This window comes from Actinokineospora globicatena, from assembly GCF_024171945.1.
Lineage (GTDB): Bacteria > Actinomycetota > Actinomycetes > Mycobacteriales > Pseudonocardiaceae > Actinokineospora > Actinokineospora globicatena.
The window spans coordinates 749150-806820 of the sequence record NZ_JAMTCR010000006.1; the positions used below are offsets into that span (position 1 = coordinate 749150).

The following is a 57671-nucleotide window of genomic DNA, read 5'->3' on the forward strand; positions in this document are numbered from 1 at the left end:
CGTCGGAGTTGAGCTTGACCACGGTCAGGGGGCGTTCCGCGGCGATCTGTTCCAGGATGGGGGCGATCATGTGGCAGGGCGGGCACCACTGGGCCCAGAAGTCGACCAGGACCGGGCCGTCGGCCGCGAGCACGGTGTCGGCGAAGGTGGTGTCGGTGGCGGTGATCACGGGGTCTCCTGGACGGTGCAGGTGGGGTGGGGTTCGCGGGCCATGGCGGCGGCGAGTTTGCGGGTGAGGTCGGCGCGCAGGTCCGCCAGTTGGGCCAGGCAGGTCTCGACCTCGGTGAGTTTGCGGCGGTAGACCTCGACGGAGTCGGCGCAGGCGTCGCCCTCGGGGTTGCCCGCGCGCAGGCAGGCGACGAACGGGCGGGTGTCGGCGAGGCTGAACCCGGCGGCCTGCAGGGCGCGGATCTCGGCGACCAGGCGCAGGTCGTGCTCGTCGTAGGAGCGGTAGCCGTTGGGTGCGCGCTGGGCCGCGAGCAGGCCCTGGGCCTCGTAGAAGCGCAGGGTGCGCGTGGTCGTCCCGGTCCGTTTGGCCAGCTCACCGATCCGCATGCCGCTGACGGTAAACCTTGCCGCGCGGGTCAACGCAAGCGTTGTTTCGCGGCCTTCGAGATCTCGTCGGAGTTGGCGACGAAGTGGTCACGCTTGGCGACCGCCTCCCGGACGTAGGCGCCGACCTGGGCCGCGTCGACCTCGGCGCCGATGGGGATGTCCCAGGTCATCAGGGTGGCGGTGCCCGCGCGCAGCACCCCGAGCGGGTCGTCGAGCAGCACGCCCCACAGGAACCGCAGGCACGCGCCCTTGCGGGTGATGTTGATCCCGGTCACCCAGTGCTTCCAGCCGCCGTCCACCGTGTACATCAGCAGCCCGTACTTGACCGCGACGTCCAACTCGGCCACCGCCACGACGGCCTCGTGCAGCGCGAGGACGGTGGCGGCCTCCGCCGGGGTGTGCCGGTCCGCGTACTCCTGGGCGACGGTCATGCGCACACGGTAGCTGACCTGCGGCGTTGACACCTCATGCGAACATGTGTTCGTGTTGAACGAGGGCCCCATCCTGCACGCCGACCTGGACGCGTTCTACGCCTCGGTCGAGCAGCGCGACGACCCGGCGCTGCGCGGGCGGCCGGTCATCGTCGGCGCCGGCGTGGTCCTCGCGGCCAGCTACGAGGCCAAGGCCAGAGGAGTGCGCACGGCGATGGGCGGGCGGCAGGCCAGGCGGCTGTGCCCGGACGCCATCGTGGTCCAGCCGAGGATGGCGGCGTACTCGGCGGCGTCGAAGGCGGTGTTCGAGGTCTTCCGGGACACGACGCCGCTGGTGGAGGGGATATCCATCGACGAGGCGTTCCTGGACGTCGGCGGGCTGCGCAAGATCGCCGGACCACCCCGCCAGATCGCCGCGACCCTGCGCGCGGAAGTCGCACGACGGGTTGGTCTACCGATCACCGTTGGCGTTGCCCGCACGAAGTTCCTCGCCAAGGTCGCCAGCGGGGTCGCGAAGCCGGACGGACTCCTGGTCGTGCCGCACGACGCCGAACTGGCCTTCCTGCACCCGCTCCCGGTGGAACGCCTGTGGGGCGTCGGGGTTGTGACATCGGGGAAGCTGCGCGCGCTCGGCATCACGACGGTCGGCGAGGTCGCGGCGTTCGACGTCCGGGAACTGGTGAGCATGCTGGGCGCCGGGTCCGGGCGGCACCTGCACGCGCTCGCCCACAACCGAGACCCGCGCCGGGTGCGGGTCGGGCAGCGCAGGCGGTCGATGGGCGCGCAGCGGGCGCTGGGGTCGCGCAGGCGCAGCCTCGCCGAGTTGGACGAGTTCACCGCCGGGCTGGCCGACCGCCTCGGCCGACGACTGCGCGCCGCGGACCGGGCCTGCCGCACGGTGACCCTCCGGCTGCGGTTCGCCGACTTCACCCGGGCCACCCGCTCGCACACGGTTCCCAAGCCCACCAACGGAACCGAGGTCGTCCTCGCCACCGCGCGGGGCCTGCTCGCCGCGGCGTGGCCGATGATCGCCGACCGCGGCATCACCCTGATCGGCCTGTCGCTGTCCAACTTCGACGACGACGCCATCCAACTGGAGCTGCCCTTCGACGACGGCCCCGACCGCGCGGCCCTCGACAGCACGCTGGACTCCCTGCGCGGCCGCTTCGGCTCCGCCGCCATCACCCGGGCCGCGCTGCTGCGCCACACACCGCAGGACGAGATGCCGATCCTGCCCGACTGAACCGGGTCCGCCCGATCGAACCGAGTCCACAGCGGTGTGGTGCGGTCGACGCGGCGCGGGACCGCCCGTGGCCACCTGGGTCGGGGCCCGATCGAAGTCCCGCATCGAACAAGACCTGGACAAGGCCCTCACTCCCGCCGCCTGACCTCATGCTTGGCGGTGGATGAGCCGCGTTTCCTCGGGCCAACCCGACGCCGACACCCCGCCCTCGACCCGATCCAGGCGGACCGGGTCGAGGGCGGAGGGCGTCAGCAGCGGTTGGTGAAGTCGCTCGGGGGGATCCAGTGGGTGCCGGGGTAGAAGATGCGGCCCGGTGGGAGGTACTGGCGGGCCATGACGTTTCCCCAGGGGCGGACACCGGGCGGGGTGAAGTTGTAGAGGTTCCAGTCGTTGGGCCAGTAGGCGTCCCAGGCGCTGGTCTTGACCGAGGTCCAGTACGGGGCGACGTTGTCCGGGAGCTGGCGGATCTGGTAGCCGGTGTACTCGTCGCGGCGGAGGTAGGTGTTGCCCGCGCCGTCGAGGTCGGCCTCGGCCAAGAGGATGGCGCCCGCGGTGTGGTCGATGTTGTCCGGGTCGGCGTCGCGGTGGCCGATGCTGCTCTGGCCGCGGATGTAGGCCGGGCGGACGTAGTCGATGATGCCGCGCAGCATGCCCGTGAAGCCGGAGCGGGTGTACGCGGGCCTGCCGTCGATGGGGGCGGCGGAGAACCCGGGGGTGTTGATCAGGCGGTAGAGGTCGCCGCACTGGTCCCAGCCGGAGGCGGCGTGGATGAAGGTGAAGATCAGGTGCACCCGGGTGCCGACCAGGTTGTTCACCGCGACCGGGTGCCCGCCGAAGTACATCAGCTGGAACTGCCAGTTGTTGGCGACCCCCGCCATGTTCGAGTAGGCGGCCCGCTCACCCTGCACCCGGGTGTCGGCGTAGCTCATCCCGCAGTGCCCCAGCAGCAGTTCCCCGGCGGTCAGGTAGGTGGCTCACACCTCGTAGTCAGTCTTGATGTCCGAGGCGATGGTGGGTTTCGTGGGCAGCGTGTGGCCATTCTGGCCGCTGCCCGAATGGCCACTGTGGACCGTTTGGTCCGGTGTGTCAGCAGGTGACGTCCGCTGGCGGGATCCAGGGGATGCCGGGGGTGAAGACGCGGCCCGCGGGGTGGTACTGCTTGGCCATCACGTTGTCCCACGGGCGGTGGCCGGGTGTGACGCCGCGGTAGAGGTTCCAGTCGTGGGGCCAGTAGGCGTCCCAGGCGGCGCGTTTGGCGGTGGCCCAGTAGGGGCTGACGTTGTCCGGGAGTTGGCGGATCTGGTAGCCGGTGTACTCGTCGCGGCGGACTCGGGTGGTGCCCGCGGCGTCGACGTCGGCCTCGGCGACGAGGATGGCGCCGGTGACGTGGTCGATGTTGTCGGGGTCGGGCTCGCGGTGGCCGACGCTGCTCTGGGTGCGGATGTGGTCCGGGTCGACGTGGTCGATGATCGCGTCGAGCATGCCGGTGAACGCGGCCCTGGTGTAGCCGGGCCTGCCGTCGATCGGGTGCGCGACGAAACCGGGCACGGTGATCAGCCGGTACAGGTCGCCGCAGTTGTCGGCGGGGCCCGCGGCGGCGTGGATGAAGGTGAAGACCAGGTGGACCTGGGTGCCGACCAGGTGGTTGACCGCCACCGGGTGCCCGCCGAAGGTCATCTGCTCGAACTGCCAGTCGTTGGCCACCCCGGCCATCGTCGAGTACGCGGCCCGCTCACCCTGGATGCGCGTGTCGGCGTAGTCCATGCCGCAGTGCCCGGCGAACTCCGGCGTGCACGGCAGCTCCCCGGCGGTCAGGTAGGTCACCCACACCTCGCGCCCGGCCTTGATGTCGGCGGCGATGTCGGGGTTCATGAACAACAGGTCGTCGTCTTGGTGCGCCACGAAGCTCAACGTGGCAGTGGTCGTGGCGCTCGCTGGCACTGACATCGCCAGTGCGGTGAGCACCACCGCGCTGAGTCCGGCCAGCAGCCGCTTGATCCCCCGGTTCGTCACGGCACCGAGTCAACCGGACACCGGCGGCGCGCGCCACTGCCAAAGGAGTCGCGCGCGCTCGCCGGTCCACAGTGGACCTTACTTGGGCTCGTAGGCCAGGTTCGGGCGCAGCCAGCGCTCCACTTCGGACAGGTCGGTGCCGGTGCGCTTGGCGTAGTCCGACACCTGGTCCCTGCCGATGCGGCCGACGGCGAAGTAGCGGGAGTCGGGGTGGGCGAAGATGAGGCCGCTGACCGCCGCCGCCGGGGTCATGGCGAAGGACTCGGTGAGGCCGATGCCGAGCTTCTCGGCGCCGAGCAGGTCGAACAGCGGTTGCTTGAGGGTGTGGTCAGGGCTGGCCGGGTAGCCCAGCGCCGGGCGGATGCCGCGGAAGCGCTCGGCGTGCAGGTCGGCCAGCAGCGGGTCGGCGTCGGGCTCGAACCACTCGCGGCGGGCGCGCAGGTGGATCCACTCGGCGAAGGACTCCGCGAGCCGGTCGGCCAGCGCCTTGATCATGATGGCCCTGTAGTCGTCGTTGTCGGCCTCGTACTCGCCTGCCATCTCCTCGGCGCCGTGCACCGACACCGCGAAACCGCCCAGGTGGTCGTCGGCGGGGGCGACGTAGTCGGCGAGGCAGCGGTTGGCGCGGTTCTCCGGCTTCTGCGTCTGCTGGCGCAGCATCGGGAACCGCACCCCGTCGACGAAGATGTCGTCGCCCTCGCTGTGCGCGGGCCAGAAGCCGTAGACGCCCTTGAACACGAACCGGTGGCCGACCTCGTCGAGCATGGCCTGCGCGTCGTCGAACAGCTCGCGGGCCACCGGCTGGTCCAGGATCGCCGGGTACTTGCCCTTGAGCTCCCAGGCCAGGAACAGGAACTGCCAGTCGACCATCGCGCGCAGCTCCGCCAGCGTCGGGCTCACCTCGCGGACCCCGGTGAACCCCGGCGTCGGCAGGTCGGTGAAGTCGACCTGCTCGCGGTTGAGCCGCGCGGTCGCGATGTCGAGCAGCGGCTGGGCGCGCCGGTTCTCGTGCTGCTCGCGCAGCGTCGCCTGCTCGGCCCGGTTGCGGGTGTCGAGCAGGTCGGAGCGGGTCGTGTCCATCAGGTCCGACACCACGCCGACCACCCGGGACGCGTCGAGCACGTGCACCGTCGTGCCGTCGTAGGCGGGCGCGATGCGCACCGCGGTGTGCTGGCGCGAGGTGGTCGCGCCCCCGATCAGCACCGGCAGCTTCAGGCCGCGCCGCTGCATCTCGCCCGCGACGGTCACCATCTCGTCGAGCGACGGGGTGATCAGCCCGGAGAGCCCCACCACGTCGGCGCCCTCGGCGACCGCGGTGTCGAGGATGACCGACGCGTGCACCATCACCCCGAGGTCGATCACCTCGTAGTTGTTGCAGCCCAGCACCACGCCGACGATGTTCTTGCCGATGTCGTGCACGTCGCCCTTGACCGTGGCGAGCACGACCTTGCCCTGGCCGCGGCTGGTGTCGATCCGGCCCTCCAGCCGGGCCTTCTCCTTCTCCGCCTCCATGTACGGCTCCAGGTAGGCCACCGAGCGCTTCATCACCCGCGCGCTCTTGACCACCTGGGGCAGGAACATCTTGCCGGAGCCGAACAGGTCGCCGACGATCTTCATGCCGTCCATCAGCGGGCCCTCGATCACCTCCAGCGGCCGCGCCATCTGCGCGCGCGCCTCCTCGGTGTCGGCCTCGATGAAGTCGACGATCCCGTGCACCAGCGCGTGCGAGAGCCGCTTCTCGACCGGCGCCTCGCGCCAGGCCAGGTCCACCACGCGCTTGGTCTTGGAGCCCTTGACCGTCTCGGCGAACTCCACCAACCGGTCGGTCGCGTCCTCGCGGCGGTCGAAGAGCACGTCCTCGACCAGCTCCAGCAGGTCCTTGGGGATGTCCTCGTAGACCACCAGCTGACCGGCGTTGACGATGCCCATGTCCAGCCCGGCGCGCACCGCGTGCAGCAGGAACGCCGAGTGCATGGCCTCGCGCACGGTGTCGTTGCCGCGGAAGGAGAACGACAGGTTCGAGATGCCGCCGGAGGTGCGCGCGCCCGGGCAGCGCTGCTTGATCAGCGGCAGCGCGTCGATGAACGCCTTGGCGTAGCCGTTGTGCTCGGTGATGCCGGTCGCCACCGCCAGCACGTTCGGGTCGAAGACGATGTCCTCGGCCGGGAAACCGATCTCCTGGGTGAGCAGGTCGTAGGCGCGGCCGCAGATGCTGACCTTGCGCTCGGTGGTGTCGGCCTGGCCCTTCTCATCGAAGGCCATCACCACCACGCCTGCGCCGTAGTCGCGGATCTTGCGCGCCTGCTCCAGGAAGGTCTCCTCGCCCTCCTTGAGGCTGATCGAGTTGACCACCCCCTTGCCCTGCACGCACTTGAGCCCGGCCTCCAGCACCGACCACCGCGAGCTGTCGACCATCACCGGGATCCTGGCGACCTCGGGCTCGGTGGCGATCAGGTTCAGGAACGTGGTCATCGCCTCGACGCTGTCGAGCAGGTCGGCGTCCATGTTCACGTCGAGCAGGTTCGCCCCGCCGCGCACCTGGTCGAGCGCCACGTCCACCGCGGCCTGGTGGTTGTCGCCCTCGATGAGCCTGCGGAACTTGGCCGAGCCGGTGACGTTGGTGCGCTCGCCGATCATCACGAACCCGGTGTCGGCGCCGATCGCGAACGGCTCCAACCCGCTGTAGCGGCTGGCCTTCTCGACCTCGGGCACCACCCGGGGCGCCAGGCCCTTGACCGCCTCGGCGATCTTGGCGATGTGCGCGGGCGTGGTGCCGCAGCAGCCGCCGACGATGTTGACCATGCCGTCGCCGACGAACCCGGCGAGCAGCCCGCTGGTCTCCTCCGGGGTCTCGTCGTAGCCGCCGAAGGAGTTGGGCAGCCCGGCGTTGGGGTGGCTGGCGGTGTAGGTGCCCGCCAGCCGCGACAGCTCCGCCACGTGCGGGCGCATCTGCTCGGCGCCCAGCGCGCAGTTCACCCCGACCACCATCGGCTCGGCGTGCTCGATGGAGCGCCAGAACGCCTCCACCGTCTGCCCGGACAGGGTGCGCCCGGACAGGTCGACGATGGTCACCGAGATCCACAGCGGCAGCTCGGGCGCCACCTCGCGGGCCGCGGCGATGGCGGCCTTGCAGTTGAGCGTGTCGAAGATCGTCTCGATCAGCAGCAGGTCGACCCCGCCCTCGACCAGCGCCGCGATCTGGTTGGCGTAGGTGGCCTTGACCTGGTCGAAGGTGACCTTGCGGTACGCCGGTTCGTCGACCTTGGGCGAGAGCGACAGGGTCACGTTCAACGGGCCGATCGAGCCCGCGACGAACCGGTCGCCGTCGAACTCGTCGGCGGCCTGGCGGGCCAGTTGGGCGCCGCGCAGGTTCATCTCGGCCGCGTAGTCCTCCAGGCCGTAGTCCGCCTGGGCGATCGTGGTCGCGGTGAAGGTGTTGGTGGTGGTGATGTCCGCGCCCGCCGCCAGGTACTGCCGGTGCACGTCGAGGATGAGGTCCGGCCGGGTCAGGTTGAGCAGGTCCGGGTCACCGGCGACGTCGCGCGGGTGGTCGGTGAAGCGGTCGCCCTGGTAGTCGGCGTCGGTGAGCGAGGCGCCCTGCAGCATCGTGCCCCACGCGCCGTCGAGCACCGCGACGCGCTGGGCGAGCAGCTCCCGCAGCCGCTGGATCCGAGCCTGATCGGTCACGCGCACACCTCCGGTATCCGGAGGCGCCCTTGTCGCGGTGGTCCACCTGAGGCGGCGGACCGGAGCCGAGCGTGGCGGGCTGGGACACCCCCTGGCCCGTTGCAGCGCCTCTCGGCCTCGGGTCTGACTCTACCGGACAGCCACGGCGCCGACAGCACGTCCCATCCGTTCGGGCGGGCCCGGACCCGCATGTCACGGCGCAGATGTGCCCTCCGCTCGGCTTTGCCGCACGGGCGCCGCCGACGCTGTTTCCCCCGGTAATCCGAGGCGTGCGGTCCGTGCGGGCACGGGTCGGTGGGCGACCCCGGCGATTACGCACCGCAGCCGTCGGCAGGTTCGCACGGCGTCCCACGATGTGGACCACCCCGTCCGCGACGGCAGTCGATCACGGCGGTCATCATGGGTGGGCACACGAGTGGGAGAGGGGGCGGCGGGTGGCTGAGCGGACCTACCGGGCGCTGCTGGTGGCCAACTGGTCGTTCCCGGACGACCCGGGCGGGCTGGCCCCGCTCCTGGGGCCGGAGCGCGACGCCGAGCTGATGCGGTCCGCGCTGACCGCCCCCGGCGTCGGCCTGCACCGGCCGGAGCACGTGCGCGTGCTCGCCAACGCCGACCAGCGCGGAGTGATGCTCGCCTTGGACGAGTTCTTCGACGGCGCCGCTCGCGACGACCAACTGCTCCTCTACTACAGCGGCCACGGCAAGCTCGACGCCCACGGCAACCTCCACTTGGCCGCCCGCGACACCCGGGCGAACCGCGTGATGTCCACCGGTGTCTCGGCCAGGGCTGTCGTCGAGATGATGGCCGCCTCCCGAGCCCGGGCGAAGTTCGTCCTGCTCGACTGCTGCCACTCCGGCGGTTTCAAGTCCGCCCCCGACCTGCCCCGCCACCTCGCCGGACGCGGGGTGTTCGTGCTGGCTAGCAGCCTGTCGGTCCAGCTCACCAAGGACGCTGAGCGCGCGGGGGAGCCGAGCCCGTTCACCCGCTACGCGGCCGAGTGCCTCACCACGGGCCATCCGGCAACCGGCGGGTACGTCACTGTCGACGACCTCTACCGCCACATCTCCGACCGCATGGCCGACGCGGGCCTGTCCACCCCGCAACGCCGCTTCGACGACGCCGTGGACACCATCGCCCTCGCTCGAACCCGGGCCTCAGTGCCGACCGTTCCCGACCACGCTATGTCGCCCCAGGACGCCTTGGTGATCGCCGAGAACATGATCGCGTCGGCCGAGGACGCGCGCTCCGCCATCCGGTCGGTCCGGGACTACCTCGACACGGCGGCGGCGGACCCGGCACTGGCCGAGAAGGTGATGCTGACCTACTGCCTGCTGCACGAGGCCGCCGACGAACCCGAGATCGCCCAAGGCTACCTGCGCAAGGCCGAGGCGCTCAGAGCCAGTCCTTCCGCTTGAACATGGCGTAGAGCCAGATCCCGAGGCCCAGGATGACCGTGGTCGACACCCAGAAGCCCCACGGCTCCCCGTTGCCCGGGTAGGGCACGTTCTGCCCGTAGAAGCCGGTGATCGCGGTCGGCACGGCGATGATCGCCGCCCAGCCGGTGACCTTCTTCATCACCAGGTTGAGCCGGTTGCCCTGGATGGTCAGCTGGGTCTCGCGCAGCGCGGTCACGTGGTCGCGCAACGACTCCGTCCACTCGGTGGCGTGCACGACGTGGTCGCGGATGTCGCCGAAGTACGGGTCGAGCTCCGCGTCGACCAGCCCGGCGACCCTGGCCAGCCCGGTCATGATCTCCCGCATCGGCAGCACCACCCTGCGCAGCCGCGACAGGCTCCTGCGCAGCAGCACCGCCTCGCGCTGCAACCGCCGCACGTCCGGGGTGTCCTCGAAGACGAGGCCCTCCAGGTCCTCGATCCGGTCGTCCAGGGTGGACACCGCGCCGAGGTGCCCGTCCACCACGACGTCGAGCAGCGCGTGCAGCAGCGCCCCGACCCGGTCGCAGGCCACCACCGAGTCGTCCCAGCGGCGGGTCACCGGGGTCATGTCGAACCCGTCGTGCACGGTGACCAGCGCCCGGTCGGTCACGAAGATGGACAGCTCGCAGGTGGTGAGCGAGCCGTCCTCGGCCACGGTCGTGCCGTAGACGGCGAGGAACTGGTGTGTGCGGTACTGGTCGAGCTTGGGCCGCTGGTGCCGCTGCTCGGCGTCCTCCACGGCCAGGTGGTGCAGGCCGAGTTCGGTGCCGACGGCGGACAGCGCCGCGTCGTCGTGGTGGTCGATGTCGACCCAGGCGATCGCGTCCCCGGCGGCCAGCCGCGCCCGCAGGCCGTCGACCGGGAAGTCCTCTTCGGACAGCTCGGCGCCCCGGTAGAGGCGCGTCGTGCTCACCCGGTCCGCCGCAGCACCGCGGCGTAGAGCGTGAGCCCCGGTCCGAACGCCATGGCCACCACCAGTTCTCCCGGCCGCGCCGCGACCTCGCGCAGCACCAGCACCACCGTCGCCGACGAGCAGTTCCCGTGCTCGGCCAGCACCTTGCGCGATGGTGCCATGGCGGACTCCGACAGCCCCAACTCGGTCCGCACGACGTCGAGCACCCGCGGGCCACCGGGGTGCACCGCCCACCCGGCGACCGAGTCCACGTCGGCGCCGTGCCTGGCCAGCATCTTGTCCACCACCGGCCGCACGGCCCCGGCGAGCGCGTCGGGCACCCGCGCGGACAGGCCCATCCGGAACCCGAGGTCGGTGATCCGCCAGGTCATCAGCGCCTGGGTGTCGGTGTCGGTGTGCGCGGCGATGTCGAGCACCTCCCAGCCCGGCACGTCCCACCCGGCCTGGCCGCCCGGCTCGACCACCACGGCCGCCGCGGCGTCGCTGAACAACGCGTGCGCCACCACCTGCTCCGGGTCGGCGGTGGGCGGTTGGACGTGCAGCGAGGTCAGTTCCACGCACACCAGCGCGGCGGGCAGCCCGCGCGCGGTCGCGAAGTCCGACACGGTGCCGAGGCCGGGGATCGCGGCGTAGCAGCCCATGTGGCCGACCAGCAGCCGCTGGGTGTCGGCGGCGAGCCCGAGCCGCTCGGCCAGCGCGATGTCCAACCCGGGGGTGCTGTAGCCGGTGCACGACACGACCACCAGCAGCCCGAGGTCGGCGGGGGAGCGGCCCGCGTCGGCGAGCGCGTCCGCGAGCGCGGACGTGGCCAGCGCGGGTGCCTGCTCGGCGAACCGGTCCATCCGCAGCGCGGTCGACCAGCCGGAGATGTCCTCGGTGAACGGGTCGACCGCGGTGTGCCTGGTCCGCACGCCCGAGCCCGCGAAGATCCGCCGCGCGACGCCACCGCCGCCGGTGTGCGCGCGGAAGTAGCCGTCCCACAGGGCTTCCTGAGCCACCGGCGGCGGGGTCGCCACGCCGATCCCGGTCACTGCCGCCACTGGTTCTCCTTTGTCCCCGTCCCCTGGAACAGGACGGCGGTCGTCGGCACCCGGACCATCCGGACCGCGTCCCGCGCGCCTGCCACCCAGGCGAGCAGGTCGAGCACTGCGGGTCGGATACCCCGTAGCCGCAACCGCACACCGTGGCGGGCACACTCCCGGACCAGCAGGTCCCGGTCCACCAGCAGCGCCGGGTCGTGCACACCGCGCGGCACGCCGGGCAGCCGCTCGGCGACGGTGATCGCCAGGAACCGGCTCAGCGCCGTGTCGGCGAGCGTGTCGAGCACCAGCAGCCCGCCGGGGCGCAGCAGGCGGCACGCGGCCTCGACGGCGCGCGGCAGGTCTGCCAGGTGTTCGAGCACCTCGCCCAGCACGACGACGTCCGCGCACCCCGGGCGCAGCGGGACGGCGAGGACATCGCCCTGGACGGCCTTGACGCCGTGCGCGGCGGCCAGGCGCGGGCCCTCGCGGGACAGGTCGACGCCGACGTGCAGGTAGCCCTTGCCGCTGATGTGCGGGGCGAGCAGCCCGCCGCCGCACCCCAGGTCCACCAGCACGGCACCCGGCCTGCGGGCGGTCGGGATCAGCGCGGCCCTGGCCTTGGCCAACCAGTGCAGGGCGGCGAACGCCCCGCGCGGCCGCCACCACTGCGCGGCGAGATCGTCGTAGAGGGCGGTCACCGCCTGAGGCTGGCACACCGGTGCCCGCCCTGCTTGACGCGCCGCGGCCCGGGACGGCCTGATCGTTGACGTACCGTGGGCCGGGTGATGCCGCTGCTGCGCGCCGCCCACCCCGAGCCCGCCGTCGCGGTGACCCTCGCCGCGACCGGACTCGCGATCGGCCTGGGGCAGACCGGGTGGGGCGCGGTGGCGGTCGCGGCGGCTGTGTTGACGGGGCAGTTGTCGGTGGGGTGGCTCAACGACCTCGTCGACGCTCCCCGCGACGCGCGCGTTGGGCGGACGGACAAACCCATCGCTGCCGGGACCTTGTCGGCCACTGTGGTTCGAGCTCTAGTCGCGGTCAGCGCGCTCGCGGCGATAGGGCTGTCGTTCTTGTCCGGACCTCTTGCCGGCGCCGCGCATGTTGTCGCGCTCATCTCGGCGTGGGGTTATGATCTCCGCCTGAAGGCGACGCCGTTCTCGATCGTCCCCTATGCCGTGTCATTCGGACTGCTGACCGCTTTCGTCACCCTTGGCCTGCCGTCGCCGTATTTGCCGCCTTGGTGGTTGGTGGCGACAGCGTCCCTTTTGGGCAGTGCGGCGCACTTCGCGAACACGCTCCCGGACCTTGCCGACGACCGCGAAACCGGAGTCATAGGGCTACCGCACCGCGTCGGCGCTACCGGCTCACGGGTGGCAGCGGCGTTGCTAGTCCTAGCGGCGTCCGCCACCCTGGTCGCGGGACTACCCACCGTGCTCGGCTTCCTTGCCCTCGGTGTCGCCGTGATCGTGACGGCGGTGGGTCTGGCGCTGGGCAGGCGGCCGGGATCGCGTGCGACGTTCCACGCGATGCTCGTCGTGGCCGTGCTCGACGCGGCGGTTCTCGTCGCGGGCTGAGCCACCGTGGGGCCGCACGGGTGGGTGACGCGCCCGAATTCACCCGATCGACGCGGCGGCCGCCGATCGCGCGAGCCGCCCTCAGCACAGCGTGTCCTCCCGCGCCACCGCACCCGGCCCCCGCGCCCCTGATGGGGCTGACCAGCGGTTATGTCGGCCCGCGCGGGGGCCGGGTTGAGCTATGTGCTTGCGCCAACACCCATGCCCCAGGACTGGTCACGGCCCCGGCGCGCTGCTAGCTCTTGGGTCAGCCCGAGTACCTCGCTCACCCGACCAGAAAGGGCGCCCCACTGATGTTGATCCACGCGACGCGCGCCGTCGTGATCGCCACCGCACTCGCGTTGCTCCCCCTCCCCGCCGGCGCGGACCCCGGGACCGACCTCGACCGGCTCACCGGCGAACTCACCACCGCGACCACCGTCGACCAGGTCGACCACGTGCTGGCGGCGCTGCCGCCGGTGCTCAGCGACCTGCGGGAGATCACCGAGAGCCAGGACGCGCTGCACGTGCTGGCCAACACCCAGGCCTTCGTCAGCACCGCGGGCGACCTGCCGATCAGCGTGGTGACCGCGCTGCTGCCCGGGCTGCTCAACCTGCTGTCCGCGCTGATCAGCCAGTACCAACCGCAGCTGCCGCTGATCCCGCTGCCGTTCCCGTTCCCGCTCATCCCGCTGGCACTGCCGTGACGGCGTGAGACCGAGAGCCACCTCCCGCGCCCTGACCCCGTGCGGCCGGGTGGCCACCCCGGGCCCGCGACCCCGATGCTCCCGGTCGCACAGCGGGCCCGCCGCCCCGCTTCCGGCCCCCCGGCCCGGAAGCGGGGCCCTTTTTTGCCGAGTGCCGGGGCCGGGGTCGGGTCGGCGATGGGCGGGCTGGGTTCAGCGCCTGCGCGGCCAGGTGGCCTTGCGCAGCGCGGCGTAGAACTCCTTGGTGGCCGGTTCGATCTGGCCCAGGTACTCGCGCAGCTGCTCCGGTCGACCCGCCGGGTCCGGCACCGGCCGGGGCGTGGTGGTCAGCCACTTCAGCTCGCCCACGGTCGCCACGACCTGCCGCCACCAGCCGTTGATCTCCCCGGTGACCTGGGCCTGGGCCTCGGCCGCCGCCTTCACCCGGTCGTCGGCGGCGTGGATCTCGGCGACCAGGTCGACCGCGCGCCGCCGCTCGTGCTCGGAGTGCGCCCTGGCGGCCTGGTGCGCGGTCTCCAGCAGCTCCTTGTACCGGGCCACCGGGTCGACCGGCTCGTGCTCGGGGATCACGGCCTGGCCTCCAGCGCGGTCGCGGTGTCGAACGGGATGAGCACGTCGGGGCGGCTGTGCGTGGTGCGGTCGAAGAACACCGCCCGGTTCGGGCGCGGCGACCAGTCCACCAGCTGGCCCGCCGCCAACTGGTTGAGCTCGCTGCCCTGCACGTCCAGGGCGACCCAGGCGCTGACGTCGTCGTTGCCGCCGAACCCCAGGGTGTCCTTGAACCGGGCCACCCCGCGCCACCAGCCGAAGGTGTGCACGTTGGTCGCGGGGCCGTGCTTGAGCAGCAACCGGAACCGGTCCAGGCCGCTCGGCGCGCCGAGTTCCTTGTGCTCCAACCACTGCGTGGCCGCGTCCACCGCGTAGAAGAACACGAACCGCGTGTCCTTGTCCTTCTTGTCGATCTGCGCCATCGCCTCCATGCCGAACCGCGTCTCCACGGTGTGCCCCATGTGGTGCAACGACTCGGCGACGGCGGTGACGTTCGGCCGCAACGAGTCCACCGGGCACCACAGCTCGAACTCGCACGAACCGGTGGCGTACGCCTTGCCCAGGGACAGCGCGGCGCTGGCCATGACCGACAGCGCGTCCTCCTGCGCCGTCCCCAGCACCGCCAGGTTCCGGCCCGGCACCGGCTCCAACCGCAGCACCGCCGCCCGGTCCTCGACGTCGATGATCTGCCCCAACAACGGCGCTTGCCCGGCCTGGTAGCCCGCCGCCGTCAGCAGCGCGGGCTGGTGCGCGCCGTCGAAGAGCCGGGGCGCGGTCGACGGGATCTCGCCCCACAGCCGCCGCTGCAGCTCGTCGAAGGTTCCCCGGCTCGACGAGTCCGGCACGTGCGCGACCTCGTTGCCGTGCGGCACACCGGAATCGTGGTTGATGACGGTGTGCCAGCGCGGCAGCGTGTTCGCCGCCAGGTTGTCCTGCGAGAGCACCCGCTTCGCCTTGGGCATCGCGATGCGCAGCGTGCACTGGTCGTACACCGCGGGCTTGCCCCAGAACGCCTCGATGCCCGCGATGTCCTGGCTGGCCAGCACCAGGTGGATGCCCTGCGAGCGGCCCCGGCGCGCCACGTCCTCCAGCAGCGCCGCCGCCTGCTGGGTGATCTGGTCGCGGCCGGAGAACAGCGCCTGGAACTCGTCGATCACCGCGACCACCCTCGGCCAACGCGCTGCGGGCTCGGCGTCGCGCAGCTCGGCCAGCTTGGTGACCTCCTGGCGCTTGGCCGCTTCCGCGCGCCTGGCCAGCTCGCGCGCCAGGTACCGCAGCAGTGCCAACCCGAACTCGCGGTCGGTGTTGACGTTCACCCCGACCAGCCGCGCCTGCGGCAGCCAACTCGGGTCCTTGGTGCCCGGCGTCAACCCGGCGAAGGACACGCCCTCCTTGAAGTCGAGCAGGTAGAGCTCCAGCTCGTCGGGGGAGTAGCGGGCCGCCAAGCCGCCGAGCATCGCGTAGAGCAGGTTCGTCTTGCCCGACCCGCTCGGCCCGGCCACCAGCGCGTGCGGGGTCGCGTCGCCCAGCACCAACTCCACTGGGTCGCCCTCGTCGAACCCGATGACGGTCCGCAGCTCCTCGCGGGAGTTGTCGCGGCCGAGCGAGCGGGGCAGCAGGTCGTCGAACGAGCGCGGTTTCCCCCGCCGCACCACCATGTCGTCGCGGATCGCCGCCGCCGCCCGGCTCGCCGCCGACGGCGACACCGGCGGGTCGGCCCGCACGATGACCCCGCTGCCGGTCATGCTGGAGGTCGCGGTCTCCGCGTCGCCGAAGGTCACCGTCTCCAGTGGACTGCTCGCCGACACCGGCATGTCCACCAGGACGAGGTGCACGCCCGCCTCCGGCCCGGTGCGCGCGATGCGGTTCAGCTCCCGGTACTGCTCCTCGTCGAGCCGCTCGCCGTTGCCGAACAGCACCGCCACCCGCCACGGCTCCACCCGGCGCCCCGCCGCGGCGCAGGCTTCCTTGAGCGTGGTCCGCCCGGCGCGCAACGCGTTCGCGTGCACCTTGCGGATGTGGCCTGCCAGCAGCGCCAGCAGGTCGTCGAGCCGGGTCGGGTCGTGCACCACCAGCAGCCCGGCGGCGGTCAGCGGGTGCAGGTTGGGCAGCGGCCCGGTCAGGTGCCCGATGTCCCACAGGTGCAACCGGACCAGGCCGGGGGTGAACGTGCTGACCATCCGCAGCAGCAGCGTCTCCACGATGCTGTCGACCGCCGCCCTGGTGCCGCGCGCGGAGTTCAACCGCAGGTGGGAGTGCTCCAGCAGCGGGACGGCCAGCGGGAAGCCGTCCTCGGGGGACTCGTGCTCCACGTGCGCGGTCCCGATCCGCCACAGCCGCGGCGCGCTGACCCCGGGGTCGGTGCCTAGCGTCCCCAGCCACTCCTGCCACGGCCGACCGGACGGGCCGGGGGTCTCCGCCTCGACCAGCGCGCGCACCGCGCCCTGCCCGTCGCGGCGCCACTGGGCGTAGCTGTCGTCGCGCTCCCGGGTGATCCGCGCCCACACCGGCGCCAGGTCCGGGTCGGTGACCTGCTCGGCGACCTCCCGGTCCCGGGTGGCCCTGGCCAGCCCGAGGCGCTGCACCGCGCGCTCGAACTCCAGTTGCCGCTTGAGCAGCACCGCCCGCTCGTGCGCCCCGGCGGCGGCCCCGAGGGCGTGGCCGAGCACGGAACGCAACCGCGCCAGCGCCTGCTCGGCGCGTTGCCTGCGTTCCCGCTTACCCAGCATCACAGGGCCCCATCAGCTCGTCCGGCCGGTGTCTTCGTCGTCCGGGCGCGTTCCCGGGGTGCGGCGCCCACCTGCCCCGTTCGGTGGCGCCGGGTCGTGGCGGGTGGTTCAGCGTCCGCCCAGGTAGCCCTCGGCGGCCGCGATGCCCTCGTAGAGCGTGTCGCGCGCCTCGGCGAGGGATCGGCCCGCCTCGGCGAGCAGGCTCTGCGACCGGGCCAGCTCGGCTGGCTCGCGCCCGGAACTGGCGGTCGCCAACGCGCCGCGCGCCTCGTCGAGCTCCAGGCTCGCCTGCGCGATCGCGGCGATCCCCGACCGCGCCTTCTCCGTGGCCACCGCGACCCAGGAACGCATCTCCTCCACGCCCGCCATATCTGCACAGGTTAGTGCGGATGATCTCCGTCGGCCGAACCGGGTTCGGCTCGCTACTCCGATCGTGTGCGCGGGCGACCGGCCGGGCCGTTATGCCGATCTGTGATCTGTTCCCGCTGATCACGACCGGTTTACCGTGGGTTCACCGCCGCGTTGGGCCGATCCGGTGATCCTGGACCCGCCGTGCGACCGACCGGGTGGGGGAGGGGTGCGCCCAGGACCCCTTCCTCTTTCGCGCGCGCAAGAGGTACCGTCGCTGAACCGCCGATCGGTGCGGGTGGGGATGCGGAGGAACCGTGGAGCTGGAGATCCGCCACCTGCGCGCGCTCACCGCCATCGACGAGACCGGCAGCCTCACCCAGGCCGCCCGCCGGTTGGGCATGTCCCAGCCCGCGCTCTCCGGCCTGCTGCAACGCATCGAGCGCAACATCGGCGGCCGCCTGTTCTTCCGCGCCGAGTACGGCTGCCTCCCGACGCCGCTGGGCGCGGAGGTGCTCACCGAGGCGCGGGTCGTGCTCAGCGGGATGACCGCCATCGCCGAACGGGTGCAGGAGTGGTCCCGCCGCGGCCTGCCCTCCGCCCCGCTGCGCGTCGGCGGCTACTGCGGCTTCCTGCACGTGGAGATCAGCCGCTGGCTGCGCGACCAACCGTGGTGCTCGGGGGTCAGCCTGCAGGAGGACATCGACGAGCGCATCAGCGTCGACAAGGTCGCCATCGGCGCCCTCGACCTGGCCCTCGTCTACCGCGCCCCCCTCTCCGGCCTCACCCAACCCCCCGGCGTCCGCAGCGTCGTCGTGCACCCCGAGGAACCGGTCTTCCTCGCCCTGGCCCACGACCACCCCCTGGCCGCCCTCCCCGCCATCACCCTCGCCGACATGGCCGAACACCCCTGGGTCGACGAACCCCCCGGCACCACCCGCTGGGGCGCCTACGTAGCCCAGGTCTGCCGAGACCACGGCGTCACGCTCGACCAACCCCACAGCACCCAGTGCCTGGCCACCCTGCTCGAGTTGATCTACGCCAAACTCGCCATCGGGCCCGCTCTGGCGACCAGCCGGGACCGTCCTGGCAGCATCGCCATCCGGCCCATTGTGGACCACCCGCTGCGACAAGAACTGCGGCTGTACTACCGCCCGGGAACCGTTGTGGCGGCGCACATCGAGGAGATCCACCACCAGGTGCTCGCCACGTTCCACCTGCGGCAGGGGTGCAACCCGGCTTACGACCAGTGGTGGCATGAGCGTGGTCGCTCTCTGGCTCTTACTGGGTGAGGTTCCTTGCCTTCGCTTCGCTGCGCTCGTCGGCTCGCCTGCGGCATTGCAGCTAGGCGCGAGAATGCGAAGAGCTCGATGGGGCGAACTTGTTCCACCCCATCGAGCCGGTCTGGCACCAGCGCCTTCGTGGGGCGCGTGTGGGCCAACGTTGTCGGCGGGCGTCCCGGGGATGTGTGGACAGCTCGATGTGACGGGGAGCCCACCTCTTGGGCCGGGGGAGGGGAACTGGGGCGACAGGGGGAGTGGGCGCTGATTCACTGTCCTCATGGAGCTCACCACCACACCTGAGCCGCCGTACTACGCGGTGATCTTCACGTCCATCCTCGGCCCCGATGACGAGGGGTATCACGAGGCTGCGGAGCGGATGTTCGAGTTGGTGCGGGCCGCGCCGGGGTTTTTGGGGGTGGATTCGGCTCGGGGGGAGGATCGGGTGGGGGTGACGGTCAGTTACTTCCGGGACGAGGTGGCGATCGCGGAGTGGCGGGAGGAGCCGGAGCACGTGGTGACCAGGGCGGAGGGGCGCGGGCGGTGGTATGACGCGTTCGAGGTCAGGGTGGCGCGGGTGGAGCGGGCCTACGGGAGCCGGTGATCCCACATGCCGGTCGCCGTCCCGGGGACCGGCATACTGCCGGGGGAGCGCGGACGGCGGACGGCAGGGGTGTGATGGGGCGGCAACGGTGGGTGGACGTGGCGCGGGTGGTGGCCGGGAAGTTGGCCGCCGACGCCGTGGAGCGGGAGCGGGCCGGGGCTGAGCCGCTGGCCGAGGTCGCCCTGCTGCGCGAGAGCGGGCTGCTCACCCTCCTCGTCCCCGCCGACCGCGGTGGCCACGGTGAGGACTGGGACACCGCGCACGCCGTGCTCGCCGAGATCGCCGCCGCCGACGCCTCCGTGGGGCACCTGCTCGGTTACCACTACCTGCACGTCTGGCGGACCACCCTGTTCGCCAACCCGGACCTCACCGAGCGGCTCGACCGGGACACCGCCGAGCACGGCTGGTTCTGGGCCGGGGTCGCCAACCCGAGGGACGACGCGCTCGTGCTGTCCGATGTGGACGGTGGATTCCTGGTCAACGGCCGCAAGTTCTTCGCCACCGGCGCCAGCGTGGCCGACCGGCTGGTGGTCAGCGGCGCGCTCGGCGACCGCAAGCTCACCTTCACCCTGGACGCGCGCGCCCCCGGCATCCGCTACCTCGGCGACTGGGACAACCTCGGCCAGCGCCTCTCCGCCAGCGGCGGCGTCGAGTTCACCGACGTCCACGTCCCCGCCGCCGACGTCCTCGGTGTCCAGCCTGCCCCCGGTGATCCCCTCGCGCAGCGGGACTCGTTGGCACCGCTGGGTTTCCAGCTCGTGCTCAGCCGCGTCCTCGCCGCCATCGGCCGGGGCGCGCTCGTCGAGGCCGCCCGCTACACCCGCGAGACCTCCCGCGCCTGGCCCGCCTCCGGGGTCGACCGCGCCGTCGACGACCCGCACGTGCTCGCCGGGTACGGCAGCCTGCTGTCCCGCTTGGAGGCCGCCGACCTGCTGGTCGACGCCGCCACCACCGCGTTCACCGACGCCGCCGCCCGGGGCGAGGCCTTCACCGCCGACGAACGCGGCCGCACGTCGATCCGGATCTCCCACGCGAAGGTCGTCACCTCCGAGCTGGCGGTCGAGATCACCAGCAAGGTCTTCGAGTTCACCGGTGCCCGCGCGACCGCCGCCCGGCACGGGGTGGACCGCTTCTGGCGCAACGCCCGCACGCTCACCCTGCACGACCCGACCGTCTACAAGGCCGCCGAGGTGGGCAGGCACCTGCTGACCGGCGAGTTCCCCGCCCAGAGCGGGTACAGCTGATGACCAGGCCGACCCTGGACGAGAGCGTCGTGCTGCACGACGATGCCGTCGCGATCCTGGACCGCCGCCGGTTCCCGTTCGAACGCGTGTGGGTGCGGTGCGCGACGGTCGACGAGGTCGCGGTGGCCATCACGGACATGGTCACCCAGTCGTCCGGCCCGTACTTCGCCGCGCTCTACGGCATGGTCCTAGCTGCGCGCGACGCCGCTCACCTGTCCGCTGTCGACGCGCGCGCCGCGCTCGACAAGGCCGGGGACCTGCTTGTCGCTAGCCGCAGCACTAACAACCACCTGCGTAAGGCCGTCAACGCGGTCCTAGCGGAAGTTGACGCTACCGGCCAGGTCACCGGCAACGAGCTGGTTGACGCTGCCACCCGAGGCGCGGCCAACGGCGATGAGACTTACCGCGCTAAGAGCCGTGCGTTGGGGGAACACAGCGCCAAACTCCTCCCCGACGGCGCCCGCGTCCTCACCCACTGCTGGGCCGACGCGTACCTCATCGAGACCGTCGCCGCCGCCGGTCGCCTGGGCAAGGACATCTCGTTCGTCTGCACCGAGACCCGCCCCTACCTGCAAGGCGCCCGGCTGACCGCCGAGACCCTCGCCGAGATGGGCGTCGACACGACGCTGATCACCGACGGCATGGGCGCCTCTGTGCTGCAGAGCGGCGCGGTCGACGTGCTGCTCACCGCCGCCGACCGGGTCACCCTCGACGGCCACGTGGTCAACAAGATCGGGACCCTCGGGCTCGCCGTCGCCGCGCACGCCTTCGGGGTGCCGTTCCTGGCCCAGGTCCAGGCGCCCGACCCGGCCGCGCCCACCGCCGCCGACGTCCCGATCGAGTACCGCGACGGCGCCGAGGTCCTGCACACCCTCGGGGTGCGGACCGCCAGCGACAAGGTGCGCGGCCACTACCCGGCTTTCGACGTGACCCCGCCGAGGTTCGTGACCACGATCGTCACCGACCGGGGCCCGTTCGCCCCCGACGCCGTGGCCCGCTACCACCAGCCCGCGTAGTCCCGCGCCCCCAGCACGCGAGAGCCGGCCAGTCCCGCTGCCCAGCCAAGAACCAGCCAGTCCAGCAGTCCAGCAGAGAGAGGCACCGTGACCGACACCCTGTCCGCCCAGTGGGTCGTGCTCGACATCGAGGGCACCCTGATGCCGACCTCGGGCGTCCACGTGGTGCTCTACGACTACGCCCGCCCCCGGCTCGGCCCGTGGATCGACGCGCACCCCACCGACCCGGTGGTCGTCTCCGCCGTCGCCCAGGTCAAGGCCGAGGCCGGGTTGCCCGCCGACGCCGACACCGCCGCCGTGGTGGCCGTGCTGCACGGGTGGATGGCGGCCGACCGCAAGGCCGCGCCGCTCAAGGAGTTGCAGGGGCTCATCTGGCAGGACGGCTACGCGCGCCGCGACCTGGTGTCGGAGTACTTCCCCGACGTCGTGCCCGCGCTGCGCGGCTGGGACGCGGCGGGTCTGAAGCTGGCCGTGTTCTCGTCCGGGTCGGTCGCGGGCCAGATCGCGTCGTTCTCCACTACGACCGAGGGCGACCTGACGAACCTCTTCCGCCACCACTTCGACACCGTCAACGCGGGCCCTAAGCGCGAAGCTGCTTCTTACGCCGCCATCGCCGAGGGCATCGGTGGGCCTACCCCGCCGCGAATCGTGTTCCTGTCGGACGTTCCGGCGGAATTGGACGCGGCGGCCGAAGCGGGTTGGCAGACGGTAGGCCTAGCGCGCGCCGGCGAGCCCTACGCGGACGCGGACTTCGGCGACCACCGCGTCGCCAAGTCCTTCGACGACTTCCGGATCGTCCCCGATGCCTGACCTGATCACCGCCGGTCACGCCTTGGCCGCTGAGTCCGCCCGCTACACCGCGATGGGGTGGATGCGCGGCACGTCCGGCAACCTCTCGGTGACCCTGGGCCGCGACCCGCTGCGCCTCGCCGTCACCGCGAGCGGTCTGGACAAGGGCGAGCTGACCGCGCACGACGTCGTCGAGATCGACGGCACCGGGGAGGCGTTGCCCGGTCAGCGGCTGCGGCCGTCCGCGGAGGCCGGGCTGCACGCGCGGATCGCGGCGGTCGCCGGGGCCGGGGCCGTGGTGCACCTGCACATGCTCGCCCCGGTCGTGGCCGCCGAGCGCTGGCCGGGCGGGATCGAGCTGCGCGACCTGGAGATGCTCAAGGGCTTCGGCCGCCGCGCGCACGACGACCTGGTGACCGTCCCGGTCGTGCCGAACTCCCAGGACATGACCGTCCTCGGCGACGCGTTCGAGGCCGGGTTCGACCCGGCCACCCCGGCACTGGTGGTCGCCAGGCACGGGGTGTACGTGTGGGGGGACGACCTGCTCGTGGCCAGGCACCGCGCCGAGTGCCTGGAGTGGCTGCTGCGGTTCACGACCGCCATCGCGGAAGGGTGAGACCCATGACCCAACTGACCATCTGGGCCGACGACGACCCGGGCACCGTGCTCACCAGGACCAGGGACGCGGCCGAGATCACCGACACCCTCGGCGCGCTCGGCGTCCGCTTCTCCCGCTGGCCGCTGGTGGACCTGCCAGCCGAACCGACGTCGGACGAGGTCATCAAGGCTTACCAGACCCACGTCGACGAGGTCTCCACCCGCGAGGGCTACCACTTCGTCGACGCCGTCACCATGGTCCCCGCCGACACCGACGAGTGGCGCGCCACCGCCGCCACCGCCCGCGCCAAGTTCCTCGCCGAGCACACCCACGACGACGACGAGGACCGCTTCTTCGCCCGCGGCTCCGGCATCTTCTACCTGCACATCGCGGGCAAGGTCCACGCCGTCCTCTGCGAAGCGGGCGACCTCCTCAGCGTCCCCGCCGACACCACCCACTGGTTCGACATGGGCACCCACCCCGAGTACGTCTCCATCCGCTTCTTCCACGACGACGACGGCTGGATCGCCACCTTCCTCGACAACTCCATCGCCCACCACTTCCCGACCTACGACGAGATCACCGCCCAGCCGTAGCTCGGTGCAACGCCCCGGTGTCCGTGCGCGATAGTGGGGTGTCCCCGACTCCGCGTCAGGTGCGGAAGATCCGGTTCTTGCTGGCCAAGCCGAAGGTCAACCACATGCCTCTAGGTTCGGAACCCGAGCTCGAACCAGGGACGCCGGGAGCCTCTAGCGCTGTCCTCGGGCGGATCGTGTCACCGCAGATAGTGGGTGTGGCCGAGGTCGTCGGTCGGGACCAGGAGTTAGCTGACCTCAGGGCCGCGTTCACCGCCGAACAGACCCGTCGCGGCCCGCGTGTGCAGGTTCTTACCGGCATGGGTGGTGTCGGTAAGACCAGCCTCGCCCGCGCCTACGCTGAACGGCATCTAGACGACTACGACATCGTGTGGTGGGTCCGCGCCGAAGACCGCGAGACGCTGGACGCCGAGTACCGCAGCCTCTTAGAGCTTGTTCGTCCCGTCTCCGAGGCCACGCTCGTCCGCGATGCCATGCAGGCCGCGAACCTCTGGTTATCCCAACACAAGCAGCCCTGGCTCTTGGTGCTGGACAACGTCTCTAACGCTGCCGCGCTGCGTGGCCTCTACCCGGCCAAGGGCAACGGGCACGTCCTCGTCACCAGTCAGTCCACAGGCACATGGCCCGCGGGCGTCCACGCGGTCGCCCCGCTGGGTACCGAGGCGGCGGTCGAACTGCTCACCACCGTCTCCCAGGACGGGGACGCGGACACGGCGGCCGAACTCGCCGACGAACTCGACGGCCTGCCGCTCGCCCTGACCCAAGCGGCCTCGTTCACCGCCACCACCGGCATCGACCTGACCACCTACCTGCGCCTCTACCGCGCGCGCAGCGCCGACCTCCTCGCCGACGGCCAGCCCGACGACTACCCCCACACCGTCGCCACCACCTGGCTCCTGGCCATAGAACGCCTCACCGACCCGGCCCGCGAGGTACTCGACACCATCGCCTACCTCGCCCCGGACGCCATCCCCACCTCGCTGCTGCACCCCCTGTTCGACGACGAACTCACCCTGCTCCGCGCCATCGGCGACCTCCGCTCCCACAGCCTGATCACCCGGGGCCCCGACACCACGATCACCGTGCACCGCCTGGTCCAGGCCGCCACCCGCCACCGCCACGGCGACGGCCTCCGGCACGCCAACCGGGCCCGGGACCTGGTCGCCATCGCCCTGCCGGACCCGGTCCTGACCTTGACGACCATGAAGACCTGGCGGGATCTGCACAGCCACGTCCTCGCGGTCGGCGAGCGGTTGCCCGACGACCCGGAGACCTTCGACCTCTTCCTCCGCCAAGCCCACCTCTACGACGACATGGACCACCCCCGGGCCGCCGCGACGCAGATCGATGCCCTGGTGGTGAGGATGACTCCGTCGCTGGGGCCCGAGAGCGACCGAGTGCTCCGCGCGCGGTCGCTCTCGGCGACCTCGGTGCACGCGTACGACCCCGCGAGGGCCAAGGAGCTGTTCGCGGACCTGGTCCGGATCCAGGGTGACCTGTTCGGTGCGGACCACCTGGACACCCTGGTGTCGCGGCACGAGCTCGGCAGGTGCCACTACAGCCTGGGCGAGTTCGAGCGAGCGAGTGAGCTGTTCGGCCCGGTGGCGTCCGCGCGCTCGCGCCTGCTGGGCCCGCGGGCCTACCTGACGTTGATCAGCCGGTCGTGCGACGCGGACTGCGCCACGGCGCTCGGCCGGTTCGACGAGGCCATCGCGACCTACCGGGACGTGGCCGCGATCGCCACCGCCGAGTTCGGCGAGGCGGACATCAGGACCATCTGGCTTCACCTGTTCCACGCCGACGCCGTTGGCGAGGCGGGTGATCCGGGCGCGGCTCGTGACCTGCACGAGTTCCTGCTCGACCAACTCCGCGAGCAGCGGGGGCCGTTCGACACCACGACCATCGGCATGCACCTGTCGCTGGCCAAGTGGACGGCCATCGCGGGGAACCCGACGCGCGCGGCGCACCTCATGTTCAGCATGCTCGCGGCCCTGCGCGGCGCCCAGGGGAGGAAGAGTCCCCTGGTCAAGCAGTTCGAGGAGGGGCTGCACGCGATCAAGACCGGTCAGGCCAGGGCAATGCCGGGGAAATCCGCCAGGAGGCGGTAGCGGTGCGGGTGTCCACCTCGGACGCGCGGCGCACCGACGTCCCCCTCGGCCAAGGACCCGACCTGCCCGCGCACGACTACGGCGGGCCCCGCGTCCCCGGGGCCCGCCGTAGCCACCAGCTACCTCACTGCTGCTGGTAGTTCAACAACTGCTGGATCTGCCCCGTGCGCGACTTCACGACCTTGTCCGCGAACGCCTTCACCGGGGTGCTGGCGCCCTCCTTGCCCTCCGTCAACGCGAACTCGACGGCGTTGTGCTGGTGGGCGGTGAGCAGGGCGATGAACTGCTTCTCGAACTCGCCGTCCGGGAGCTTGCCGAGTTCGGCGAGCGACTGGGCGTCGGTCACCGGCATGCCGCCGTGGTGGGCGTGGGCGTTGGGGTCCGGGTTGACGTCGGTGGACTGGGACCACTCGGTGAGCCACTTCTTCATCTGCTCGAGTTCCTGCTCCTGGGTCAGCCGGATGGCGGCGGACAGGTTGCGCAGGTCCTCGCGGATGGGGCGCTTGTCGGCGAGGTGGACCAGTTCGATGCCCCGGTTGTGGTTGGCCACGGCCATCTGCAGGAACATCACGTCGGCGAGGTTGTAGTCGCCGACGGCGGGGGCCGCCGACCCGCTCGCGCTGGTGACCGGTGCCTGGGCCGGTGCCGACGCGGGGGTGGTCGGGGCGAGGTCGTGGCCCGCGTGGTCGGTGCTCTCGTGACCGGCGTGGCCGTTGCCCGCGCAGCCGGTGAGCGCGATGAGGCACGCGGCGGCGATCAGCGGACGTCTCATGGGTGCCTCCTTGAGGGACCCGGCCCGGACCCGCCGAGGTCCGGGCCGGGTGGCCATCAGTTCTTGGCCCAGAGAGCCGGGGTGGTGCTCGGCTCCCAGCCCGCGAGCGCGGTGTGGGCCTGCAGGCACCGGTAGGAGCCACCGTTGTAGGTCACGGTGGAGCCCGCGGTGTAGGCAGTGCCCGCCGCCCACGTGCCCGACTGCGGCGGCGTGGTGGTGGTCGTCGTGGTCGTCGGACGAGTGGTGGTCGTCGTCGGCTGGGTGGTCGTGGTGGTCGGCTGCGTGGTGGTCGTGCCGCCACCGCCGCCCACCTGCAGGTCGACGCAGCTGTAGAAGGCCATCGCGGTGTCGGCGATGTTCCACACGGCCAGCAGCTTGACCCGGCCCGAGCGACCGCCGAGGTTCACCGTGTGGCTCTTGGTGGCACCCGGCTGCGCGCCGTTGTCGTTGAAGACAGCGACGCGCTCGCTGCCGATGAAGTACTCCCAGGTCGAGGTCGCGTGCCGGGCGGTCAGCGTCCAGGTGAAGTTCACCGAGTTGCCGACCGAGGCCGCGGGCCAGTTCTTCGACTCGTCGTTGAGCGAGGCGAACTGGGAGAGACCGCCGTTGCAGCTCTTGAGGCCCTTGGGGCCCTCGACGCTCTGCGGCTCGTAGATGATCTGACCGCAGTTGCTGACCTTGCCCGCCGCGCAGTTGGCCTGGCGGCTGGGCGGGGTGCTGATGTAGCCGTGCGCGGAGGCAGGGCTCGCGGGCAGGGCGACCATCAACAGCGGGGCGATCGTCGCCCCTGCCGCTGCCGCGGCGAATTTGCGCTTGTGCTTCATGGTTGCGTGCTCCTCCACAGGAGTGGACGGCGTTTCCGCCGGTCGCCACAGGGCGACCGGCGCAGGGGTGGAAACGGGAGCAGGGGGACGCCTGCCACCCGTCGGGCGTCGGCCGGACCCGGACGCCGGGGTGGTGCTGGTAGCTGTCACTCGGTGTTCGTCACAGCCCGTCGCACCGCGAATACGGTGTAGATGTGCTGTGGTCTAGACCATAAACGCGGGTCTGATCACCCGTCAAGACGAGGCCTACCGGCCACCGGGCGGTAAATTCACACAACCGCCGGTGCGTTTCAACCCCCGGTCAAGCGTCCGTACGGCGCATGCCATCACCATCTGGGGGTCCCGGCGCCCGGACTGGACCACCCCGGCCCGGCCGGGCCCCCCGGTTCGGACCATCCGCCTCGGACCGTCGGCGCGACCCGGCCCGTGGCGGGCGCCACGCCGCTCGCCCGGCGCGGTGCGCCACGGCTGTCGGGGTGGGCCGATACCCTCCGGTACCTTGGGACACCTGTTCGAGCGGCACCGGCCGCGCGGGCGCCGGGCGCGCGCCCGGGAGGACGACAGCAGCGGGAGAAGCACGCGGTGACTGCCGAGACCCTCTACGGGGCCGACGACCTGACGCACCTGGAGGGTCTGGAGGCGGTGCGCAAGCGGCCCGGCATGTACATCGGGTCGACCGACAGCCGGGGCATCAACCACCTGTTCGCCGAGGTGGTCGACAACTCCACCGACGAGGGCGTCGGCGGGCACGCCACCTCCGTCGTGGTGACCCTGCACGCCGACGGCAGCGTCCAGGTCGACGACGACGGCCGCGGCATCCCAACCGGCGTGCACGCCAAGTCGGGTTTGTCCGGTGTGGAGCTGGTGCTCACCAGGCTGCACGCGGGCGGCAAGTTCGGCGGCTCCGGCTACAAGACCTCCGGCGGCCTGCACGGCGTCGGCGCCTCCGCGGTCAACGCGCTCTCGCACCGCTTCGACGTCACCGTCAAGCGCGAGGGCAAGGTCCACCGGATGTCGTTCGCCCACGGCGTGCCCGGGGTGTTCGACGGCGACGGTCCGAAGGCCCCGTTCACCAAGCGCTCCGGCCTCGACGTCGTCGGCAAGATGCGCCGCGGCGAGCGCGGCGGCACGTCCATCCGCTACTGGTACGACGCCCGCTACTTCGAGAACGGCGCCGCGCTCGACGTCGAGGCGGTCCGGGCCAAGCTGCGCAACACCGCGTTCCTGGTCCCCGGCGTCAGCTACGTCCTGCGGGTAGAGGACCAAGAGGACCCCGGCACCTACTCCGAGGAGTCCTTCCACTTCCCCAACGGGCTCACCGACATGGTCGAGTTCTTGGCCCCCGACGGCGAGCGCGCCGTCTCCGGCACCCTGCTGGTCACCGGTGAGGGCACCTACCAGGAGAACGCCGCCGACGAGAACGGCGTGATGCGCTCCAAGGTCGCGCGCCGCGCCGAGGTCGAGGTCGCCTTCCGCTGGGGCACCGGCTACGAGCGCACCGTGGAGTGCTTCACCAACACCATCCGCAACGCCCACGGCGGCACCCACCGCAAGGGCTTCGAGCGGGCGGCGGTGAAGGCGCTGCAGGAGGCCATCACCAAGACCAGGGGCCTGCTCAAGCCCAAGGAGGACCCGCCGACCCTCGACGACGTGCTCGAGGGCATGACCGCCGTGGTGCACGTGCGCGTCCCCGAGCCGCAGTTCACCTCCCAGACCAAGGACGAGCTGTCCACCGCGGGCATCACCAAGGTCATGCAGGGCGTGCTGGAGCGGCACCTGCGCGAGTGGACAGAGGACCGGCGCACCAAGGCCGAGGCCAAGGTCGTGCTGCAGAAGATCGTTGACGCCGGTCGGGTCCGGCTGGCGCAGAAGCAGCAGAAGGACGCCGCCCGCCGCAAGACCGCGCTGGAAGGCGCGGCGATGCCGCCCAAGCTGGTCGACTGCCGCACCACCGGCGTCGCCCGCAGCGAGCTGTTCCTGGTCGAGGGCGACAGCGCGCTCGGCTCGGCGCGGATGGCGCGGGTCTCGGAGTACCAGGCGCTGCTGCCGCTGCGCGGCAAGATCCTCAACGTGCAGAAGGCCAGCCTGGCCGACACCCTGCGCAACGCCGAGATCGCCGCCATCGTGCAGGTGCTCGGCGCGGGCACCGGCCGCACCTTCGACCTGGCCGCGATGCGCTACGGCCGGGTGATCCTGATGGCCGACGCCGATGTCGACGGCTCGCACATCCGCACCCTGCTGATCACCCTGTTCGCCAAGTACATGCGCCCGGTCATCGACGACGGCAGGCTCTACGCCGCCATGCCGCCGCTGCACAAGATCACCACCCGCGGCCGGTCAGCCGAGACGATCTTCACCTTCACCCAGCGCGAGATGGAGACCACGGTCGCCAGGCTGGAGCGCTCCGGCAAGCAGGTCGTCACCCCGGTGCCCCGGTTCAAGGGCCTCGGCGAGATGGACGCCGACGAGCTGTGGGACACCACGATGAACCCGGCCACCCGCTCCGTCCGCCGCATCACCCTCGGCGACGCCGAGGCGGCCGAGGCCGCGCTGGAACTGCTGATGGGGGAGAAGGTGGAGCCGCGGCGCAACTGGCTGGTCGACTCCGCCGCCCGCGTCGACCAGTCCGCGATCGACGTCTGAGCCAGACCGCACCCGAGAGAGAGCCGCAGCCGATGGCCCGCCGCAAGGCCCCCTCCGCCAAGGTCGACCCGTCCGCCTTCGACCAGGCGGGCGCGACCGTGGTGGACAACCCGGTCCGCACCGAGATCGAGGACTCGTACCTGGAGTACGCCTACTCGGTGATCCACTCGCGCGCCCTGCCCGACGCGCGCGACGGCCTCAAGCCGGTGCACCGGCGCATCCTGTTCTCCATGCACGAGCAGGGCTACCGGCCCACGCACGCGTACGTGAAGTCCTCCCGCGTGGTCGGCGACTGCATGGGCAAGTACCACCCGCACGGCGACACCGCGATCTACGACGCCATGGTGCGCCTGGCCCAGGACTTCTCGCTCAACGCGCCGCTGGTCGACGGGCACGGCAACTTCGGCTCGCCCGACGACGGCCCGGCCGCCAGCCGCTACACCGAGGCCAGGATGTCGCGCGAGGCGATGCTGCTCGTCGGTGAGCTCGGCGAGGACACCGTCGACTTCCGGCCCAACTACGACGGGTCGCTGCTCGAACCGGTCGTGCTGCCAGCGGCGTTCCCGAACCTGCTGGTCAACGGGACGTCCGGGATCGCGGTCGGGATGGCGACCAACATGATCCCGCACAACCTCGGCGAGGTCGTCGCGGCCGCGCGGTACCTGATCACCCACCCCGAGGCCGACCTCGACAAGCTGATGGAGTTCGTGCCCGGCCCCGACCTGCCCACCGGCGGCATGCTGCTGGGGCTCGACGAGGTGCGCAAGGCCTACGAGACCGGCCGCGGCGTGGTCCGGATGCGGGCCAAGGTGGAGATCGGGCACCTGGAGGGCAGCAGGCGCCAGGCCATCACCGTCACCGAACTGCCCTACCAGGTCGGCTCGGAGAAGATCATCGAGAAGATCACCGAAGAGGTGAACAAGAGCAAGCGGCTGACCGGGATCGCCGACGTCAAGGACCTCACCGACCGGGAGAACGGCACCCGGCTGGTCATCGAGTGCAAGGTCGGCGTCAACCCGCAGGCGCTGCTGGCCGACCTGTACCGGCTGACCCCGATGGAGCAGTCCTTCGGCATCAACAACCTGGTGCTCGTCGACGGGCAGCCGCGCACCCTGGGGCTCAAGGCGCTGCTCGAGGTCTTCCTGCGGCACCGCTACGAGGTCGTCACCCGGCGCACCCGCTACCGCAAGCGCAAGCGCGAGGAGCGGCTGCACCTGGTCGAGGGCCTGCTGGTGGCCCTGCTCGACATCGACAAGGTCATCCGGCTGATCCGCGGCAGCGACGACGCGGCGGCCGCCAAGACGGGCCTGATGACCCGGTTCAAGCTCTCCGAGATCCAGGCCACCTACATCCTCGACACCCCGCTGCGCCGCCTCACCCGCTACGACAAGATCGAGCTGGAGGAGGAGCAGGCCAGGCTGCGCGGCGAGATCGAGGAGCTGGACAAGATCCTCGACGACGAGAAGGTGCTGCGCCGGGTCGTGTCCACCGAGCTGGGCAAGGTCGCCAAGGACCTCACCGCCGAGCGCCGCACCGCGCTGATCGACGGTGACCTCAAGGAGGTGCTGGCCGCCTCGAAGCCCGCCGGTCCGCTGGAGGTCGCCGACGACCCGTGCCAGGTGGTGCTCAGCGCCACCGGCCTGGTCGCGCGCACGGCGGCGGAGTCCGAGGAGGCGTCGGAGGGCCGCACCCGCAAGGGCCGGGCCCGCCACGACGCCGTCACCGCGCTGGTCCACTCGACCGCGCGCGGCCAGGTCCTGCTGGTGACCAACCGGGGCCGGGCGTTCAAGACCGACGTGCTGCCGCTGCCGGTGCTGCCGGAGCAGAGCGGCACGGTGTCGCTCTCGGGCGGCATGGCGGCCAGTGAGCTGGTCGCGCTGGAGAAGGGCGAGCGGGTCATCGGCATCGCCCCGCTCGGCGACCAGGCGGCGGGCTCACCCGGTCTCGCGCTGGGGACCCGCCAGGGCGTGGTGAAGGTGTGCGCCCCGGAGTGGCCGGTCCGCTCGGACGAGTTCGAGGTGATCACCCTCAAGGAGGGCGACGAGGTCGTCGGCGCCACCTGGCTCACCGACGGCTCGGAGACCCTCGCCTTCGTCACCGCTGACGCGTCCCTGCTGCGCTACGCGGCCTCGCTCGTGCGCCCCCAGGGCCTGCGCGGCGGCGGCATGGCGGGGATCAACGTCCCCGCCGACGGCAAGGTGGTCTTCTTCGCCGCCCTGCGCATCGACGACCCCGACCACGGCGAACCCCAGGTGGTCACCTCCACCGGCCAGTCGGTCAAGGTCACCCCCTTCGCCGAGTACCCCGCCAAGGGCCGGGCCACCGGCGGCGTCCGCGCCCACCGCTTCCTCAAGGGCGAGACCGCCCTCGTCCTCGCCTGGATCGGCCCCCGCCCCGCGGGCTCCACCCGCACCGGCTCCGCCGTCGAACTCCCCGAACCCGACCCCCGCCGCGACGGCTCCGGCCACGCCCACCCCGGCCCCGACGTCATCGGCCACCTCGTGGAACGGGCCTGAGCCAGCAGATCCGGCCGTGGTCAGGCACATCTGTCGATCCGGTGTGCCTGACCACGGCCTGTTCACCGGTCAAGTGGACATGACCGTCGCGCAGGCTCGTCCTGATCACGCTCATTGACGCACAGAACGCACTGCCGCACTTGGGGTCCGAGTGGTTCGGGACCGTGGTCAGCGGTGGTTGTTCCCGGTTGGTGCCGTCTGTACTGTGTCGGGACCTGTGAGCCGGTGAGGTGAGGGCGTTAATGGGCGGTGCCGGGGCCGCGCGTGGGCTGGTGGGGCGGGAGCGGGTGTTGGCCCGGGTGCGGGCCGGGCTTGAGCAAGGTGGCGGGGTGTTGCTCACCGGGCCGAGCGGGATCGGGAAGACGACGATCCTCGACGCGATCGACAGCGGTGGGCGGGTGCTGCGGGCGACCGCGGCCGAGGCGGAGCGGTGGATCTCCGGTGGGGTGTTGGCCGAACTGCTGGCGCAGGTGCCGTCGGCGATCATCGCCGCGTTGCCGGAGGAGTTCCACCGCGCCGCCACCGAGGTGCTCGTGGGGCGCCGGGACGACGGCGGGATGCCGCTGCGGCACGCCTGGCACCTGTCGCTGCTTGCCATGGCGGCCAAGGAACCCGTGCTCGTGCTGCTCGACGACGCCCAGTGGGTCGACGCCGCCTCGGCCGATGTCATCGCCTACGCCGCGCGGCGGGTCGGGTCGGCGGCGGTGCGGACCGTGGTCGCGGGCAGGCTCCCCGAGGCCGTCCCGCTCGACGACGACGGTCCCCGGGCGGTGCCGCCTGCCGCGCTCGCGCCAGGACCGGTGCTGCGCCTGGAAGTCCCGCCGCTGAGCGCCGACGACCTCGCCGAACTGCTGGACGCGCACGGACTCCCCGCCCGCACCGCCGCCGCCATCCACGCCGACTCCGCTGGGAACCCGTACCTCGCGCTGATCCTCGCGGGCGCGGCCACCGACCGCGACCACCCGCCGAACGTCGCGGCACTGGTGCGGGAACGGCTGGCCGGGCTCACCCCAGCCGAACGGGAAACGGTGCTGTGGTGTGCTTTGGCGTCCAGGCCGACCGTGCGACTGCTGCTGCGGGCCGGTCGGGCCGAAGCGGTGCGTGACATCGCCAGGGCGGCCGAGGTCGGGCTCGTGGTGACCGACGCGGACCGGATCCGGTTCACCCCACCCGCCGCCGCCACGATGATCGCCGACCTCGCCGACGCCGGGTACCGGGCCGCCGCGCACACCACGCTGGCCGAGGTCGTCAGCTCCGACGCCGACCGGGAACGCCACCGCGCGCTGGCCTCCGCCGACCCGGACGCCGCGACCGCGCGGGCACTGGTCGTCGCCGCGGAAACCGCGCAGCGCCAAGGATCCCGGGACTTGGCAGCCGAGTTGTACCTGCTCGCCGCCGACCGCACCCCGCGCCACGAACGCGCGCAGCGGCTGGAGTGGTTGGTCGCGGCCGCGCAGACAGGGGCGGTGGCTGCGCGCCAAGATGTGGTGCGCCGCGCCGCCGACGCGGTGCTCGCCGCGGATTCCGCTCCGCTGCAACGGGTTCGCGTGCGGATGTCGCTGATCCACCTGGCGGGCCAGGGAGTCGCCGACGAGCAGGAGCTGTTCGCGTTGGCGTTGGCCGACGCGGGGGACTGCCCGCGCTCCGGTGGCCTGCTGTGGCTGTGGCGGGCGTGGGCGGCGATGATCAACGGGTGGCCCGCCGCGTCGGCCGAGCAAGCCGGTCGCGCGGTCGAGTTGGCGCGCTCGGTCGGTGACACCTCCATCGAGTCGATGGCGCTGGCCACGATCGCGCTGATGCGGCGGCTGGCCGGGGACCCCGACTTCGAGGAACCGTTGCGCGCGGCCCTGGTGCTTCCGCCGCCGGACATGGACGGCTGGCTGCACTTCTCGCCCGCGTCGGTCGTCGCCCGCTTCGCCGCGCTCGACGACCGGCTGGAGGACGCCCGCGCGATGTACCTGGGCATGCTCGGCATGGTCGAGCGCGGCGCGGCGGAGGAACTGGTCAACGTCCTGCGCGGGCTCACCGAGGTGGCCGCCCGCCTGGGTCGCTGCCGCGAGGCGATGGAGTACGCGGCCCGGGCTCGGCGGATCGGCGGCGAGGCGCGGCTGAGCCCGGCCCCCGGCTGGCACACCAGCGCCGTCGCGGAACTGGCGGGCGGCAGCGTCGCCCGCGCGGTGACCTACGCCGAACGCGGTGTGCGGGCCGCGGAGCAGGACTCGGACCTGGTGTTCCTGCGCAGGCACCTGCACCTGCTCGGCCAGGCCCTGGTGCGCACCGGCCGCCCGGCCGAGGCGGTCGTGGCGCTGCGCCGCATCCCGGAACTCGAGGCCCCGCGCGGCATCCGCGACCCGACGATGCTGCGCTGGCACGCCGACCTGGCGACCGCGCTGGTGTCGGTGGGGGAGCACGACGAAGCCGCCGACCTGCTGTCCGACACCCGCGACCGGCTCGCGAACGTGCCCGAACCGGCGGGGGTGTCCGCACAACTCGACCGCGCTGAGGCCTCGCTGCTCGCGGCGCGCGGAGACGCCGACGGGGCCGTGGACCTGTTGCTGGGGGCCGAATCCGTGTTCACGGCTTTAGGTCAACCACTGGAGACGGGCCACTGCTTGTTGGTGCGCGGCCGGGTCGAACGCGGCCGCCGCCGGTACGCCGCGGCGAGGGAACCCGTGCTCCGGGCGGCGGCCCTGTTCGCCGCCGCCTCGGCCCGCCCGTGGGCCGACCACGCCGACCACGTCCTCACCCGCCTGGCGGGCGCCGCCGAGGCCAGCCAAGCGCCGACGGACCTGACCGCCACCGAGTCCCGCATCGCCGCCTTGGTCGCCGAGGGCGCCTCCAACCGCGAGATCGCTGACCGGCTGTTCATCAGCGTCAAGACGGTCGAAGCCTCCCTGACCCGCGTCTACCGCAAACTCGGCATCCGCTCCCGAACCCAACTCGCAGCCCGCCTCCACACCGACTGACCCGCGCCGCGCCTCGATATCACCGACTTATCTCGACCATCGAGAAGCCTCGCATTGCCTCTCGATGTGGCAGGCGCGACCACCCATCCGGCGGACTTTTCGCCCCGCTCCACCCGCTCCGCCGGGGTTCGCCCAGATCGCGTTGTCCACAAGGGGTCGAGTTATCCACAGGTTTTCGTCGTCACCCCTTCGGGGGAGGGGGTCCTTGTAGACTGGGCCTGGGGACGCCCCCCGGGACAGGGTGGGGGCTGGGGTTCGCGGGGATGGCCTCCGCGGCGGCTTCCGGGGGTGGTCTTCGGGGCCGCTGGGCGGGGTTGGGGGCGGGCGGGTCGGCGAAGTGAGTGGCGGGCGGTGGCTTGGCGGCGCGCGGGGCGGTGGGCAGGCGCAGGCGAGGCGGCGGGTGAGTGGGCGGCAGGTGAGGCGGCGGCAGGTGGGCCAGCGGAAAGCGAAGCGGCGGCAGGTGGGGCGCCTGGCGGGGGGGGCGAGCGGGGTGGTTGGACAGGCGGTGGGGGAGTGTTGTCGCAGGCGGGGTGGGGGTGCGAGGGTTTCCCCTGATGCTCGGGCGCGGTGCCGCGCCTAGCGTGTGCCGCACAGGTCGGAGCGCTGGGAAAAGGTGGCAGGCATTGTCGGCGCCGGGCTCGCGGAATTCGGCCTGGGGCGGGCGCGGACCCCGCTGTGATATCCACCTTACGCCCGAGGGTGGTGGGGTTCGCGCCGTGCCTGCGTGGGCGGTTTGGCCTGCGGGTAAGGGTTTCACAGTTAACCGGGATGGCCGGTGGCGGCGGGTGATCATGCCTGGGCGCTTATCCGGGAAGGTGAAATCGGTTCGCTGGAAATGCGCAGACCAGCGGTGGTTTTCCCACCGGATGAATATCCGGTAACAAGTTCCCCTTGTGGTCGTCCAGCGCCGCGAGCACGATTCGGGAACAGCCGCCGGATACGTCGCGAGTGAGGGCTTGAGCGCATTCGGCGGAAAGGGCCGGTTTCACCGCGGCCCGCGTCCCCTGCAATCGAGAACCGATGGAGCACATGTGAAACGCACACTCGTCGCCGCCGTGGTGCTGACCGCGGCCGCGGCCGCGGTGGCCACCGTTCCCGCGTTCGCCGGTCAGGAAGCCGTCCCCGCCCCGACCGCCTCCGACGTCACCCCCGAGGTGCTCAGCGCCATGGAGCGCGACCTCGGCCTGTCCCGCGACGCCGCCATCGCGCGGCTCGACAGCGAGACCAGGGCGACCGCGCTCGAGGCCGAGCTGCGCGGCAAGCTCAGCGACTCGTTCGGCGGCGCGTACTACGACGCCGGGTCCGGCAAGCTCGTCGTCGGCGTCACCGACAGCGGCAAGGCCGCGCAGGTCCGCGCGGGCGGTGCCGAGGCGACCGTGGTGCGCCACAGCGCCCGCCACCTCGACGCGACCGCGCAGGGGCTCGAGGGCAAGGCCGCGCCGCAGGGTGTCACCGGCTGGTACGTCGACGTCCAGCGCAACACCGTCACCCTGACCGCCGCCAAGGGGTCCACGGCCGCGGCCAACCAGTTCGTCGCGGCCGCCGGGGTCGACGCCACCGCCGTGTCGGTCGTCGAGTCCACCGAGTCCCCCCGCCCGCTCTACGACGTGCGCGGCGGCGACGCCTACTACATCGGCTCCGGGTCGCGCTGCTCGGTCGGGTTCTCGGTGCAGGGCGGGTTCGTCACCGCCGGGCACTGCGGCCGCTCGGGCGCCACGACCAAGGGCTCCAACCAGGTCGCCCAGGGCACCTTCGCGGGTTCGTCGTTCCCCGGCAACGACTACGCCTGGGTCCGCACCAACACCAACTGGACCCCGCGCGGCGTCGTCAACCGCTACAGCGGCTCCACCACCGTCGCGGTGAAGGGCGGCACCGAGGCCGCCGTCGGCGCGTCGATCTGCCGCTCCGGGTCCACCACCGGCTGGCGCTGCGGCACCGTGCAGGCCAAGAACCAGAGCGTCAACTACCCGCAGGGCACCGTCAGCGGCCTGATCCGCACCAACGCCTGCGCCGAGCCCGGTGACTCCGGCGGCTCGTGGCTCTCGGGCACCCAGGCCCAGGGCGTCACCTCCGGTGGCTCCGGCAACTGCTCCTCCGGTGGCACCACGTACTTCCAGCCGCTCACCGAGATCCTCTCGGTGTACGGCCTGCGCCTGGTGACCAGCTAGCCGTCACCTCGCACAGCGGGCCCCGGCGACGTCGTCCCAACGGCGCCGGGGCCCGCTGCCCCGTTCAGTCGCACGGCAGGTCGGACCTGGTGCGCACCCCGCACTTGCGCAGCGCGTTGGCCACGTGGTCCTCGACCGTGCGCACCGAGATGAACAGCGCCTCGGCGATCTCCCGGTTGGTGCTGCCGCGGGCAGCCATCCCGGCCACCGCGGCCTCCCGCGGCGACAACGCGTCCCCGTAGCCCCGCCGCCCGCCCCGGTGCCGCGGGGTGACGCCGTGCTTGCGCAGGGCTTGGGCGCACCGGGCGGCGTCCCAGCGCGCGCCCAGGTCGGTGAAGCCCGCCACGACGTCCACCATCGCCTCCTTGTCGCCGTCGTCCAGCAGCACCGCCGCCAGGGCCTCCCTGGCCAGCAGCCGCGCGTACGGGCGGCCCATCGCCTCGTACTCACCCTCGGCGGCGGCGAACAGGTCCACCGCCTTCGCCCGCGGCGCGACGTACCCAGCGGCCTCCAGGGCGGCCGCACCGGCGGCGGGCGCGTCCCGGTCCACCACGGCGTCCGCGAACTCCCGGTGCAGCGCCACCGCACCGGCCCGGTCGCCGAGTGCCACCATCGCCGCGCACGCCTGCGGCACCGCCTGCGCCGCCCACCCCCAGTTCCCGTGCCTGCGCACCAGGTCCACCGCGGGGGTCAGCAGCGCCAGCGCCTCCTGGGCGCGGTTGCCCGACAGCGCGATCCTGGCCCGCGCCGCCGCCACCCCGGCCACCTGGGAGATGGTCAGCAGCTCGGCGCGCTCGCCCACCGCCCGCAGGTCCACCTCCGCGTCAGCGAGCGATCCGGTCGCCAGGGCCAGTTCCGCGCCGACCAGCCGCACCTCCGCGTCCAGCAGCGGCAGCCGGTGCGCCTGCGCGCTCGCCAGCACGTGCGCGATCCGCTCCGGCAGGCCCTCCCAGTGCCCCGCCGCCAGGTCCAGCCGCAGCCGGGTCCCCGCGACGAGCCGGTTGGTGTAGAGCCCGGAGTCCTGGTCGACCAGCGTGGGGATCAACGCGAGCAGGTCCCGCGCCCGCGCGTCGTGGCCCAGCAGCAGCGCCGCGTCGGCCGCGTTGCTCGCCCCGCGCAGCAGGTGCAGCCGGGCCTCCGGTGTCGACCCGCGGGCCAGCGCCGCGCGCCACACCGGCCAGCCGTCGGGGTCGCCGTAGTACAGCAGCACCGACGCGTGGTTGACGTGCACCGCGGTGTGCACCGCGTGGTCGTCGAAGGAGCCGAGCATGTTCAGCGCCCGCTTCGCCCACGCCAGGTGCTCGGTGACCGTCCCGGAGGTGGAGGACGGGATGGCCAGCGCCGCCATCGCCCGCGCGGCCAGGTCCGGCCGGTCGGCCAGCTCGGTGACCGCGACCCGCAACTGCTCCCGGCCCGCACCCGACTTGCCCGCCTGCGACACCAGCAGCATGCCGAGGCCGAACCGGATCTCACCGCGCGGCCGCTCGGGCAGGTCGTCCTCGGTCAACACCGCCCGCAGCGCCGCGACGGCCTCGTCGTGGCGCAACCCGGGCTGCGCCGCGCGGCTGAGCAGTGCCGCGACCCGTGCCCTGGTGGTGATGTCGATGCCGGACCCGGACACCACGTCCGCCAACAGGTCGACCGCGGTGTCCCCGTCGCCGAGCGCCACCGCGCGCGTGGCCGCCGCTTCGGCGTGGCGCACCCAGTCGGCCACCAGCCCGGCGTGCTTGCAGTGCCGGGCCAACCTGGCGTGCGGCACGGGGTCCACGTCGGCGAGCACGGTCGCCGCGGCCCGGTGCGCGCGCCGCAGTTCGTCGGGTGCGAGCAGGTCGATCACCGCGCGGGTCGCCAGCGCGTGCCTGGTCGCCAGCAGCCCCGGCGCGCACTGCCGCAGCAGCCCGTGGGCCAGCGCGCGGTCGATGGCCTCGGCCGCCGTCGGGCGGTCCAGACCAGCGACCCGGCCGAGCAGGTGCTCGTCGACCGGGGCGCCGAGCGTGGCCGCCGCGCCGACCACCTCGCGCACCGTCGCCGGGAGCGCGGCCAACCGCTCGGCGATCGACCCGCGCAGCGCCACCGGCGCGGTGAGCCGGTCGAGCACCGAGCGCGGCGCGTCGGCCAAGCGGGGCGCCGGTTCCGCTGGCAGCGCCCGGCACACCTCCTCGACCACGAACGGCACGCCTCCCGTCAACTCGTGTAGACGTGTGGCGAACTCGGCGGTGACCCTGGTCAACCCGAGCAGACCGGCGGCCAGTTCACCGACCTCCGCGACCCGCAGCGGCCGCACCGTGGTCTCCACCGCGCGGGCCCACCGGGGCAGGTACCCGGCGAGGTCGACCACCGGCCGCTCCGCGCGCACGCTCTCCGGCCGGTAGGTGACCAGCACCTTCAGCTTGGGCGGCAGCCCCCGGCACAGGAACCGCAGGAACTCGTAGGTGGCCTTGTCGGACCAGTGCAGGTCCTCGAGCACCATCACCGCGGGGCCCAGTTCGGCCAATCCCGCGCGCACTCTGGGAAAAACGTCGACCCGGTCCACCCGGCCGACCGGCGGGCTGAACACGTCCAGACCTTTGAGCGCGTCGAGCACCGGCCCGAGTGGGAACGGCTCGCGCAGCGGCAGGCACTCGCCGACCAACCAGTGGTGCCCGAGCAGGTCCGGGTGCTCGCGCAGCTCGGCCACGATCCGGCTCTTGCCGATCCCCGCCTCGCCCGCGACCAGCACAAGCGCGGGCGCGCCGACCGCGGACAGCCGCGCGAGCTCGGCGGCGCGGCCGACCAGCGGCGCGCGGTCCGGCCCGGTTGATCTGTCCACAGTGGTTCCCAGAGGACCCGATTCCATGCTGCACCTTTTGCCTGGGGTGAACGGCTTTCGCGCCCTGTTCACCACGGATCTGCTCACGGTAGCGCCTGAGTTAAGCCCGTATCGCCACGGATTGCAACGAGGTCGTCACTGCAACAGCATCGGGTGTGCCAATCCGTGACGATCGCCAACCCGGTGGTCTCGTCGTAGGAGGTACTCCCCAAGTGACTGACCAGCTCCCCACCACGGAAGACGCAGGCGAGGGCAACATCACCCGCAAGCGCCTGCTCCAGCTCGGCGCCCTCGTGGTCCCCGCCGCGGGCATCATCGGCGCCACCGCCGCCGGTGGGTTCGCCGCCGCCAGCCCGGCCGAGGTGCGCCCCGAGGGCGCCGAGGCGATCAACCTGGCCTGCACCCCCGGCCAGAGCACCACCATCGCGCAGACCGAGGGCCCGTACTTCAAGCCGGGCTCCCCGCAGCGCACCAGCCTGATCCAGCCCGGTACCACCGGTACCAGGCTGACCGTCAGCGGCTTCGTGTTCAGCCGCTCGTGCAGGCCGCTGGCCAACGCGCTGCTGGACTTCTGGCAGGCCGACAGCCGCGGCGCGTACGACAACAGCGGGTACACCTTCCGCGGGCACCAGTACACTGACGCCAGCGGCAAGTTCACCCTGACCACGATCGTGCCCGGCCTCTACCCGGGGCGCACCCGGCACATCCACGTCAAGGTGCAGAACCCGGGTGGGCGGATCCTGACCACCCAGCTCTACTTCCCGGGTGAGCCGCGCAACAACACCGACACCATCTACGACCCGCGGCTGCTGATGAACGTCCGCACCGTGGGCTCGGCCAAGGAGGGCACGTTCGACTTCGTGCTGAACGTGGCCTGACCAGCTAGCCCGCGCTCCACAGTGGACGGCTCGTGAGCCGTCCACTGCCGCGCGGTGAGACGTCCGACGGCGCAACCCTGCCGCCGGTCGACGCCACCCGACGCGGCGGAAAACCGATGGCGGACCGTGCACCTACGCCTCGCACCCCGCCGCCGCCCGCGTCGGGCCCGGCGGCGCCGGTCGCGGCGGCGCGGACGTCGGACTCGAGGTCGCCCCCGGGTCGGACCGGCCGGGGATCGGCCACGGGGGTAGGGGTGCCGGGCACAGCAGGGCCCGGCACCCCGTCTTTCGTCCGCCCTGGTCGCGCGTTCGCACTACGGGTGGAGAACAACCCCAGGTCAGTGCGACCAGCCGGGCCCCTTGTGTCCACTGTGGACGTCGAGCTGGTAGCCCTTGGCGGTGAAGCTGGCCAGCACGCTGAACCGGTCGCCGCGCACCACCGTGTGCCGCCACTCCACCGGGGTCCGCCCGGCCAGCCCCAGCCGGTCGATGGCCAGCGCCGCGGTGTCCGCGGGCGCGGCGAGCAGCCTGCGCTCACCCGGGGTCGGCACGACCGCGCGGATGCGCTCCTGGCCGTCGGTGAGCCGGATCCCGCAGCGCTCGTCCAACTCCCGGTAGAGCGAGGTCTCGGTGAAGTCCGCGTCCCGCAGCCCGGCGGCCAGCGCGTGCGGCAGCCACACCCGGTCCACCGCCAGCGGCGTGCCACCGGCGAAGCGCACCCGCTCCAGGTAGAGCAGCGGCGTCGACTCCTCCAGGCCCAGTTTCGCGGCCACCACCCCGTCCGCGCGCACGTCGAGCACCCGGACCGAACTGGTGGCGCTCAGGCCGTTGGCCCGCACCGACGCGAACAGGCTGTACAGCGCGCCCAGCGGCTGGGTGATCTCGGTCTGCCTGCCCAACCGGGGCGGGTGGCCGCGACCGGCGACGACGGTGCCGTCGGCGCGCAACCGGCGCAGCGCCTCGCGCACGGTGTTGCGGCTCACCTCGTAGGCTGCGGCCAGCGCCAGCTCACCGGGGAAGGAGCGGGTGAACTCACCGCCCTCGACCCGGCGCAGCAGGTCCGCGTGCAGTTGCGCCCACAGCGGGGTGGGCAGGCTCCGGTCGAGGCGGGCCGCGCCTGGGCGCTCGACGGCCGGGATCACCGCCGCTCACCCCCCTCGCGTGCCTGGTCGGCGGATCGTTCACCGTCGAACCTAGCAGGTGGGCGCGCGCTCCTGGGGGCGCTCGGGCGAATCAACCGGTCGCGGGCGCCACCGGGAGTTCACTGTGGATTACTGGTCGGTCGGGGTCGGCTACCCGACCATCTCGTGCCCGCGCACGGCCTCGCGCTGGCGGGGGAGCGCGGTGCTCTCCAGGTACCACTGGTAGGTCGCGGCGATCCCCGCGCGCAGCCGGATCCTGGGCTCCCAGCCCAGGCCGGTGAGGGTGCGGATGTCGAGCACCCGGCGCGGCGCCCCGTCGGGCATCTCCGCGTCGAACTCGAAGGACCCGGTGTAGCCGATGGTCTCCGCCAGCATCTTGGCCAGGTCGGCGATGCTGATGTCGCGGCCGGTGCCGATGTTGACCGGCGCGGGCTCGTCGTAGTGCTCCAGCAGCGTCACGCACGCCTCGGCCAGGTCGTCGACGTGCAGGAACTCCCGGCGCGGGGTGCCGGTGCCCCACACCTGCACCGACTCCGCGCCCGACTGCGCCGCCTCGTGGATGCGCCGCATCAGACCGGCCAGCACGTGCGAGGAGGTCGGGTGGAAGTTGTCGCCGGGGCCGTAGAGGTTGGTCGGCATGGCGCTGATCCAGGCCAGCCCGTCCTGCTCGCGCACCGCCCGCACCTGCGCCATCCCGGCGATCTTGGCGATGGCGTAGGACTCCGTGGTGGGCTCCAGGGCGCCGGTCATCACCGAGGTCTCGCGGATCGGCTGCCGCGACTCGCGCGGGTACAGGCACGACGAGGCCAGGAACAGCAGCCGCGGCACCCGCAGCGCGCGGGCGGCGTCGAACACGGAGACCTGGATGCGCAGGTTGTCGGAGATGATGTCGGCCGGTTGGGTGACGGTGGTGAGGATGCCGCCGCCGCGCGCCGCGGCGAGCACCACCACGTCCGGGCGGTGCTCGGCGAAGAACCGGGCGGTCGCGGCGTGGTCGCGCAGGTCCACTTCGGACGACGAGGCCAGGACCAGGTTCTCGTGGCCCGCCGCGCGCAACCGCCCGCACAGCGCCGAGCCCGCCAGGCCGCGGTGGCCCGCGACGAGGATCCGGCTCGCCGTGGTGAGCCGAGGAGCGTGCATCTGCGGTCCTTCCCGTCCAGGGGTGCCGGGCCCCGGGGCCCGGCAGCCCCGGTGATCACCGACGGTCGTGCGCCAGGATGGCATCCGCCGCGCGGCCGCGCCGCTGGTCGGGGCGCTGGTGGGACCGGTGGGGCACCTGGGGGCGACCCGGGCCGCGACGGTGCGTGCTGAACACCCGGGTCCGGACCTGCCAGCATCCCCTGAACAGGTAGAGATCGACGGACTTGAGTCACTGAAGGTCCTGGTTTTTCCCGATTGGTGGCGGCGTTACCCCACCAACGGGTCAACTTCGGGTGGGCGGGTCGCCCGGTGGTCGTCCCGTCCACTGTGGAGGACCGGGCCGTCACCTGTTCGGGCGCGCACGACCGTCCCTTTGGGAAGGTCCAGGGGGAGGGGGCGGATCCGCCGGTGGGGCGGCACGGCGACCGCGGTGGCCCCGGTCGACGCGGCTGGGCGCGCCACCGGGGCGACGGGTGATCAGTGCAGGCGCTGCTGGGGGATGGCCACACCGGGGTCGGCGGCCAGCGCGTCGGCGACGCTGCGGAACGGGGCGATCTCGGCGAGCAGGCGGGTGACCTCCATCGCGCGCAGCACCTGCGGGCAGCAGCAGGCCACCGCGACCCGGCCGCCGTCGCCCCTGGCCCGCTGCTGGGCCTGGGTGAGCAGGGTCAGGCCGCAGGCGCCGACGAACCCGACGTGGGTCAGGTCCAGCACCAGCAGCCGCGGCTTGCGGGCCAGCCGGACGGTCAGCGCCGCCTCGACGGTCGAGCGGGTGGCCAGGTCGATGTCGCCGCGCAGGCGCAGCACGGGCACCTCGGCGCCCAGTTCGCCCAGGCGGTCCTGGCAGATGGCTATCTCGGGTGGGTGCCTCATGGGTTTGTGGCGCTCCCTTGAATCGGGGCGGCCACGAAGAAAATGAAGTCCGAGCTCGGTCGTCGCCACCCGAATCGCATCTCCGACGCAGCATCACCGTGCGGTCGGCTCACCGACCACGCTACGCCCCGCAGCCCCACGCACAACCCCCCAACCCGCGCGCGGGGTGCTGACCAGCGGGAACGCCGGTCACAACCACCCGCGCCGAGCGGCGAGCAGGCCCGCCTGGAACCGGGTGTCGGCACCCAGGGTAGTCATCATCTCACCGATCCGGCGCACGACCGTGCGCTGGGCCACGCCGAGCGCCCGGGCGATCGCCTGGTCCTTGAGCCCGGCGGCCATCAGCGACAGCACCTGCCTGTCGCGCTCGGACAGCGTCGCGGTCCGCTCGGCGGCGTCCTGCCCGCCGAGCACCGGCGCGGCCTGGTCCCACAGCGCCTCGAAGCACATCACCAGGCCCTCCACCAGTGGCGCGGCATGCACCAAGAGCCGGGTCCTGGTCTCGGCCGAGGCGAACGACACCGGCATCAGCGCCACCCGGCGGTCCACGATCATCATCTTCATCGGCGCCGAGGCCAGCGTCCGGGCCTGCTCGCCGAGCTCGATGCAGGCCATCATCTGCGCGTAGTGGCCGGGCAGCGCCAGCGCCGGGCCGTGGTAGAGCGAGCGGTACCGCACCCCGCGCCCCAGCGCGACCAGCTCCTGGTCGTTCTGCACCGGCGTCCCGTGCAGGTACGGCGGCGCGTCGATGATCAGCACCTCTTCGCGCGCGCCCAGCTGCATCTGCGCCAACCGGTGCTGGATGACGTCGTTGCCCTCCAGGATCTCCACCAGGCTCGACTCCGCCGACGCCGGTGTCTCGCGCAGCCGCAGCGCCAACTCCCGCGCCGCCGCGCGCAGCCCCTCCAGTTCCTGCTGCCTGCGCGAGACCAGCGCCTCGATGGACACCTCGGGCGGGGCCACGACGTAGCGCATCGGCCGGGCCAGCAGCGTGGTGACCAGCCCGGCGGCGGTGAGGGTGCGCAGCGCCCTGCGCACCGCGGGCAGCGGCAGCTCGGCGGAGTCGGCGACGTCCTGGGCGGTCCCGCGCGGGGTGGTGGCGAGCGCGAGGTACACCGAGTTGTCCGTCTCGCTGAGCCCGACCGGCCCTAACAGGTGCGCCATGGCGACACCCTAGGCGCGGCCGCCGCGCCATCACAGCCCCTCGCGGCGGCCGCTGTGAAAATCCACGCGTGTCCTGATCGCGCCGTTGTCCTGTTCGACCCTCGTCCCGTCTGGGGCGCCGGGGCACGCTGGTCGGGCACGACCTCCTCGCTCCACCCTCCCTGCAGAAGAAGGATCCCGCCATGACCCGCGCCAACCGACGCGTTCGCGGCCTGAAGCGAGCGTTCGCCTCCGCGTGATCCGGTCGCTGGGCCGCCGTTCCCGGGGCGGCCCAGCGGCTGTCCGGACAACTGGTCTGGTCAGCAGGGGCTTGGTGGTGGGGTCTGGTTAGCGGGGTGGCCGCACGGTCCAGCGCAACGGGACCGAGCGGTAGTCCGACGTCGTGGCCGTGCCGATGACCGTGCCCGTGTTGTTGAGGCCGACCGGTGTCGCGTCGGTCTGGCCCGCGGTGCCGAGGTCGTAGGACCGCCCGGCCCGCCACAGGAAGACGCGGGTCTGGCCCTGCGGGGTCCGCGACCACCCGACCACGTCGCCGAGGTCGTTCACCGCCACCGCGGCGCTCTGGCCCCCGCCCGGTGACCCGAGTTCGACCGCCGCCCCGTCGCGCCACAGCGTCGCGCGACCACCGGAGGCGCCCACGATGTCACCGCGCTTGTTGATCGCCCGGCGGTTGTTGGACACCGTCGCGTCGCCTGCCCCGGTCAGCGCGGGCAGCGCGGCGACCTGGTCGCCCTCCCAGCGCAGGCCGACGCCGTTCTGGTTGCCCACGACCACGCCGTTGTCGTTCGCCGCGACCGGCCGGACCTCGCCCGTGCCGCCGGGGTACGCCGCGAGCCGCGCGCAGGTCGTCGCGTCGCACCGGAACGCGTAGGCGCCGGTCCCCGACATGGGCAGGAACGACCCCGCCGTGGTCCCGTTCTCGGTCACGACCGACAGCGACACGTGCGGGCCGGGCGTCGGCGCCGACAGCCTGCTGAACGCGCCGCCGCGCCAGTAGCCGATGTTCTCCATGTGGTACCCGGCGGTGCTGTTCGGGTAGGTGACGGGGGAGATGCCGCTGTCGGTGATGTCCCCGGTGCCGACGTAGGACCGCGCGGGCCCGGCCAACACCGTCGTCGTCCCGTCCTGCCACAACTTCGGCGTCCGCTCGTACTGCCCGCTACCGCCGTTGACGTACTCGGCCCCCACGACCTGCCCGAGGTTGTTGAGCCCCGTCGGCGACCCGCCACCGAGCACGCTCACCGAGTCCCCGCGCCACAGCACCACCTGCTCGGGCCCATCGGCCCGCCCGCCCGCGACGACATCGCCCCGGTCGTTGAGGTCCACCACCCCCGCACTGGTGAACCCCGGCGGTAGCGGTAACACGCCGTCCGTCAACAACGGACTCCGCACCGCCCCCGACGCCGCCCCCACCCCGATGAACGGCGCCACAGCCAGCACAACCCCGACAACCACGTACTTGCGCTTCATAGGACGAACCTAGTCGTCACCCGACCACCACAAACAGCACCCGGACAGACCAAAGTGGTCATTTCGAACCTCGAACCTCTTGTCCCACAAGGGATTTGCCCCGACCCGTTCGACGCACGACCACTTGCCGCCCACGTCCGCGGCTGAACGCGAACGACCCCACAACGGGCGACACCCCCGCCTGACCGACCGAGGCGGGGGTGTCGTGTCCGGACTGCGTGCTCCCGAACGGAACTGACTAGAAGGTCAGCTTCCAGCTGTTGATGTAGCCGGTGTCCTGGCGGTAGGTGTCCTGGACCTTGAGCTTCCACGTGCCGTTGGCGACCTCGGTGGAGGCGTTCACGGTGTAGGTCGCGACGACGTTGTCGGCCGAGTCGCTGGTGGAGGAGTTCTTCAGCCGGTAGGCCGAACCGTCCGGGGCGACGAGGTCGATGACGAGGTCACCGCGGTAGGTGTGCACGATGTTGACGTCGACCTTGAGCGTGGCCGGGGCGTTGCCCGAGATGCCCGAGACCGCGATGTCGCTGGTGATGGCGGCGCCCGCGTCGGGGATGTTCACGTCGTTGGTGTTCTCGAACGTGCGGCCCGACGGCGGGTTGGTCGTCGTGGTCGGCGGGGTCGTGGTGGTCGGCGGGGTGCCGCCCAGCTCGCTCGCCTTCGCCCGGATCGCCGAGGACAGCGCGCTCACCTCGGCGTACACGCCGGGGTAGTTCGGCCGGGCGCAGCCCTGGCCGTAGGAGACGATGCCGACCTGGACCCACTGGCCCGCGCCGTCCCTGCGGAACATCGGGCCACCGGAGTCGCCCTGGCAGGTGTCGGTGCCGCCCTGGGTGTAGCCCGCGCAGATCTCCACTGCGGACTTCAGGCTCGGGTACGCCGACTTGCACGACGAGTCCGACACGAACGGCACCTGCGCCTTGAGCAGGTACCGCTGCTGCGCGCCGCCCTCGGAGGCCGCGCCCCACCCGGCGATGTCGAAGGTGCCGGAGTCGTTGGCGGTGGTGGTGGCGATCGGCAGCAGCGCCGCGCCGGTGATCGGGCTGGCCAGCTGGATCAGCGCCCAGTCGCCACCGGTGGAGGTGGAGTAGCCCGGGTTGCGGTAGACGTACTTCGACTGCCGGGTGACCGCGGAGCTGCTCTGCAGGTCGACCACGCCGTAGGTCGCGGTGATGCCGGTGTTGTTGCCGGTGCTGTTGACGCAGTGCGCCGCGGTGAGCACGAGGCTCTCCGAGTACATCGCGCCGCCGCAGCCCATCGACAGCCGCACCATCCAGGGGAACTCCCCCTGGGCGGCGCGGGTGCCGCCGACGACCTGCGGGCTCATGTCGGTCGGCGGCTGCGCGCTCGGGGACGCGGCGAGTGCCTGGCCCGCCACGGCAGCGGCGGCGGCCACTGACCCGACGGCCAGCACCAGCGCCTTCTGGAGCTTGGTCAACCTCTTCAAGGGTCTGTCCTCTCGTGTCCACACAGCACGTTCGTCGGTGCTGTAGCAGGGTGTGGAATCCGTGGGACGGCTAGAAGGTGAGCTTCCAGCTGTCGATGTAACCGGTGTCGGAGCGGTAGGTGTCCTGGGCGCGCAGCTTCCAGGTGCCGTTCGCGACCTCCGTCGAGGCGTTCACGGTGTAGGTGGCGATGATGTTGTCCGCGGAGTCGCTGGTGGAGGAGTTCTTCAGCCGGTAGGCCGAACCGTCCGGGGCGACCAGGTCGAGCACCACGTCACCGCGGTAGGTGTGCTTGACGTCCACGTCGACCTTCAGCGCGGCAGGGGCGTTGCCGGTGACGCCGGAGACGACGATGTCGCTGGTGATCGCGGCACCCGCGTCGGGGATGTTCACGTTGTCGGCGTTCTCGAAGACCTTGCCGCCGGGGTCGGGCGGGGTGCCGTCGCAGGTCTTGCCGATCGCCCTCGGCGGGCAGTCGGAGTAGTCCAGCAGGTTGAGCACCGCGGCCTTGTTGCGCGCGGTCTCCCGCGAGATGACCTCGTCGGGCGGGTAGAAGCCGCCGCCGCTGGAGCCGGTCGGGTACATCTCGAAGGTGAACGCCCAGATCTTGTGCGCGCCCCACAGGTAGTCGTCGATCGCGCCGTCGGTGATGTAGAGCGTCGAGTCCTGCTCCGGGGTGTAGCCGTTGGTCGCGGCCATCGACTTGCCCAGCGTCTGGAAGGTGTTGTACTCGTCGCGGGTCATACCGGGCACGACCTGGTCGTAGGTCCAGCCGAACGGCCACATGACCAGCTCGCCGTAGGAGTGGAAGTCGATGGCGGTGCTGAGCTGCTGCTTGCCGCCCACGACCCGGCTCTTGACGAAGTTCTGCACCGTGGACACCTCGGGCGCCGAGCCGGGGGACGGGCCGCGGTAGGTGTCGGAGCTGGGGCTGGTCGACGAGCCGCCGCAGCAGCCCCACTTGAAGTCCCAGTTGCGGTTGAGGTCGGTGCCCACCGCGCTCGAGCCCGAGTTGGGCTGCCGGTTCTTGCGCCAGCTGCGGTAGGACCCGGTGGCGATGTCGTACTCGCCGCCGTCGGGGTTGAGGTCGGGCAGGACCCAGATCTCCCGCGAGTCGACCAGGCCCTTGATCCGGCTGTCGGTGGCGTAGTTGTCGGTGAACAGGTTCACCAGGTACACCGCCATCTCCACGGTGATGTGCTCACGCGCGTGCTGGTGGTGGGTGAACAGCACCTCGGGTTCGTTCTCGTCGGTCGCGGCGTTGTCGGAGATCTTGAACGCGTACAGGTCGCGGTTCTGGTACGACTTGCCGATGACCTGCTTGCTGATCAGGCCGGGGTGGTCGGTGACCGCCTTGTTCAGCTCGGCGACCATCTCGGCGTAGTTGTGGTAGCCGGCGTCGGCGCTCGGGAAGTCCAGCGCCCCGGCACCACCCCGGTCACCGGGTGGGGCGGCGTCGGCGACCACGCCGAAGCCGAGCGCGCGGATCTTCGCGACCTCGGCCGGGGTGGCGGTGATCAGCAGGCGGCTGTCCTCGCGGCCGTTGACCGCGGCACCGGTCGCCGCGATCGCGCTGCGCTGCTGCACGGTGCGCACGCCCGAGACGGCGTACTCCGCGGTCGCGCGCTGCTCGGCCTGGGCCTGTTGCCCGCCGGAGGCGACACCACCGGTGGACACCACCACCGCGGCCGCCACGGTGATGGCGGCGAGCAGGGTGAATCGAGTGCGTTTCAACGTTCCTCCCGCAGGGAGCGCCGCGGACGGCGCTGGAGGGTTTGCCGCCACCGGGCCGCGTCCGGATCAGACGCGGCGTCGACAGCGTTACCGGCGAATACTGGCCCCTCTTCCGCGCCCTCGGCAAGACCGGGACGGGCATGGGATGTTGCCGTTTCTTCCCATCTGTTGATCCGCGTCCGGGCGTCGGTGGGAAATCGCTGGTATGACCGGGCGATACCGCAGCCGATCACCCGCACGGGCGCGCACGTTCGGTACGCTGCTTCAGGTCAACCGCTGGTCAGGGCGGTGACAGACCGAAAGCGCGGCTATCTGTCAACGGTGAAAACCCTTGCGTACCCGGTCGGCCGATACCTGGGTCCGCCTTGTCCGGCTCCGGTTTCGGTAAGTGCCGGGATATCGCTGCAGCTACCGGATCGGGTATCTCTCAATCGGGGACCGGGGACGGATCGAATTACCCGGTGATTTCCCAACGGACGGCCCCGATATCGAACGTGGCGCCGCCGCTCGTGCAACGAACCACCTCTTCCGCTGCCGGGCGGCCGCAGCTACCTTCCGGTAGGTGGACCCGGCCCCGCACTGCTTCGCCGACGCCTTGCGCGCGGCCATCGCCGACAGTGAGACGACCCTCGAACGCGTCGCCGAGGCGCTGCGCGCGAGGGGGACTCCGGTCAGCCTCGCGACGCTGAGCTACTGGCAAACCGGGCGCAGCCGACCCGAACGGCCGCGCTCGATCGCCGCGTTGGGCCACTTGGAGGACTTGCTCGGCCTCGCCGCCGGTGGCCTGCGCGGGTTGCTGGAAGCGCCGCGCCCCCGAGGTCGGTCCGCCCGGCGCGCGCCGCAGCCGCTGGCCGCGTCCGCGCCGTGGGCCGACACCACCGAGTTCCGCCGCCTGGTCGCCGAACTCGACCTGAGCCACGACTCGGCGCTGACCCGGCTCTGGGCGCACGACCGGATCGAGATCGGCGCCGACCGGGCCAAGCGGGTGCAGCGCTCCAGCCAGGTGCTGCGCGCCGAGCGCGACGGCGTCGACCGCCTGGTCGTCACCAGCTGGGCCGAGCGCGAGGGCGGCCAACCGCCGTCGCTGACCGGCACCCGCAACTGCACCCTCGGCCGGGTCAACGTCGACCTGCGCGGCGGCCAGGTCGCCGCCGAACTGCTCTTCGACCGCCCCCTGGGCCGCCGCGAGACGATCGTCGTGGAGCACGAGTCGCACCTGCCGACCCCGCGCCCGGTCGCCTACGGCCACCAGCGGGTCAGCCGGATGCCGGTGCGCCAGTACCTGCTCGAGGTCCGCTTCGACCCGCGCGCCCTGCCCCGCTACTGCGTCCAGTTCGCCGAGGTCGACGGCCGCGAGCAGGTCAGGGCCCTGACCCTGGACTCCGCCTACACCGCGCACGCCATGGCCATCGACCTCGAACCCGGCCGCTACGGCGTCCGCTGGGCCTGGGGCGCGAGCTGAGGTCCCCCGGATTGTCGTCCCGGTGCGGCATGCTGGGCCGGTGACCACCGAGCCGCTGATCCCGGACCCGCTCTACACGGGCCTGTCGTCGCTGGCCAGCCAGGAGGCCACCCGCTTCACCGACCGCAACCTGCGCGTCCGCCGCTCCCCGGTGGTCCACGCGGTCCGGATGACCCCCTGGGTGGCAGGCCTGACCATGCCCGCCCCAGCCTGCGGCCAAGGCTGGTCCGGCCCCGGCGCGGGCGAACTCCACCCCGCCGCTGAACCCGTCACCTGCGGCCACTGCCTCTCCTCAGCCGAAGCCCGCGCCGCCGCGGTCACCGGGTCCGCGGTCACCCAGCCACCACTGCCTTTCCCCGCCTGACCGCACCTGCGACCAGGGGGAATCCCGCACGAGCGAACCGATGCCGTGGTCGCTGCCTGTCTTGAGTCTTGGCCACGACGTCAGCTAGTCAGGTGCTGCCGTCCCGGGGCTGACCTGTGGTGGTCGGCAGTTCTGTCGGGTTGGTGGGCGGTATCGGTCGGGGAGTGGGTGGCGGCACTACCGTTCTGGGCATGAGTGGGAGCCAGCACGGGGTGATCAGTGTGGTTGGCGAGGTGTTGGTCGACCTCGTCGCTGGGCCGGATGGGCGGACTTTCACCGCGCATCCGGGTGGTGGGCCTGCCAACGCGGCGATCGCGGTGGCGCGGCTCGGGGGGCGGGCGGTGTTGAGCACCACCTTCGGCGACGACCTGTTCGGTGCCCTCGTCCGCGCGCACCTCGAAGAGTCCGATGTGGACATCCGCATGCTGTCGTCCACCGGCGCGACCAGCGTCGCCTTCGCTGCCACCGACGAGCACGGGGTCGCCCGCTACGACTTCCGGGTGTCCTGGGACGTCCAAGCCGTCCCGCTGGTGGACGGGGCCGCGTTCCTGCACACCGGGTCGCTGGCGGCGGCGCTGGCGCCCAGTGCGGTGGAGGCCGCGATGCGGGCGGCGCGGGCGGCGGGCACCCCGGTCAGCCTCGACCCGAACATCCGCCCGACGCTGGCCGGGCGGCCCGAGGTCGCCCGTGCGCGGTTCGAGCGGCAGGCCGGGCTCGCGGACGTGCTGAAGGTCAGCGAGGAGGACCTGGAGTGGCTCTACCCGGGCACCGACCCGGTCAGCCGCGCCGAGTCGCTGCTCATCCTCGGTCCGCGGCTGGTCGTGTTGACCCGGGGACCGCGCGGCGCCCTCGCGGTGACCACCGCGCTGGCCGTCGAGCGCCCGGCTCCGGCCGTCGACGTCGTCGACACGGTGGGGGCGGGGGACGCGTTCACCGCGGGCCTGGTGAGCGTGCTGGCCCGCCGGGAGGTGCCCCTCGGTCGGCTCGACGAGACCACCCTCGGCGACGCACTGGCGGTGGCCACGACCGTCGGGGCGATCACCTGCTCGCGGGCCGGGGCCGACTCGCCGCGCGCGGACGAACTGGGCGCGGTGGCCGCCCTGTTGGACCGGGGTCCGGCATCCGGTTGAACCCAGCGTGTCGTTCGCCACCCTTCCGGGTTAACTCGACCCTGGTTGTCGGAGGTCTGATGACACGGCCATCCGGCCCAATATCACCCCTACGGGGCTCCATCTTCCGGGTGACGGTTGCGCCAGGGGGCGCGCGGCCACCACCCTGACGAGTACGACGTACGGTGGGGGCCGTTCGAAGCGGTCGCCGCGTGTCCTACTCTGTTCACCGTCCGTTGCCGCTTCCTGTGGAGTCAGTCACATGCCTGCTGCCGAGTCCGAGCCCTGGGAAGACTGCGCCAAGGGCATGGCGATCGACTTCGACGCGCCCAACCAGGCGCGCCTGTTCGACGCCCTTCTCGGTGGTAGGGACAACTACGCGGCCGACCGGGCGGCCGTCGAGCAGCTCGCGGTGCTGGCCCCCGGTGTTCGGCAGATGGCGAAGGACCACCGTGAGTGGTTCTGCCGGGCGCTGCGGCTGTTGGTCACCCAGCGTGGTGTGGACCAGTTCATCGATCTGGGGTCCGGGCTGCCGACCGTGGACAACACCCACCAGATCGTGCAGCGGCACAACCCGGACGCGAAGGTGGTCTACATCGACAACGACCCCGTGGTCCTCGCGCACGGCCGGGCGCTGCTCGAGGAGAACGACAACACCCACATGCTCGACTACGACATCACCGAGCCCGAGTTCGTGACCACCGACCCGGACCTGCGCCGCCGGATCGACTTCGACCGCCCCATCGGCCTGATGCTGTGCGCGGTCACCGGCCACCTGCTCGACGACGTCGTCGCCCGCGCCACCGTCCACGGCTGGGTCGACGCCCTGGCCCCCGGCTCCTACGTCGTCATCAGCCAGCAGTACGACCACGCCGACGGCAGCCACTACGCCCACCTCGCCGCCGCCCTGCGCGACGGCTTCCGCAACACCAAGATCGCCACCGCCTTCCGCGACCGCACCGAGGTCGAGTACTGGTTCAAGGGCCTCGAGCTGATCGAACCCGGCCTCACCTTCCTGCACGAGTGGTGGCCCGACGGCCCCCGCATGACCCCCCTCAACGACATGAACTTCATGATGCTCTGCGGCATGGGCCGCAAGCTCTAGCCGACACCCGTCAGCCCGGTGGGCCGTTCCGCACGAGGTTCACCAGGGCTCGGGCGGCTGGGCTGAGGGCGTCCCCGCTTCTCCAGGCCAGGACTACCCGGCCGACGGGTACCGGGTGGGTCAGCCGGACCACCGCGATCTCGCCCCGGTGTGCCTCCGCCACCGCCGCCGGGACGATCGCGACGCCCATGCCGTGGGCCGCCAGGGACACCACCACGTCCGGGGCGCTCGCCTCGAACCCTACCCGCGGCGCGAACCCCGCGGCCGCGCACGCGCCCTCCAAGGCGGCACGCAGCCCCGTCCCCGTCGGCAGGCACCCGAGGACCCGGTCCCGCAGCCCCGCGACGCGCACGCTCGCCCGTCCCGCCAACGGATCCCCGGCCGCGACCACCCCCACCAGTGGCTGTTCGGTCAACACCACGCTCTCGATCCCCGCAGGCACCTCCCCGGCCACGCTGACCCACGCGAGGTCCACCGCCCCCGCCAGGATCCCCGCGACCAGCCGGTCCGACGTGTCCTCCCGCAGGCTGACCTCCACCCCCGGGTGCGCCGCGTGGAACCCCGCCAGCAGCCGCACCAGGTCACCGGCGGGCGTGGCGGTCAGCATCCCCACCCGGACCCGCCCCCGCAGCAGCCCGGCCACCGCGTCCACCGCCGCCCGCGCGTCCGCCACCGCCCCCACCGCGGCCCGGGCGTACGGCAGCAGCGCCTCCCCGGCCTGCGTCAGCCGCACCACGCGCCCGGACCGGTCGAACAGGACCTGCCCGAGTTCCCGCTCCAGCCGCCGCACCTGCGCGCTGATCCCCGGCTGCGCCACCCTCTCCCGCTCGGCGGCCCGGGTGAACCCGCCTTCCTCCGCCACCGCGATGAAGTACTCCAGCTGACGCAGCTCCATAAGCATCAGTTCTAGCACCTGGAACAAGCCGCTATTCGACTTATGGCCCGACCGCGCCGAGACTGGGGGCATGACTCCTGAAGAGACAGTCCGGACCTACTTCGACTCCTGGAAGGCCAAGGACTTCGACCGCCTGCGCGCGATCCTCGCCGACGACGTCACCTTCACCGGGCCGCTGGGCAAGGCAAACGGCGCCGACGAGTGCCGCGCGGGCATCGAGGGTCTCTCCGCGATCGTCACCGATGTCGTTGTGCGGCACCGGTTCGTCGACGGCGACGACGTGCTGACGTGGTTCGAGCTGCACACCACCGAGGCGGGTCCCGTGCAGACGGCGAACTGGAGTCACGTCCACAACGGAAAGGTCGACCGGATCCAGGTCACCTTCGACCTGAGGGAGCTCCTGCGCTGAACCGGTGCGCCAGCAGCGTGCCGCCCGCCATGGCCGCCGGGAACACCACGAGCGCGGCGAACGGGATGAGGCACAGCAGGTAGACCGGGATACCGAAGCCCAGCGTCATGGCCCGGTTGCTCCGCAGCGCCCGGCGGCGGTCGCGGAGGCTGACCCCGCGGCGGACGAACGGGATGGCGGTCATCTCGATGGTCAGCAGCCACGCGCCGACGCACACCGCCAGGACCGGGACGACCGTCTGGCCGAGGACCGGGATGAACCCGAGCGCGAACAGCACGATGGCCCACAGCAGCGCCCGCACGACCAGCAGCACCCCGTCGCGCAGGCCGATCCACGCCGAGCGGCCCCAGCCGATCTCCTGCGCGGACGGGACACCGCCGAGTTCGCGGTCCTCGACCTCCTCGGCGATGCTCTCGTAGAACGGGCTCCCGATGATCAGCGTCAGCGCCGCGAACAACACCATCGACAGCGCGACCGCGCCGATCACCAGCGCGATCCCGGTGCCGACCCGCAGCAGCACGCGCCAGGTCTGCGACCAGTCGTCGGCGAACGGGGTGGCCCAGGCGACCAGGTCACCGGCGGTCAGCGCGAGCCCGGTCAGCCCGGCGAAGAGCAGGACGCTGGTCAGCAGCGCGGGCAGCGCGCCGCGCACCAGCAGCCGCCGGTTCCCCAGCACCAGGGCGAACCCCCGGCCGAGGAGGCGGGAACCGGTACCGAGGTCGCGCAGCGCTGTGATCACGAACGGCATCCTACGGAAACCTTGACCTCTACATTGCTAGAGCTTTTACCGTCGCCGCAGGACAATCGGACCACGACACAGGGGAGTCGGACGTGGACATGCAGATGGCGGCCTGGGACTCGCTCTACCGCACCGTCAACAACCGGGTGGACGGTCGACCGGCGGCGCGCGCCACGCTGCGCCGGATCACCGCGTTCGCCCGCCCGCACCGCCGCCGGATCGGCTGGTTCCTGCTGGTCAGCGTGGTGCTCTCGGCGCTGGCGGTGGCCACACCGGTGCTCGCCGGGCACGTGGTCGACGCGATCGTCGGCCGGGCGGATCCGAGCGTGGTGCTGTGGCTGGCTGCCGTCATCGCCGGGGCGGCGTTACTGGAGGCGGGCATCGGCCTGCTCGGCCGCTACCTCTCGGCGAGCATCGGCGAGGGCCTGATCCTGGACCTGCGCACCAGGGTGTTCGACCACGTGCAGCGGATGCCGGTCGCGTTCTTCACCCGCACCCGCACGGGCGCCCTGGTCAGCAGGCTCAACAACGACGTCATCGGCGCCCAGCGCGCCTTCAGCGACACCCTGTCCGGGGTGGTCGGCAACCTCGTCACGCTGACCCTCACCCTGGTGGTGATGATCGGCATCTCCTGGCAGGTGACCGTCCTGGCGCTGCTGCTGCTCCCGGTGTTCGTGGTGCCCGCGCGCCGGATGGGCACCCGGCTGGCCGCCATGCGCCGCGAGGCCGCCGAGCACAACGCGGCGATGGCCACCCGGATGACCGAGCGGTTCTCCGCCCCGGGCGCCACCCTGGTCAAGCTGTTCGGCCGCCCCGACCGCGAGTCGGCCGAGTTCGCCGCCCGCGCCGACCGGGTCCGCGACATCGGCCTGCGCTCGGCGATGGTGCAGACCGTGTTCGTCACCGCGCTGACCCTCGTCTCCGCGCTCGCGCTGGCCCTGGTCTACGGCCTCGGCGGGCACTTCGCGCTCACCGGCGCGCTCGAACCGGGTGCCGTCGTGGCCCTGGCCCTGCTGCTGACCAGGCTCTACGCCCCGCTGACCGCGCTCGCCGGGGCCAGGGTCGAGGTGATGAGCGCGCTGGTCAGCTTCGAGCGGGTCTTCGAGGTGCTCGACCTGCCGCCGCTGATCACCGACGCCCCCGACGCCCGCCCGGTGCCCGAGGGCCCGGTCGCGGTGGAGTTCGACCGGGTCGACTTCGCCTACCCCGCCGCCGACAAGGTGTCGCTCGCCTCGCTGGAGGAGGTCGCCACGCTCGACACCCGCGGCGGCGAGCAGGTGCTGCACGAGGTGTCCTTCCGCGCCGAGGCGGGCACGCTGACCGCCCTGGTCGGCTCGTCCGGCGCGGGCAAGTCCACCATCGCGCACCTGGCCAACCGCCTCTACGACGTCGACACCGGCGCGGTCCGGCTCTCCGGGGTCGACCTGCGGGAGTTGGCCGCCGATTCCGTGCGCGACGCCGTCGGCCTGGTCACCCAGGACGGGCACCTGTTCCACGAGTCGATCCGGGACAACCTGCTGCTGGCCAGGCCCGAGGCCGACGAGCCCGACCTGTGGGACGCGCTGCGCCGCGCCCGGCTGGCCGACCTGGTCGCCGCCCTGCCCGACGGCCTGGACACCGTCGTCG

General features: G+C 72.1%; 46 protein-coding genes and 2 pseudogenes (2 of these 48 running past the window's edge). 23 read left to right on the plus strand and 25 right to left on the minus strand.

Annotation, left to right across the window (positions count from 1 at the left end; all coding sequences use genetic code 11):
- The 3 genes in view from trxA to LV79_RS30885 are tightly spaced (at most 29 nt apart) and all read right to left on the minus strand, a layout consistent with a single transcriptional unit that may run on beyond the window.
- Window positions 1-169: the 5' portion of a thioredoxin gene (gene trxA, locus LV79_RS30875; RefSeq protein WP_253841809.1), read on the minus strand. Its footprint begins 146 nt before the window's first position; 169 of the gene's 315 nt are visible here — the first part of the coding sequence; the start codon lies at window positions 167-169; its stop codon lies beyond the left edge, outside the window.
- On the minus strand, window positions 166-555 hold the full coding sequence (locus LV79_RS30880; RefSeq protein ID WP_253841810.1) for a MerR family transcriptional regulator: 390 nt from the start codon (window positions 553-555) through the stop codon (window positions 166-168). Before LV79_RS30880 ends, trxA begins: the two co-directional genes overlap by 4 nt.
- A 29-nt stretch (window positions 556-584) precedes the next feature.
- Complete coding sequence (locus LV79_RS30885) at window positions 585-986, minus strand: DUF1801 domain-containing protein (protein WP_253841811.1); 402 nt, start codon at window positions 984-986, stop codon at window positions 585-587.
- Window positions 987-1032: 46 nt separating this feature from the next.
- Between LV79_RS30885 and dinB the strand changes: the two genes are divergently transcribed.
- Window positions 1033-2229 carry a DNA polymerase IV gene (gene dinB, locus LV79_RS30890; RefSeq protein ID WP_253841812.1) on the plus strand — a complete coding sequence of 399 codons (1197 nt, stop codon included), beginning with the start codon at window positions 1033-1035 and terminating at the stop codon, window positions 2227-2229.
- A 248-nt stretch (window positions 2230-2477) separates the two neighbouring features.
- Here dinB and LV79_RS30895 read toward each other — a convergent pair whose 3' ends face one another.
- The 3 genes from LV79_RS30895 to metH form a co-directional block, all read right to left on the minus strand.
- Window positions 2478-3158, minus strand: a complete 681-nt coding sequence (locus LV79_RS30895) for a hypothetical protein (protein WP_253841813.1) — start codon at window positions 3156-3158, stop codon at window positions 2478-2480.
- Window positions 3159-3315: 157 nt separating this feature from the next.
- A complete protein-coding gene (locus LV79_RS30900) occupies window positions 3316-4242 on the minus strand; it encodes a PIG-L family deacetylase (RefSeq protein ID WP_253841814.1) in 927 nt (308 codons plus the stop codon).
- Window positions 4243-4320: 78 nt separating this feature from the next.
- A complete protein-coding gene (metH, locus tag LV79_RS30905) occupies window positions 4321-7929 on the minus strand; it encodes a methionine synthase (protein ID WP_253841815.1) in 3609 nt (1202 codons plus the stop codon).
- Window positions 7930-8363: 434 nt separating this feature from the next.
- Between metH and LV79_RS30910 the strand changes: the two genes are divergently transcribed.
- Window positions 8364-9344, plus strand: coding sequence for a caspase family protein (locus LV79_RS30910; protein WP_253841816.1), 981 nt, complete (start codon window positions 8364-8366; stop codon window positions 9342-9344).
- Here LV79_RS30910 and LV79_RS30915 read toward each other — a convergent pair.
- The 3 genes from LV79_RS30915 to LV79_RS30925 are packed head-to-tail and all read right to left on the minus strand — an operon-like array spanning window position 9322 to window position 11998.
- Window positions 9322-10278 carry a magnesium transporter CorA family protein gene (locus LV79_RS30915; protein ID WP_253841817.1) on the minus strand — a complete coding sequence of 319 codons (957 nt, stop codon included), beginning with the start codon at window positions 10276-10278 and terminating at the stop codon, window positions 9322-9324. The genes LV79_RS30910 and LV79_RS30915 overlap by 23 nt on opposite strands.
- The gene (locus LV79_RS30920) at window positions 10275-11318 is read right to left on the minus strand and encodes a type III polyketide synthase (RefSeq protein WP_253841818.1); all 1044 of its coding nucleotides are present in this window, start codon (window positions 11316-11318) and stop codon (window positions 10275-10277) included. Before LV79_RS30920 ends, LV79_RS30915 begins: the two co-directional genes overlap by 4 nt.
- Window positions 11306-11998 (minus strand): methyltransferase domain-containing protein, encoded by a 693-nt coding sequence (locus LV79_RS30925; RefSeq protein ID WP_253841819.1) that lies wholly within the window; start codon window positions 11996-11998, stop codon window positions 11306-11308. Before LV79_RS30925 ends, LV79_RS30920 begins: the two co-directional genes overlap by 13 nt.
- A gap of 87 nt (window positions 11999-12085) precedes the next feature.
- Between LV79_RS30925 and LV79_RS30930 the strand changes: the two genes are divergently transcribed.
- Window positions 12086-12874: a UbiA family prenyltransferase gene (locus LV79_RS30930; RefSeq protein WP_253841894.1), complete on the plus strand. Its 789-nt coding sequence runs from the start codon at window positions 12086-12088 to the stop codon at window positions 12872-12874.
- Between the two features lie 293 nt (window positions 12875-13167).
- The gene (locus LV79_RS30935; RefSeq protein ID WP_253841820.1) at window positions 13168-13560 is read left to right on the plus strand and encodes a hypothetical protein; all 393 of its coding nucleotides are present in this window, start codon (window positions 13168-13170) and stop codon (window positions 13558-13560) included.
- 192 nt (window positions 13561-13752) lie between these two features.
- Here the strand turns inward: LV79_RS30935 and LV79_RS30940 are convergent, their stop codons facing one another.
- The 3 genes from LV79_RS30940 to LV79_RS30950 all read right to left on the minus strand — a co-directional run bounded on the left by LV79_RS30940 (window position 13753) and on the right by LV79_RS30950 (window position 17207).
- Window positions 13753-14130: a hypothetical protein gene (locus LV79_RS30940; protein ID WP_253841821.1), complete on the minus strand. Its 378-nt coding sequence runs from the start codon at window positions 14128-14130 to the stop codon at window positions 13753-13755.
- Complete coding sequence (locus LV79_RS30945) at window positions 14127-16838, minus strand: FtsK/SpoIIIE domain-containing protein (RefSeq protein WP_253841822.1); 2712 nt, start codon at window positions 16836-16838, stop codon at window positions 14127-14129. The genes LV79_RS30940 and LV79_RS30945 overlap by 4 nt, the downstream gene beginning before the upstream one ends.
- Window positions 16839-16946: 108 nt before the next feature.
- Complete coding sequence (locus tag LV79_RS30950; RefSeq protein ID WP_253841823.1) at window positions 16947-17207, minus strand: hypothetical protein; 261 nt, start codon at window positions 17205-17207, stop codon at window positions 16947-16949.
- 296 nt (window positions 17208-17503) lie between these two features.
- Here LV79_RS30950 and LV79_RS30955 point away from each other — a divergent pair, with 296 nt between their 5' ends.
- From LV79_RS30955 to fxsT, 8 genes are all read left to right on the plus strand, one after another.
- The gene (locus LV79_RS30955) at window positions 17504-18478 is read left to right on the plus strand and encodes a LysR family transcriptional regulator (RefSeq protein WP_253841824.1); all 975 of its coding nucleotides are present in this window, start codon (window positions 17504-17506) and stop codon (window positions 18476-18478) included.
- Between the two features lie 268 nt (window positions 18479-18746).
- Complete coding sequence (locus LV79_RS30960; RefSeq protein ID WP_253841825.1) at window positions 18747-19070, plus strand: antibiotic biosynthesis monooxygenase family protein; 324 nt, start codon at window positions 18747-18749, stop codon at window positions 19068-19070.
- A 74-nt stretch (window positions 19071-19144) separates the two neighbouring features.
- Entirely contained in the window at window positions 19145-20314 is a 1170-nt protein-coding gene (locus LV79_RS30965; RefSeq protein ID WP_253841826.1) for an acyl-CoA dehydrogenase family protein, read from the plus strand.
- The gene (locus tag LV79_RS30970) at window positions 20314-21330 is read left to right on the plus strand and encodes a s-methyl-5-thioribose-1-phosphate isomerase (protein ID WP_253841827.1); all 1017 of its coding nucleotides are present in this window, start codon (window positions 20314-20316) and stop codon (window positions 21328-21330) included. The genes LV79_RS30965 and LV79_RS30970 overlap by 1 nt, the downstream gene beginning before the upstream one ends.
- A gap of 87 nt (window positions 21331-21417) precedes the next feature.
- Window positions 21418-22140 (plus strand): acireductone synthase, encoded by a 723-nt coding sequence (gene mtnC, locus LV79_RS30975; RefSeq protein ID WP_253841828.1) that lies wholly within the window; start codon window positions 21418-21420, stop codon window positions 22138-22140.
- The gene (mtnB, locus tag LV79_RS30980; protein WP_253841829.1) at window positions 22133-22735 is read left to right on the plus strand and encodes a methylthioribulose 1-phosphate dehydratase; all 603 of its coding nucleotides are present in this window, start codon (window positions 22133-22135) and stop codon (window positions 22733-22735) included. The genes mtnC and mtnB overlap by 8 nt, the downstream gene beginning before the upstream one ends.
- Before the next feature lie 5 nt (window positions 22736-22740).
- Window positions 22741-23313, plus strand: a complete 573-nt coding sequence (locus LV79_RS30985) for a 1,2-dihydroxy-3-keto-5-methylthiopentene dioxygenase (protein WP_253841830.1) — start codon at window positions 22741-22743, stop codon at window positions 23311-23313.
- 59 nt (window positions 23314-23372) lie between these two features.
- Window positions 23373-25421 (plus strand): FxSxx-COOH system tetratricopeptide repeat protein, encoded by a 2049-nt coding sequence (fxsT, locus tag LV79_RS30990; protein WP_253841831.1) that lies wholly within the window; start codon window positions 23373-23375, stop codon window positions 25419-25421.
- A 124-nt stretch (window positions 25422-25545) separates the two neighbouring features.
- Here fxsT and LV79_RS30995 read toward each other — a convergent pair whose 3' ends face one another.
- Window positions 25546-26193 (minus strand): DUF305 domain-containing protein, encoded by a 648-nt coding sequence (locus tag LV79_RS30995; RefSeq protein ID WP_253841832.1) that lies wholly within the window; start codon window positions 26191-26193, stop codon window positions 25546-25548.
- Window positions 26194-26249: 56 nt separating this feature from the next.
- Entirely contained in the window at window positions 26250-27017 is a 768-nt protein-coding gene (locus LV79_RS31000) for a lytic polysaccharide monooxygenase (RefSeq protein WP_253841833.1), read from the minus strand.
- Between the two features lie 582 nt (window positions 27018-27599).
- Here LV79_RS31000 and LV79_RS31005 point away from each other — a divergent pair.
- The 4 genes from LV79_RS31005 (at window position 27600) to LV79_RS31020 (ending at window position 37310) form a co-directional block, all read left to right on the plus strand.
- The gene (locus LV79_RS31005; protein ID WP_253841834.1) at window positions 27600-29660 is read left to right on the plus strand and encodes a DNA gyrase/topoisomerase IV subunit B; all 2061 of its coding nucleotides are present in this window, start codon (window positions 27600-27602) and stop codon (window positions 29658-29660) included.
- A 32-nt stretch (window positions 29661-29692) separates the two neighbouring features.
- On the plus strand, window positions 29693-32176 hold the full coding sequence (locus LV79_RS31010; protein WP_253841835.1) for a DNA gyrase/topoisomerase IV subunit A: 2484 nt from the start codon (window positions 29693-29695) through the stop codon (window positions 32174-32176).
- A 242-nt stretch (window positions 32177-32418) separates the two neighbouring features.
- On the plus strand, window positions 32419-35142 hold the full coding sequence (locus LV79_RS31015; RefSeq protein WP_253841836.1) for a helix-turn-helix transcriptional regulator: 2724 nt from the start codon (window positions 32419-32421) through the stop codon (window positions 35140-35142).
- 1031 nt (window positions 35143-36173) lie between these two features.
- Window positions 36174-37310, plus strand: coding sequence for a S1 family peptidase (locus LV79_RS31020; protein WP_253841837.1), 1137 nt, complete (start codon window positions 36174-36176; stop codon window positions 37308-37310).
- 64 nt (window positions 37311-37374) lie between these two features.
- Here the strand turns inward: LV79_RS31020 and LV79_RS34710 are convergent, their stop codons facing one another.
- Window positions 37375-40119 carry an ATP-binding protein gene (locus LV79_RS34710; RefSeq protein WP_285470693.1) on the minus strand — a complete coding sequence of 915 codons (2745 nt, stop codon included), beginning with the start codon at window positions 40117-40119 and terminating at the stop codon, window positions 37375-37377.
- Between the two features lie 212 nt (window positions 40120-40331).
- Between LV79_RS34710 and LV79_RS31035 the strand changes: the two are divergent.
- Window positions 40332-40991: pseudogene (locus tag LV79_RS31035) on the plus strand (dioxygenase family protein); the annotation flags it as partial.
- Between the two features lie 344 nt (window positions 40992-41335).
- Here LV79_RS31035 and LV79_RS31040 read toward each other — a convergent pair.
- The 8 genes and pseudogenes from LV79_RS31040 to LV79_RS31070 form a co-directional block, all read right to left on the minus strand.
- Window positions 41336-42139, minus strand: coding sequence for a GntR family transcriptional regulator (locus LV79_RS31040; RefSeq protein ID WP_253841839.1), 804 nt, complete (start codon window positions 42137-42139; stop codon window positions 41336-41338).
- Window positions 42140-42289: 150 nt separating this feature from the next.
- Window positions 42290-43279 (minus strand): GDP-L-fucose synthase family protein, encoded by a 990-nt coding sequence (locus LV79_RS31045; RefSeq protein ID WP_253841840.1) that lies wholly within the window; start codon window positions 43277-43279, stop codon window positions 42290-42292.
- 477 nt (window positions 43280-43756) lie between these two features.
- Complete coding sequence (locus LV79_RS31050; protein ID WP_253841841.1) at window positions 43757-44152, minus strand: STAS domain-containing protein; 396 nt, start codon at window positions 44150-44152, stop codon at window positions 43757-43759.
- A 189-nt stretch (window positions 44153-44341) separates the two neighbouring features.
- Window positions 44342-45316, minus strand: a complete 975-nt coding sequence (locus LV79_RS31055; protein ID WP_253841842.1) for a helix-turn-helix transcriptional regulator — start codon at window positions 45314-45316, stop codon at window positions 44342-44344.
- 327 nt (window positions 45317-45643) lie between these two features.
- The gene (locus tag LV79_RS31060; protein ID WP_253841843.1) at window positions 45644-46786 is read right to left on the minus strand and encodes a hypothetical protein; all 1143 of its coding nucleotides are present in this window, start codon (window positions 46784-46786) and stop codon (window positions 45644-45646) included.
- A 238-nt stretch (window positions 46787-47024) separates the two neighbouring features.
- Window positions 47025-47345: a proprotein convertase P-domain-containing protein gene (locus tag LV79_RS34860; RefSeq protein ID WP_372495511.1), complete on the minus strand. Its 321-nt coding sequence runs from the start codon at window positions 47343-47345 to the stop codon at window positions 47025-47027.
- Between the two features lie 84 nt (window positions 47346-47429).
- Window positions 47430-48230 (minus strand): annotated as a pseudogene (locus LV79_RS31065) (S1 family peptidase); the annotation flags it as partial.
- Between the two features lie 70 nt (window positions 48231-48300).
- Window positions 48301-49962: a M14 family metallopeptidase gene (locus LV79_RS31070; RefSeq protein WP_253841845.1), complete on the minus strand. Its 1662-nt coding sequence runs from the start codon at window positions 49960-49962 to the stop codon at window positions 48301-48303.
- Window positions 49963-50524: 562 nt separating this feature from the next.
- Between LV79_RS31070 and LV79_RS31075 the strand changes: the two genes are divergently transcribed.
- The 4 genes from LV79_RS31075 (at window position 50525) to LV79_RS31090 (ending at window position 54002) form a co-directional block, all read left to right on the plus strand.
- Complete coding sequence (locus LV79_RS31075; protein ID WP_253841846.1) at window positions 50525-51424, plus strand: XRE family transcriptional regulator; 900 nt, start codon at window positions 50525-50527, stop codon at window positions 51422-51424.
- A 40-nt stretch (window positions 51425-51464) separates the two neighbouring features.
- Window positions 51465-51788, plus strand: coding sequence for a hypothetical protein (locus LV79_RS31080; protein WP_253841847.1), 324 nt, complete (start codon window positions 51465-51467; stop codon window positions 51786-51788).
- A gap of 191 nt (window positions 51789-51979) precedes the next feature.
- Window positions 51980-52918: a carbohydrate kinase family protein gene (locus tag LV79_RS31085; protein WP_253841848.1), complete on the plus strand. Its 939-nt coding sequence runs from the start codon at window positions 51980-51982 to the stop codon at window positions 52916-52918.
- 241 nt (window positions 52919-53159) lie between these two features.
- Window positions 53160-54002 carry an SAM-dependent methyltransferase gene (locus tag LV79_RS31090; protein ID WP_253841849.1) on the plus strand — a complete coding sequence of 281 codons (843 nt, stop codon included), beginning with the start codon at window positions 53160-53162 and terminating at the stop codon, window positions 54000-54002.
- 10 nt (window positions 54003-54012) lie between these two features.
- On the opposite strand, the gene LV79_RS31095 is transcribed toward LV79_RS31090, so the two are convergent.
- A complete protein-coding gene (locus LV79_RS31095; protein ID WP_253841850.1) occupies window positions 54013-54897 on the minus strand; it encodes a LysR family transcriptional regulator in 885 nt (294 codons plus the stop codon).
- A 70-nt stretch (window positions 54898-54967) separates the two neighbouring features.
- On the opposite strand from LV79_RS31095, the gene LV79_RS31100 reads away from it, so the two are divergent.
- Window positions 54968-55306, plus strand: a complete 339-nt coding sequence (locus LV79_RS31100; RefSeq protein ID WP_253841851.1) for a nuclear transport factor 2 family protein — start codon at window positions 54968-54970, stop codon at window positions 55304-55306.
- Here LV79_RS31100 and LV79_RS31105 read toward each other — a convergent pair.
- Complete coding sequence (locus LV79_RS31105) at window positions 55275-56054, minus strand: EI24 domain-containing protein (RefSeq protein WP_253841852.1); 780 nt, start codon at window positions 56052-56054, stop codon at window positions 55275-55277. The genes LV79_RS31100 and LV79_RS31105 overlap by 32 nt on opposite strands.
- Window positions 56055-56143: 89 nt before the next feature.
- Here LV79_RS31105 and LV79_RS31110 point away from each other — a divergent pair, with 89 nt between their 5' ends.
- Window positions 56144-57671, plus strand: partial view of an ABC transporter ATP-binding protein gene (locus LV79_RS31110; protein WP_253841896.1) — the 5' portion only. 344 nt of this gene lie beyond the right edge of the window; 1528 of the gene's 1872 nt are visible here — the first part of the coding sequence; it begins with the start codon at window positions 56144-56146; the stop codon falls past the right edge of the window.

Bases quoted from the DNA above. Each gene is read 5' to 3' on its own strand.
- LV79_RS31000 (WP_253841833.1), bottom strand. From the start codon at position 27,017: ATGAAGCACAAGCGCAAATTCGCCGCGGCAGCGGCAGGGGCGACGATC.
- LV79_RS31060 (WP_253841843.1), bottom strand. From the start codon at position 46,786: ATGAAGCGCAAGTACGTGGTTGTCGGGGTTGTGCTGGCTGTGGCGCCG.
- LV79_RS30970 (WP_253841827.1), top strand. From the start codon at position 20,314: ATGACCAGGCCGACCCTGGACGAGAGCGTCGTGCTGCACGACGATGCC.
- LV79_RS30880 (WP_253841810.1), bottom strand. From the start codon at position 555: ATGCGGATCGGTGAGCTGGCCAAACGGACCGGGACGACCACGCGCACC.
- LV79_RS30965 (WP_253841826.1), top strand. From the start codon at position 19,145: ATGGGGCGGCAACGGTGGGTGGACGTGGCGCGGGTGGTGGCCGGGAAG.
- mtnB (WP_253841829.1), top strand. From the start codon at position 22,133: ATGCCTGACCTGATCACCGCCGGTCACGCCTTGGCCGCTGAGTCCGCC.
- LV79_RS31100 (WP_253841851.1), top strand. From the start codon at position 54,968: ATGACTCCTGAAGAGACAGTCCGGACCTACTTCGACTCCTGGAAGGCC.
- LV79_RS31010 (WP_253841835.1), top strand. From the start codon at position 29,693: ATGGCCCGCCGCAAGGCCCCCTCCGCCAAGGTCGACCCGTCCGCCTTC.
- LV79_RS31015 (WP_253841836.1), top strand. From the start codon at position 32,419: ATGGGCGGTGCCGGGGCCGCGCGTGGGCTGGTGGGGCGGGAGCGGGTG.
- LV79_RS31085 (WP_253841848.1), top strand. From the start codon at position 51,980: ATGAGTGGGAGCCAGCACGGGGTGATCAGTGTGGTTGGCGAGGTGTTG.
- LV79_RS30950 (WP_253841823.1), bottom strand. From the start codon at position 17,207: ATGGCGGGCGTGGAGGAGATGCGTTCCTGGGTCGCGGTGGCCACGGAG.
- LV79_RS30960 (WP_253841825.1), top strand. From the start codon at position 18,747: ATGGAGCTCACCACCACACCTGAGCCGCCGTACTACGCGGTGATCTTC.
- LV79_RS31055 (WP_253841842.1), bottom strand. From the start codon at position 45,316: ATGGCGCACCTGTTAGGGCCGGTCGGGCTCAGCGAGACGGACAACTCG.
- LV79_RS30935 (WP_253841820.1), top strand. From the start codon at position 13,168: ATGTTGATCCACGCGACGCGCGCCGTCGTGATCGCCACCGCACTCGCG.
- LV79_RS31095 (WP_253841850.1), bottom strand. From the start codon at position 54,897: ATGGAGCTGCGTCAGCTGGAGTACTTCATCGCGGTGGCGGAGGAAGGC.
- LV79_RS31090 (WP_253841849.1), top strand. From the start codon at position 53,160: ATGCCTGCTGCCGAGTCCGAGCCCTGGGAAGACTGCGCCAAGGGCATG.
- LV79_RS31045 (WP_253841840.1), bottom strand. From the start codon at position 43,279: ATGCACGCTCCTCGGCTCACCACGGCGAGCCGGATCCTCGTCGCGGGC.
- LV79_RS30985 (WP_253841830.1), top strand. From the start codon at position 22,741: ATGACCCAACTGACCATCTGGGCCGACGACGACCCGGGCACCGTGCTC.
- LV79_RS30945 (WP_253841822.1), bottom strand. From the start codon at position 16,838: ATGCTGGGTAAGCGGGAACGCAGGCAACGCGCCGAGCAGGCGCTGGCG.
- LV79_RS30895 (WP_253841813.1), bottom strand. From the start codon at position 3,158: ATGAGCTACGCCGACACCCGGGTGCAGGGTGAGCGGGCCGCCTACTCG.
- LV79_RS30885 (WP_253841811.1), bottom strand. From the start codon at position 986: ATGACCGTCGCCCAGGAGTACGCGGACCGGCACACCCCGGCGGAGGCC.
- LV79_RS31050 (WP_253841841.1), bottom strand. From the start codon at position 44,152: ATGAGGCACCCACCCGAGATAGCCATCTGCCAGGACCGCCTGGGCGAA.
- LV79_RS30930 (WP_253841894.1), top strand. From the start codon at position 12,086: ATGCCGCTGCTGCGCGCCGCCCACCCCGAGCCCGCCGTCGCGGTGACC.
- LV79_RS30995 (WP_253841832.1), bottom strand. From the start codon at position 26,193: ATGAGACGTCCGCTGATCGCCGCCGCGTGCCTCATCGCGCTCACCGGC.
- LV79_RS31105 (WP_253841852.1), bottom strand. From the start codon at position 56,054: ATGCCGTTCGTGATCACAGCGCTGCGCGACCTCGGTACCGGTTCCCGC.